The organism is Aeribacillus sp. FSL K6-1121 (genome assembly GCF_038003725.1).
Lineage (GTDB): Bacteria > Bacillota > Bacilli > Bacillales > Aeribacillaceae > Aeribacillus > Aeribacillus composti.
In genome coordinates this window covers 2,709,039-2,766,709 of sequence record NZ_JBBOPS010000001.1, presented here as the reverse complement: position 1 = coordinate 2,766,709, position 57,671 = coordinate 2,709,039, and the positions used below count along the sequence as shown (strand labels likewise).

Here is a 57,671-nt window from a genome sequence, read left to right as displayed (position 1 = left end):
GACCTTCTATTGAGTCTGTTCTCGGTCCGTTAGAGTTTCGGAAGCATTGGAATTTGGCATCGTCGGTTTGAACGATTCGATTCCTGCTGTCGCCCAAGCGCCATTTGGAGGCGTGAAAGAGAGCGGAATAGGCCGAGAAGGGGGACACCATGGAATAGACGAATATTTAGAAGTTAAGTATATTTCGATGGGTGTTTAAACGGTTCTAATGCAAAAGGAAGACAAATAGATAAGAAGCAGATTCATCCGTTTAGGGCAGCAGCCTGGACAGCTTTCCTGCACATTTTTGGCATAGCAGACCTTGATGAATCTGCTTTTTTATTCATTTTTACAAATTGGACGGAAAAGGAATTTTCCTTCTTTAAGTGCAGCCGCCGAAAGATGTCTTGTAAAAAATTTTTAATAGACGATGCGAAGAATGAAACATAAATTGATGTGGGGTCATACTTGGGCTTCCTCGAATTCGAGTCAGCGGTCTACAATACATTGAATGGAAAAATGAATGTAGAACAATTAAAACATAGCAAGTGATAGACAAATATTTACAGCTTTTGAAGCAATAACGACTCATAAATTCGAATGCGCTGCAGCTACAAGCGCTGCCTGCCCGAGACTAATGCCGCCGTCGTTAGGTGGAATTTCTTCACCGATCCAGATATGCATATCGCTTTCATAAAATAACTCTTTCAAATCAGCTAACAAAAGCGAATTTTGAAATACGCCGCCGGACAACACAACAGTGTCAATTTCATAGGCCGCTCCTAAAGAACGAACACTTCTAAATATGCCTTCTGCGACGCTTCGATGAAATGCGCGAGCAATCACCGCTGCATCTTTTCCTTTTAGACGGTCTTCTGTCATTTCCTTTAAAAAAGGACGGTAGTCTAGCTCTTTTCCATTCCACGGGAAAGAATATACCTTCTCTAATGGAGCTGTACGTGCTAAATGCTCCAGCCAAATGGCTGCTTGTCCTTCAAATGAGATAGGACCGGTAAATCCTAAAAGGGCCGCTGCTGCATCAAACAAACGGCCGACGGACGTTGTTGGAAAGGTGCGCAATTGTTTCTCTACCATCTTCACTGCCGTGAAAAATCGTTCAGGAAACGAAAGCTGCTTGCCGACATTTATTGCCCATTTCGGATCATCCACAAAGAAACCAGCTAGCGCTTGAAGCGGCATGCGTGCCGCCGCATCTCCGCCGGGAAGCATGGCGTAACGAAGATGTCCGCGCCGTTTTAGACCTTCCGCAGCGCTTCCGACAAACAGCTCGCCGCCCCAGATCGCTCCATCGTCGCCAAAACCTGTTCCATCAAACGCCACTCCGATCACCCGTTTGTCCAATGCATTTCGCTCCGCCAGCACGGACGCCACATGAGCGCGGTGGTGCTGGATGCCAATATGTTGATAAGCTTCTAGATTGTGAGCAAAGGCGGTAGATTGGTAGTCGGGATGAAGATCGTACGCCACAATCGTTTCTTGCAATCGAACATCATACATCGACAAAAGATCATGGACCGTTTGCTCAAATGACATATATGCTTCGTATTTCATCAAATCTCCTAAATGCTGGCTCATGATCGCCTGTCCGTTGACCACTAATGTAATGGTATTTTTTAGGTCAGCTCCAACCGCAAGAACAGGCCGATCACTGGGCAATTGGGCAGCAGGAAGCGGCGCATACCCCCGCGCCCGCCGAAGTACAGTAGGGCCAAATGGGCTGACGCGAACGACGGAATCATCGACGCGGCGGGCAATAGGGCGCTCCCCAATAAGCCATGCGTCCGCAATGCCTTCAAGTGCCTTGATCGCTTCTTCATCATCATAGATGATCGGTTCACTGGAACGGTTAGCACTTGTCATTACAAGCACTTCTGGTGCGTCGAAATGAAACAGCAAATGATGGAGAGGGGTGTATGGAAGCATTACTCCTAAATCGGAATTATCAGGAGCTACTCCCGGCAGCAATCGGCGAGCCCGTGCCAACACGATGGGTCGGGCGGAAGATGTAAGGAGATTTTCTTCTTCCGCACATATATCGATAAACGCCCTTGCTGTCTCGAGATCTTTTACCATTAAGGCAAACGGCTTTTCCCCGCGTCGTTTCCGCCTTCTAAGCTCCCATACCGCTTCTTCGTTTTCAGCATCACACGCCAAAAGATAGCCGCCAAGCCCCTTGATCGCAACGATGCGCCCAGAACGAAGGAGCTCGGCCGTTTTTTTGATCGCTTTTTCATCACCATGTATTTCTCCATCCTGTCCCTGCACATGATAATGAGGACCGCAATCGGGGCAAGCAGTTGGCTGCGCATGAAACCGTCGATCCGCCGGATCATAATATTCCGCTGAACAAGCCGGACACATAGACCACATATGCATTGTCGTATAAGGCCGGTCATACGGCAGCCGCTCAATGACCGTATATCGTGGACCGCAATCCGTGCAATTGATGTATGGATAAAGGAATCGGCGGTTAGCTGGATCAAACAATTCTGACAAGCATTTCGGACAAACCGCAAGATCAGCAGGAATTTGCACTGTCGGCCGATTATGGAGCGTGCTGGCCAAAATTTCGAAATCAGCTGCTTCTTGTAAAGGCGCATCTTTAATTTCCAAATTGGTTATTTTAGCTGAGGAAGGGTATCGATCTGTAATGTCTTGAACAAATTGTTGAATGGCATCTGCGTCCCCTTCCACATGAATCTCCACGCCGCTTTCTCCATTGCGCACCCATCCGCTGAGCTTCCACCGCTTTGCTTTACGAAAGACAAAAGGACGAAAACCGACCCCTTGCACAACACCATATATTAGAATACGCTGCGCTATTTTCATGATGAATCACCTGCTTTCGTTATAAAACGGGAGATTTTGGAGCTTTCAAACAGATAAATAGAGCTCAGTGGACCGTCCGAACTTTGAATAAGAAAACATTGTCCGTTGAACTTAATGCGCTGGCATTTAGCTTTATTCTCGCATTCTGAACTGAAGGCGTATACATAACAGAACCTTTCATGCCGACATATTCCACTTTCCTAGAGATGTATCCGTTTATTTTGCATGTATCTTACCTAAAGAGAAGAGAGGGGGCGCCCGTTTAAGATAACGGCTTCTCCTCCTTTGCGGACGGCAATGCAACCATGCATCCGCGGCCGGAAACTCCTATTTGAATGACCTGCCCGTCTTCTACTAAGACTGGAACAGTACCTCCTCCCGTCAAAACAACAAGCTGCTTTAATGCCGCTTTGTCTTCTTCGACATCATACTCGACAAATTCTTTTCCGTCCCATAATAAACTTTCCCGCAATTCCTTCGTGTAAGGACATCCTTTCGCACCATAAAGCTCCAGCATTATTTCTCATCCTCCAAAGAGATGATTTATTATTAAGCATTTTCATGATTGATTAACAGATGCGAGGCAACGGATCGCCAATCAGCATATCGATCAAGCGTGTACCTCCATATTGAGAACGTGCTAAAACTGCTTTTTTTGGCTCTGCTTGTATTTCACCAATGCACTTCGCATTCTCCCCGCCCGGCATGCTTTTAAGTGTTTTTAATGCGATATCGGCATATTCAGGCGAAATGACGGCAAGAAACTGCCCTTCATTGGCAATATGAAGGGGATCCAATCCTAAAATTTCGCAGGCACCGCGCACTGCCGGGCGAACTGGAATTGCCTCTTCATCGAGTATAACAGCTACTTGAGCGTCTCTTGCCAATTCGTTTAATGCCGTAGCTACACCGCCTCGGGTTGGATCGCGCAGCCATCTAAGCCCCGGCGCCGCCGCCTCAATAAGTGCCGATACGAACGGCCAAACCGCCCGAGTATCGGAAGTAAGGTCAGCTTCTAAATCCAACTCCCCTCTAGCCAAGAGAACGGTAATCCCATGATCACCAATTGCACCAGACAAAATGACATGATCACCCGGTTGAACGTTTCTGGACGAAAGAGAAACGCGCGGATCGGTAAGGCCGATACCGGCTGTCGTGATGTACAGACCGTCCGCTTTTCCGTGCTCCACTACTTTCGTATCTCCCCCGACCACAGGCACTCCGACACGTTGAGCTGCCTTGGCGATAGCCGCCACCTCCCGTTCCAACTCCGACGTTGCCAATCCCGCTTCGATAATAAGTGTTGTCACCAAAGCCAACGGCTTTGCTCCCCCCATCGCCAAGTCGTTTATAGTCCCGTTGACGGCAAGTTCGCCGATAGATCCCCCTGGGAAGACGAGTGGATTGACAACAAAGCTGTCTGCAGTAAACGCCAATCGGCTCCCATTTGCCTCAACATATGCCGCATCATTTAATTCTGCTGGTTTGTCTCCCATCATATAGGGAACCAACAGTCCTTCGATCAGTCTTCTGCTTGCTTTCCCGCCAGCGCCATGAGCCAATTCGATATAAGAATCAGTAAAATTCACTTTGGCTGTCTTCATGCTTGTTCCTTCCTTTCTTCCTGATGCAACGATTAATTAAGAAGTTCAGTGAGAGTCTCCCAAATCATATAACGTCTGAAAGTAAGCTGATGAACCCTGCCACTGCCCGAATTCGAAACGCATTGTATTTCACCTAACAGGGAAAACCAATCTATATAATTTCCTCCTTTTTATTCACCCACTGCTTCTTGCAAATGAACGTAATGATAATAGGCGGCGCATGCCCCTTCTGACGACACCATAAGAGCTCCCACAGGATGTTCCGGAGTGCATTCTTTGCCAAACAGCTGGCATTGATGCGGTTTCAATATACCTTTTAATACTTGTCCGCAAGGCGCCATTTGCGGATCACTCACACGAGCTCCCTCGACTTGGAAACGAACTTCCGCATCCCACTTGGCGAATTCAGGCCGCAATTTGAGCGCAGACTGCTGAATAGCCCCAAGTCCCCTCCATTCAAAAAGAGAGCGGACTTCAAAAACTTCTTTCATTACATCAAGTGCAGACATATTTCCTTCGTAAGGAACGACGCGGCTATATTGATTTTCTACTTCAAACCGCCCCTCGCGCATTTGTTTTACAAGCATGAGGATCGATTGCAGTAAATCGAGCGGTTCAAAACCGGAGATAATTATCGGTTTTTGGTATTTTTTTGCGATGCTTTCATAAGGACGGGCGCCGATTACAGATGAAACATGACCAGGTCCGATAAACCCATCAATGCGCATATCCGGAGAATCCAATATTGCCTGCATTGCCGGTATAATTAGGACGTGATTGGAAAATACAGAGAAATTGGGCACATCCAATTCACGTGCGCGCATGAGCGTCAATGCTGTTGATGGGGCGGTAGTTTCAAAGCCAATCGCAAACAGCACAACTTGCCGGTCAGGATTCTTCATCGCTATGTTTAAAGCATCTAAAGGGGAGTACACCATACGTATATCAGCCCCTTTAGCTTTTAGTTCGAGAGGCGTTCCATGTTTCCCGGGAACGCGCATTACATCACCGAATGCGGTAAAAATGACGTCCTGCTGCTTGGCAATCGAAAGTCCATTGTCCATACGTCCCATTGGAAGAATACAGACAGGGCATCCCGGTCCATGGACAAGCTCAATGTTTTCAGGCAGCAGATTCTGCAATCCAAATCGAAAAATCGAAAAGGTATGTCCTCCGCAAACCTCCATAAAACGATAGTGATAATCTGGATCGACGTGGCGGTGGATTTCTTCCGATATTTTGCGGATTAATTCCGGATTGCGAAACTCGTCAACATATTTCATCGTCGTCATTAAACTGCACCTCCTAAAATTAGATCAACAACGACTGCCTGCATGCATATCGTCTTTTTCGGAACGGGTTATGATTGACCAATCATATGCCTTTTGTTGCCTTAAGTCTCCAGCGCTGTGTATTAACATGTTTAAACTTTTTCGTTATCAAATTGGTAACCTTGTACTTCCTCGATCGCTTCATCCGATTCATTTAACATGCTTAGCAAATTCAATTGTTCATTTGCTTGTTCTTCACTGATTTTGCTCATCGCAAATCCCACATGAATAAGCACCCAATCTCCAAGAAGGAGATGTTCATTTTTTAATAAGTCAATGTTAATTTTGCGGCGCACACCGCAGACATTCACCACAGCATAATGGCGGTCACCATCTAACATTTCTACAATTTGGCCTGGAATAGCTAAACACATGGATGAATCGCTCCCCCCGATTTGCAATAAATATGAAAATTTAGATATTTTATTGTCCGTAAAGAAAACTAGAAGTTCATTCGAACACTAAAACACTGAAACTTTTGTTAGAGATTCTTTAGAACAATCATGTAAATTCAAGGCGCCAAATGATGACGCGGTTATTTCCTGAATCAGCAATTGCCAGACGATTTTGATGACACCAAATCCCGTACGGCCAGCAAAGTGAATCCCTTGTTACGGCTTTCCAGCGATTTTCTCCCATTCCTTCGAAATCTGCTTGGCCAATAACATACGAAGCAGGATGATACGCTCCTTTTCGCGGCGACTCAGTAAAAAGAAGGATGCGGTTGTTTGCCGTGTCAGCCACCGCTAGCAAATTGTCGTATTGTGCGATCCCGTAAGGAAACCGGAAGCGCCGGGGTCCTTGCGGTACATGGGGAAGTTCAAATGACTGAGTAAAATCTTGTTGACCGAGAACTAACTCAGCTGGGCGGTCCGTCTCTGGAGGCGGCGTATAACCAAGAATGCGGTGATTGCACGCATCGGCAACGTATAACGTATTTCCGTCGCCGGCAAGAGCGTGAGGCCAGCGATACGTATCCGTTCCTACGCCTTTTCCCCTATTCTCACTGTTTACATAACCATTCGGTTGACCAAGAATGACATCAGGAACACGCCCATCTTCCGGTAAACCTTTCCATCCCAAAACTCGGCGATTCCCCGTATCCGCTACGTAAAACCATTCATCAATGTATGCAAAATTATATGGCCAATAAAATCCAGTCGGACTAACTTTTCCTCCTCGATTCGGGGATGTCCCTGACAGATCCTCTTGTCCCAAGACATAATCGGGAGGCTGGTTATTTATTTTCGGCAATGTTTCCCAAATGAGCAGACGATGGTGCCAAGCATCTGCGACAAATAGCTTTCCTTCAATGACCGCAACGCCAGTTGGGAGATGAAACAGCTTTGGTCCTTCTGTTTCAAAATCAGGCTGACCTAACACGATGTCAGCTGGCGCATGATCATTTTCCGGCCAACTGTACCAAATGAGTACGCGATGGTTGCCGCTGTCGGCCGCCACTACAATATCATCGTCTACATACACTCCCCTTGGTGCATAAAGATGAATCCTGTTTGGATGGGCAGGGGGCAGCACAAGACCGCCTGGGGCCGGTCCCCCTAACCACCGTTCGGGATATGCGGTTAACTTAATCGTATCCATATTTTTTCATCCTCTACCCGAACTGGAAAGGGTTCTAGCTGCACGTGAGGTGCCGTCATGCATTCCCCGGTGGATAAATCAAAACGGAAGCCGTGCCATGGACAAGTAATAATAGAGTTGTCCACCAGTCCTCCGTCAAGAGACATCCCCATATGAGGGCATTGATTGCGAAATGCCATTACTTTTCCTTCTAAGCGAACCAGCAAAACATCGAGCTCCTCATGCGAAAAGCGAACAGGACTCCCTTCTTCCAGTTCCGAAGCGGATGGACCTTGCACCCATCCGTTTTGTTCTAAATTTCCAGTATCATTCATAGCGTGAAATGGCATGTAGCCGGAGGTCACTTCCTCTTCGACCATGACAACATGTTCAATTTCTGGAACGCGGGCTTTAATTGCTTCCTCAATCCCATTTTTCAACGTCATAGCGGATAGCGAGCAACCGGAACAAGCTCCTTGAAGGCGGACATAAACTGTATTTCCTTCCACTTTAACTAGCTCCACGCCACCTCCGTGGGAACGCATATAAGGACGCACTTCTTCTAACGCGGCGGCGGTACGGGTAAATAAATCTTGTTTAATGATTCCGTGCATCAAAAACATCGCATAAATAGAAGGGTCTTCTGCAGCTTTCAACAGCAATTCTTTTCCCGCCTCCGTTTCACGAAACGTGCGAACGAGTTTTCTAAGAGCATGTTCGTGAAAGGCTTCAATGGCTTTTTTCAATTCCATTGCTTTCATCCGAGCGTCTTCTGGCAGACCCTTTATCGAGTCCAGCACGCGATCCACCCGTCCAGCCAAAGCTTGAAAATCCTCTTCCTGCTGAACTTTCATGATCACTCACCTCCAAAAGCCAATGTTTGCTCCAGAGCTTCTTCGGTTTTCCGATATAATAAAGCGGCAAATGTTTGTTTGGCCATCTCCTGCAGCATTTCTTCAACCGTATTACGGTCAACAATGTTAATAAAATCATTGACGCGATGATTGGCTAAAGCCTGCAAAATGAGGCAAGAGCCCGCTGGATTATCAAGAAGGGCATCGCGAAAGAAAGCGTCCACAAATTCGTTCAGCCAAATTCCCTCACTTTGAGGATTTGCGCGAAGCCGTTCAGAGCTTTTTGAGCTCCTTCATTGCGCTGGATGATACGTTCACAAAAGCGGTCAACCGCCATACCCAACAAAAGATTAAAATATTGCTGTTCGTGGGGATTCATGCAATCCTTCCTCTCTTTCGCACATTTTACTGTTCCATTTTTTCATTGACTGCTGCTTGCTTCCGCTTAAGGGCAATTTCCGCTAATACGTCTTCGATGGCACTCGCTGCCTCATGCTCTCCATATTTACGAAACAATTGACTGGCCTCTTCCAACCGAGGTACCGCTCGGGAAAACGCACCTAGATGTGCCAACGCATTCCCTTGATTAGCTAAAACGCGGGCATATGCTATTGGATCGTCTTTAGAGCGGCGTACTTCGAGCACATCTTCATAAAGAGCTACTGCTTCCCAAAGATTATCTTCAAGATGAGAGGATTTTACATGTTGCAGCGCATTGGCTAGATTGACCGTGGCGCTTGCCCAAAGCTCAGGGTGTTTATCTTTTTTAAAAATGCGTAAAGACTCTCTTAATGACTGGATCGCTGTCGCTGTGCGCAAATAGGCGCTGCGGTCTAAAGACGGAATGGCTAAATACGCTAAAGCAAGATTCATATGAACGGTAGCATACTCTTCTGGATAAGTGTCTTTCCGATATACTTTTAGTGCTTCATGATAACATCTGACTGCTTCTAGAAGAGAACCTTTCCGTCCATCCGCGCCAGTTTGATGTACTGTGCCTAATTGAAACCACAGTTCAGCCCTTGCTTCCTGAAAGGAAGAGGTTTCTAAAAGAGAGAGGGCTTTCCGGTATCCTTCTACTGTCTCCTTCCCGCGATCACCAAGCATTTGTTTTGTCGCCGCATATTCCGCGTAAAGCCGAGCGGAAAAAACAGGTGACACGTTTTCTACTGTAGCGGCGGCTTCGGAAAGAAGCGAAAGCCCAGTCGGCCAATCCTTTTGTTGAAACGCGTCGTACGCTTGAGTCGCCAATAAAAACGCCCGTATTTCTCCTGACGCATCGCCAAGCGGTGGGGGAGTTTCAAACAGTTTCAGGCGCCACGCCGCTGCATCCAAAAGCAAGGAGAAATCGTCTGGGAGCACTTCTTTGGCTAAAGTGTATGTATATGTTTGTGGATCTAAAATAAATCGGTTATAAGCAGCTTCCGGTCCTTCCGGCAATAATGTTAGCACCTCGTCTTCGCTTTTTCCCTCAATCGCCGCAGCAAAAAAACGCCAGTTCTCCGGCCAACGATCAGGAAAATGTCCGCGGAGAAGAAGGGATATGAATTGATCTGCATTTGGAACAGGTGGTAGAAGAAAAAAACCTGCCGCTCCAGGAAAAACACCGATTGGCTGTGGCTGCAGCACTGTTATTCCCCCTTTTAAAAACTGTAATTGGAAAAACAACGAAACCTCTAAATAACTAAGATCGGCATGTTCTAACGTACTAACGATTATTGTGCAATTACTCACTCTCGTTTCATTTAGTATGGATATCATCTTATCGTCCTGTCGGCCAGGTCCAAAACTGTTTCTTCATCATGACCATTCAAGTCAAGGGATGAAGCGGCTTATATACTTTTACTTCTCCGACATCGCACAGGAACAAAAAAGTGGCATGCGAAGCGCTCCATATCGTTCATCCCATACAGCGTCACGAATTCCCGGCTGCACACCTTCAGGCAAAATTTCTTGGACAAACATGCTTCGATCTCCACGAGAATTGCGCAGTTTTAACAGCAATCCGCCCGCTCCCAAATGACTTACCGGCATCACCCACAGTTCTTCGTCACGTATTAAAACGATGGCTGTTCCTGTAGGAAACCGCACCGTTTCTTCGGCGGGAATATGAAGATAGCCAGTTGGTGTCAGTTCAAGCTTCACTTTTTTTCCCTCCTAAGCGCTGAAGCAGCTCATCCGCTAAACGATCTAAGGCATTGTCCACCGTTCGAGACAATCCAAATCCGTACGATATGTTTTCGGCTTCGATCAGGAAAACGGTCACTTTCTTCGGGAAGCGGCTTTTTAAAAGCCATCGGCCTAAGGCAATCGCATGATCCCAGCGGAAATCGTGAAGATTAACATCTTTTAGCGGAGGAGTTTCCACCTCTTCACCTGGAATTTCAAAAATCGTGCCCGGTTCATCTCCTGATTTACAGGCATCTACTAGAATCAGCTCCTCTGCATCCCCGATTTGAAAAGCTACATCCATGCCAGCAGTTCCGCCATCAGCCAAACGGACTCCCGGTGGGACCCCATGTTCCCACAATTTGCGGATCAACATGGGTCCCGCCCCATCATCACTTCGCAGCAAATTGCCACATCCAATAATCATAACGTTCATACAAAATTCCTCCTTCTGCAGGCGTACCGTTCCCATTACCATTCTTTGTCTGTTTTACTTGACTATTAGTTTTACAGTTGTATATGAAACGTCTGCTGATATGCTTGCACTGCAGAAAAACACGTCACTTAAAGTTGCATATTAGAGATATCAGCATATATTTATCACTTTATATTTGGCTAACTCTTTATGCGACTTGGCATCATAAGCATGAACGGTGCAAACAAGGCATGAATCATAGCTTTGGGCAATATGAGCCAATTCGACCGGATCTTCAGGATTCTTAATAGGTACGCCGATCATCGCTGTTTCGATAGGTCCGCGCTGACCGTGACGATCACGCGGTCCAATGTTCCATGCTGTCGGAGTGACGACTTGATAATTTTCAATTTTTCCATCTTTAATTTGAATCCAGTCAGCCAAAGCGCCGCGGGCTGCTTCTGTAGCTCCGAATCCGCGTCCTTCAGGCAATTCTTTCGGCTTGATGTAAAATTTTTCGTTTAAATCGATTTGCTTCAACCACTTCTTCATGCGCAAATAATATTTCGCGGCTTCGTGAAGGCGAGCCAACACACGCACCATCGAACTTGGCCCGATTTCTTTAATCAAGTTCAAAAAGAGAGGATCATAATCTTGCCACTCCTCAGCACCAGAGCGGCCAGCAATTACTTGGCGGGCCAACGGACCTACCTCCAGAGGAGTTTCTCCGATGCCTGGAATATCATACCGCGGTGCTTTAGCAAACGTATATTTTCCTTCTTTTTGCCCTTCGATCGGATCCACCGGATCGGTTACTCCTTCAAATGGGTGGTAAGAACCGCTGCCGCGATAGAAAGAATGGGTATGATCCTCGCGTATCCGTGCTTGATCAAAATCATGGAAATTTTCCCCATCAAATATTCCCGAACGGGAAATCAGCGCTGCGTTGCGTCCTTCAATCGTCGGATAGCGGTATTGCTGCGGGTTAAAAAAGCTTCCAGTGGCTAAATAGCGGCCCGGCCCCGCTCCGTATTTGTCCAATCCGATTTCCATGCTATAGCGAATGAATAAGCCAAGATCAGAATTGCGATGTTCCGGCTTCTCATCCAGCCATGCAAGAACATCGTCCCAAGTCTTGTTTTCCAGCCAGCGTTCAGCGGAACAACCAAGAAGAACTTTCTCCAGCCAGTTTTCCCGATAATATTCCAAAATCGAGATAGAGCGAGTAATATCGGACAATGTCGGCGAGCTGACAACGCCTCCCGGAACCATGAAGCTGGAATGCGGCCATTGTCCGCCAAAGATTGCGTAAATTTCCACCGGCTTAGCTGAAACAGTGACGCCAATCTCATAATGCTCTCCCTCAAAAGGAGCCCAACGGCGAACCACTTCATCGTACAGCTTAGAAGAAGCGTAATGTCGATGAGTTAAACCAATTGCGAACAAAGCATAAAACCAACGCGGAATGCTTTGAATCGTTTCCGCCGCTTGAGCAATATTGCGGATGAGCGTAGCATTCGGCGGTACTTCCGTCCCCCAAGCCGTATCGAGCGCATAAACTGCTTTCGTGAGATGGCTGCCGCCGCAAATGCCGCAGATCCGAGGAGTAACAATCAAACCGGCCTGCGGATCTTTTCCTTTTAAAATCATCTCGAAACCGCGGAACATCGTTGCTTCCGTCCAAGCATCTACAACAACGCCATCATCAATGGCTACTTTTACATCCAAATCTCCTTCTACACGACCGAGGGAATGTACTTTAATTTCCAGTTTGTTTGTTTTTACAATAGCCTCTTGCTTTTTCATGTTCTTTAGGCACCTCGTTTCTAAAATGGTTTCCATTAAAAGATATCTGAATCACAGTAAATGGAAATCGTCGATTTCAAACATACAAAATAACTTTCTTCATGCCTTTGTGTAGACGAGACGGTCACTTTTTCCGTTAAGCAACATCAACAAACGGCTTATTCGTGCTTCACCTATGTTCGGTTCCCACTAGATGCTGATGACAAAAGTCGTGATTTTCATTAATGATCATGATCATGGAACAAGCTTCACGTCTTTGTGTAGATAGTCACTTTTTCCGTTAAGTAAGATCACAAACGGTTTATTGGTGCTTCGCTCATATCCGGTTCCACTTCATCCTGATGACAAAAGTTGCGAATTTTGTTAATGATCACGGAACAAGCTTCACGTCTTTGTGGAGATGTCACTTTTTCCGTTAAGTAACATCACAAACGGTTTATTGGTGCTTCACTCATATCTGATTCCACTTCATCTTGATGACAAAAATCCGAATTTCGTTAATATCACGGAACAAACATATCTTCTTTCGCCCATTTCGGCGCCACAGCACGTGCCAATGCCGCATTCACAGAGTAGCTGAGCGGATCGGTGCCTTGTGGTACTTCTTTTGGAATTGAGCCGAGAACTTTTTGCGTTTTAAATACTGTTCCAGGTGCTAGGTCAAAGAACGGGAACTGAGGCTCCGTACAGCCAATACAAGGCATTCCTGCCCGAGTTTTGGAAGATTGACGGTTCCAAAGAATGCGGTTGCATGGCGAATGAGTCATTGGACCTCGACAGCCTTGCTCATAAAAGAGACATCCTTTTCGCGTACCTTGTCCGAACTCTTCCACCGGCTCTTTCCACTCGAAATACTGCACACGCGTACAGCCCGTTTGGGTGAACGTTTTAAAGAACGTTTGCGGACGTTGAAGATCGTCTAAAACAACATCTTCCAAACGGCCAGTAGCAATGGCTACAAGAATTTGCGTCACCCAGTCGGGATGAGCCGGACAACCAGGAATGTTAATGACTGGGAGTCCACCTTTCGAACGGAACTGTGTACCAAGAAATCCCCCGCGTTCTTCTTTCATATATTGAAGACCAATCGATTCAGACGGATTCGGTTTTGTCGCCGGAATTCCACCCCAGCACGCACAATCACCGATTGCGACAACGTATTGCGCTTTATGGGCGAAATCCCAAATCCAGTTTTTTTTCGGACGGTCCATAAGCATATCATAGTGCCCTGTTCCGTCAGGTCCCTGAATAATTGTCCCTTCTACCACCAAGATATCCAGCGGGATTTCGTCATTGAGAATTTGCTCATAAAGGCGGCGAACTTGCTCACCGAACTCCATCGACAAAGAATGGTGATACAAAATGTTAATGCCAAAATCGGTTACTAAATCAATGATCGTTGGCTCTTCCGCATTTAAAAATGATTGAGTGTTTCCATTGCACGCACCGCCGTGCATCCAAAGGAGATTCACCATTTTCTCCACCTCCAAAAAGTTTTGGGCAAGATTTTTCAATTTCAATACCTTTGCGCAACGAAAGTCAGAAGGTTCTGATATTTTAAAATACATCTTCGTATAGACGCTCTCCTGTTTAGATGTCTCACTGGTGTTTGGCGACTTGTCGGCTTGATTCAAATCGTTTTCTATTTCAACCAAACGACTCAAAATCATAGTCTTTCGCAGCGTTCTATTCATCTAAAATTTTGCTTATAGAGAGCCGGAGGAATGAATAAATGCTGATTTATCCGCTTCCAGCTGTGAAATCCATTCGTCAATTCCTTCTCCTGTGCGAGCAGAAACTTCGTGAATGCGAATGCCTGGGCGCACCTCATTCAATGCTTCATAAAATCGTTTTCGCTGAAAATCTACCGCTTCCGCTAAATCAATTTTTGTGATAATCGCCGTATCAGCACTGTTGACAATAGTCGGATATTTTACCGGTTTATCCTCGCCCTCTGTCACGGAAAAAAGAACTACACGCTGGTTTTCTCCCAAGTCATAACTTGCGGGACAGACGAGATTTCCAACATTTTCGATAAAAAGGAAATCAAATGTTTCCAACTCCCAATCTTGCAACGTTCGCTCAATCATTTCCGCTTCCAGATGGCAAACTGTGCCAGTAGTAATTTGGCGCACTTTTGCTCCACTTTGCCGCAAGCGGTCCGCGTCGTTTTCAGTTGCTAAATCGCCAACTAAAGCGGCTGTTCGATAGCGTTTGCCAAGGCGGGTAAGCACTTCTGTAAGCAGCGTCGTTTTTCCCGCTCCAGGACTGGAAACGAGATTGACGACATAAACGCCCACGTTTTGAAACCGCTTTCTTAATTCTCTAGCAAGGAGATCATTTTTCTTCAAAACATTCTGGCGAATTTCAACAATTCGAGGATTTAAGGTCAAATCATGCATTTTCTTCTCCACCTTCCAATGCGTACAATTCCATCTCTCGTCCCGCAAGGACTTGGCCAGTTTTTGTGCCGCACGTAGGACAGCGCATAGGAAGCGGTTCAGGCAAAATCCTCTCTTCTTGGCAGTTGGGACAGAAAATGGTCACGGGGACATCTTCAATAATAAGTTTAGCCCCTTCCAACGAAGTTCCCTGAACAACCACATCAAAAGAAAATTCTAAGGCTTCTTTTACGACACCTGATAATACTCCAAGCTTTAAAAACAGCGCTTTAACTTTCTTTATTCCCGAATTTTCCGCCGCTTCTGCCGCCAATTCAACTAAGCTTTGGGCAATAGACAACTCATGCATCGCTGATCTCCTTCGATAAGTTTCGTGCAAAATTAAGGACGAAATTAAGTGCAGGCTGTACTTCCGGATCGCTTAATGTCCGCATCAGACCAATAATTCCCACACGTTTTGTTCCCGTTTCCGCTGCTTCTTTAGAGGCTTGATACAATGAACGCGACACCTTTCCAATTACTTGCAACGAGCGCACGTCTAAAACATCGGACTTGATCAGCTCTTGAACTTGCGGAGAATCGAGGAATTCTTGCATTTTATGCAACGCGGTTAAAGCATTCTCAAAACGCGTAACATATTCTGGTCTAGATATGCTTTGTCGCAAAAGAACGACAAGTTCATTGATTGAATCAGCAAATTCCGGTCCGCGCTGAAGAAAATTTTCCAGCATATCCAAAAGGAACGTTACATTCTCCAGCTTATCAAGCAAGTGGATTAGCTGCTCCATCGTTCGCGGATCTGAAAGCTTTTCAACCAACAAGTGATCAATGGACGTCTCCATAACCGCTCCTTTCCCGGCCTCCCCCATTTCGATTCCTCCTTCTTGGTTTTTACAGAAAAAAGTGCGTCATTTTGGAAACATTGTTGTCTTTTTTTGCTAGCTGTTAAAATAATAATACAACAATTCAGAATATTTTAACACTATATTTTATAAAAACTATTTCAAGTTTTTGCTTCTTTGCTAATAGAATCATTCGTTGACTATACTGGATATGAAAATATGCAAAGAGGTGAACGAAATAAAAAACTATCAAGTAAAGTTGTTTCAAGAATAGTGGTAAGTTGTGGAATAAAATGATGAAAACTGATCAATACCTTTACCGATAAGGTTTAACTAGAATAGGTTTAGCAAAGAGCTTGAAAATTTTAGTATTTTTTGATTCATATTTGCCAAAACCTTATCCGGCTCTACACAAGAAACAGAAAGGAATTTTATGGAACATGGATGGAAGGAACGTATTTCAACTCGATTGAAACGTTCTTAATGCTTTCCAGGAGGGTTTTACACATTGCGTTTGCAAGCTTCTTGAAGTGTTTGACATAAGTCAGCCGTCGATTAGCAAGCATCTTCGCAAATTAGATTAATATAATGCAGCAAAACTTTATTTATCAGCATCTAAAGCAAATTAGCAGTTGGATCCTCTATAGACTATAAAATGGGCTTGGACAGTTCCAGTTACTTAAACTATACTGAATGTAACCAATAGAAAGTGTAGCAAAAAATATTTTTCAAAGCGCAGTTTTTGAACTGCCGTGTGAAAAAATAGCAGGTCAATTTCAAAGCGGGGTAGAATGCAGATGGCAGAAGAAATGGAGATCATTGATAAAATCATATCAGATATTCATTCTGGCAGGTATGGGGCCAATGATAAATTACCATCCGAAAATGAGCTTGCTGACTATTTTAACGTTCCGCGAATGACAATCCGCAAAGTATACGAAAGGCTTCAGGAGATGGGATATATTTATTCAAGACAAGGAAAGGGCAGCTATGTAAAAGATCGGCAAATGCAGATTCCGCTTGTTCTTTCCGGGGATGAAAGCTTCAGCAGGAAAATGATTAGACTTGGGCACCATTTCCGATCGAAAAACATTTTTTGCGAAGAAATCGGCTATAATAAAGCAATCTTTCATTCTCTCGGTGCTGAGGAAACGGATCGAGTATTTAAAATAGGCAGGCTGCGCATTGTCAATAATCGACCAATTGCCTTGCATATTTCCTACGTGGCGAAATCCGTATTTGATGATATTGATTTGTATGGCAAGGAAATCACGTCCATGTTTGATTATTATCAAAAGAAAGGCTTCACTGAATTTGAATCGAAGTCAAGCGTGTTAAAGGTTTTATTTCCGACTAAATTCCTATGGGAAATTCTTGAATGCACCAGTTTAATTCCGCTTTTAGTGTTGGAGACAGGATGTATCGATAAAAAAACCGGAACGGTGCTTGAACATACAGAAATTTTTTATCGGAGTGATTGCTTTAACTTTGTTATATAAAAAACTTTTGCTTTTGGGTATGTCCGATAAGTCCCTAAAATCCAACAAGTAGGGGCTGTCCGATAAGTCCCTAAAATGAAGCAAGTGGAGAAAAACAATTCGTTTCTCTCCACTTGCTTTTATATTTTTTCGATTTTTATCTGAAAGTAGCTGGCGGATGCCGGCTACTTTCAGTATGTGTGCGCCCGGCATGGGTGTAATCTATAGGGTGAAAGTCCCGAGCTGCGAAGGCAGAAGTAGCAGTTAGCTTAACGCAAGGGTGTCCGTGGCGACGCGGAATCTGAAGGAAGCGAGCGGCAAACTTTGGGTCTCTCGGAACACGAACTTCATATGAGGCTAGGTATCACTGGGTGAGTTTGCACAACAAAACAAAGCCCTTTCTGCCGAAGGTGATACAGAGTAAATGAAGCAGATGGATGGAAGGAAAGATTACACTCTTACCCGGGGAGGTCTGGCTGGCACGCCAAGTAACCTTGGTAACCTATCTAGTGATAGATAGCTGAACAGTCAGAAGTCAGCAGAAGTCATAGTACTCTTTCAAGCTCGAGATGGAAGAGGAAGGACTGAACAATTAAGGAGAACGAATCGCTAGGCGTTCATCTTCTGTGTGGAAGCAGACAATCCGATAGGACTTACTTGAAGGAGGAAGTGGTGAATCCCACGGGGGACTTCAAGAGGGTGGAGCAGAAGATGGCACAAATAGAAGAATTCGTTCACGTGGAGAGGATATCAATGTTGATGGAAATGATTTTGTCACGGGAAAATCTCCTGGCGGCACTGAAACGAGTCGAACAGAATAAAGGAGGTCACGGAGTAGATGGCATGTCCGTAAAAGACCTACGAAGACACCTCTACGAAAATTGGGACTCCATTCGACAGTCGTTGAGAGAAGGAACCTACAAGCCCTTACCCGTCCGTCGAGTCGAAATCCCGAAACCGAACGGTGGAGTAAGGCTTCTAGGGATCCCTACCGTGACGGATCGTTTCATCCAACAAGCGATTGCCCAAGTGTTGACGAAAATCTTTGATCCGACCTTCTCGAACCATAGCTATGGTTTCCGCCCAGGTAGAAGGGGACATGATGCGGTTAGGGAAGCAAAGGGTTATATCAAAGAAGGATATCGTTGGGTAGTCGATATAGACCTAGAGAAATTCTTTGACAAGGTGAATCACGACAAACTGATGGGGATCTTGGCGAAAACGATCAAAGATCGAATTCTACTGAAGGTAATTCGCCGGTATCTTCAATCAGGCGTGATGATCAATGGAGTGGTAATGGAAACGGACATGGGAACGCCTCAAGGCGGCCCGCTTAGTCCACTTTTATCAAACGTCATGCTTCATGAATTGGATAAGGAGCTTGAGAAACGTGGACATAAGTTTGTTCGGTATGCGGATGACTGTAACATCTATGTGAAAACAAAGAAAGCAGGAATTCGTGTCATGAACTCCATTACGAACTTTATAGAGAAGGAGTTAAAGCTCAAGGTAAATAGAGAGAAATCGGCGGTAGACCGTCCTTGGAAACGGAAGTTTCTCGGTTTCAGCTTCACACTCAATAAGACTCCAAAGGTACGGATTGCGAACGAAAGTGTGAAACGTTTGAAGAACAAGATCCGTGAAATTACATCAAGATCGAAACCGTATCCAATGGAGAAAAGGATTGAGAAACTGAACAAGTATTTAATGGGATGGTGCGGATATTTTGCCTTGGCAGAAACACCAAGTAAGTTCAAAGAATTTGATGAATGGATTAGACGAAGGCTTCGGATGTGTTTGTGGAAAGAATGGAAAACCCCGAAAACAAGAATTCGGAAACTCAGAGGATTAGGGGTTCCAAGCCATAAAGCATTCGAATGGGGCAATACACGCAAGAAATATTGGCGGATTGCCTGCAGTCCCATTCTACACAAAACCCTCGACAACTCCTATTGGAAGCGTCGAGGGTTAAGAAGTCTATTCGAAAGATATCAAGCACTACGTCATACTTAATTGAACCGCCGTATACCGAACGGTACGTACGGTGGTGTGAGAGGTCGGGGGTTAGTCACCCCCTCCTACTCGATTGTGGGCTAATGCCACAATCCCAAACTCAACATGTACTTTGTCGAGCCCCCGTAAAGAAAATCTGCGGAACGACCGATTGCCCTTGATGTGACCGAACACACTTTCTGCCTCGACTTTGCGTCGAGCGTAGATGGCGGCTTTCTCTTCACATTCAAGGGCTGTTTTGGCCTTTGCTTTCATTTCTTCGAAGATGGGATTCCAGTGAACTTGACGATTTCCCTTCGCTTTTGTGCATTTCGCTTTCAATGGGCAATCGGTACAATCTTCACATTCGTATATTTTGAAGCTTTGTTCATAGCCAGATGGATTCTTTTTGTTTTGGTATTTTTTAAACGTTACTCTCCTTCCATTCGGGCAAATAAAACAATCATCCTCTTCACAATAGGTCCAGTTTTTGGCATTTTTAATGTCTTTTTTGTATGTACGTGTTTGTTCTTTTACATAGCTCCCATAAGGAATCAGAAACTCAAACCGGGGCTCTTTCTCATCACCAACTGCATATACATAGTTTTCTTCACTACCATAGCCTGCATCCGCAATAACTGTTTGGGGCATCGGTAATGAAGTGGAGGCTAGCTTCTCCATATGTGGGATAAAGCAACGTGTATCGGTTGGTCGTTGATGAATGGTATAAAACAAGATAAACTGATTCTCTGTCCCGATTTGCACATTATACCCTGGCTTCAGTTGACCATTTTTCATATGATCTTCTTTCATTCGCATAAAAGTTGCGTCTTTATCCGTTTTTGAATAGCTGTTACGATCGCCAAAGATTTCATTCTGTTCCTTGTATTTGGCTAGTCGAGGTAAAAAATTTTCTCGAATCCGTTTTAAAGGTTTTTTCCATTTCTTGCGTTCTGCTCGTTTTTCCTTCCGAACTTTTGTATCAGATTCCTGTTCGATTTCCTCTGTTAGGATTTCGACTTTTTCTTCTAATTTTTGAGCGATGGCTTCCAAGTTCTGTTCCGTGATTTCTGGATCTTCTTTCGCCTCTTTTTGTGCTGTTCCTGCTTCTAATTGGGTTAATTCTTGAATGTACTGAAGTGTTTCTTGAATTTTTTCTCTTACCTTCGCTTCAAATTTCAAGGTTGATTTTTTCCACACGAAAGAATACTTATTGGCATTGGCTTCAATTTTAGTACCATCCAAAAAGTAGTTTTCCATCGTGATGTAATTTTCTTCAATCAGCTTCAGAATCATCGCTTCAAATAACTCATCCATTAGGACCTTCATCCGTCCGCCTCGGAATTCGTTGATTGTCCGGAAATCTGGTTGTTGCATCGCTGAAAGCCACATGGCAGGAATATTTTCTTTAACGAGTTTTTCGATTCCTCGACAAGAATAAACCTTTTGAGAATAAGCATACAGAATGATTTTCAGCATCATTTTGGGATGATAGGAGCTTCTGCCGCCGCCTTTATAATGAGAAAACAATTGTTCATCTGGTATCGCCTCCACCATTTCGTCCACGACACGTGCCACGTGATGTTCGGGTATGAGCGATTCAATATCATAAATCATTTGAACTTGACGGTTGTCATATGGTTTGAAAGTAGGGGCTAAATTTCTTTTAGCAGGAGTTTTTTCTTCTTTTCCATCTAGAGGAAGTGTCATTTGTGTGTTATAATTTTCAGGAGTAATCATTTGATTGCTCATAAAAAATCGTCCTTTCTGTAATGTTGTGTCGCAACTTCATTTTACTAGAAAGGACGATTTTTTTGTGCATTTTTTTTAAAAAGTGAAAAAATGAGGGGCTTCCAAAAAGTCAGTTACCCTGACTTTTTGGACAGCCCCTACTTCTTTTTTATATGTTTTTCAATTTTGGCCTGAAATCAGCTGAGAGATTCATTCAAGGAATCTCTCTTTTTTTGTGTGCTCATTAACATTTTCTTAAAAATGCGTTTGCAAAAAATTAATAGAATTTACTTTTTTTTAAATTTTTTCCACTTGGCAACAAGATATGCTTAAATCAACGGAAGCAAAAAATCATGATGGAGGGGCGGAAATGGAAAGAAGGCGAAGAACAGAAATTTTAATCAACGGAAATAAGAACGTTGCCGCCACATTGGCACAACAAATTTTAGCTAAGTATGAGGTAAAAACGATTGAAAAGCCGAACAACGGTTTAGTAATGGTAAAAGTTCGGGAAACGGCAAAGAACAGTTTGTTCTACTTAGGAGAAGTTTTTGTAACAGAATGTAAAGTGGAAATTAGCGGGTATATCGGCTTCGGCATATTAAAAGGACATGAGCCGGAATTAGCATACCATTTGGCTGTGGTCGATGCAGCTTACAATGCACAATTGCCAGAAACGGAACGATGGAATGAAGTTTTGTTGAAGGAGGAAGCAGCAATTCATGAGCAAAGAAAGAACTCCTTTATGAAAATTTTGAAGACAAAAGTAAATTTTGAAACGATGGATGTTTAAAAGGAGCAGAGGTTGAATGAAATTAGATTTTATTCACGATATTCAACGTGCATATCGAAAAGTTGTTGATTCCATGTCTAGGCCCGGATTGATAACAAATTTAAAAGATGAGGCGGCCAAAGTAGATCTTGAGGCTGGCTGTTTTCCCTCGACACTTGTTCTGGCTGCAATGCTTCTAGATACTGAAGTGACCTTTAAGGTAGTTTCCGAGAAGGAAGAAGAGACAACTCGCTGGATAAACCAACTAACCTATGCAAAAGCTGATGCAGCAGAACGCGCTGATTTCGTTTTTGTACTTTATGACAAAGCTGAAGATGAACTTGGGCAAATATTACAGCGAGTAAAAACCGGCAGTCTCATCGATCCCCATGATTCAGCAACCATTATTGTTGAGGCAGATGCTGTTACGGATGAATGCGATTTCAAATTAACAGGTCCGGGCATTGAAGAAGCAAATTATGTAAATGTTTCAGTAAATGGGAATTGGATGGAAGTTCGACAGCAACAAAACGCTGAATTTCCAATGGGGGTTGATTTAATTTTTGTGGACAAAAATCATCATCTCTTATGTCTGCCAAGGACGACGCAAATTTTATCAGAAGGGAGGAAGCTTTGATGGGATATGTGGCAGTGAAAGGCGGAACAATTGCCATTGAGGAGTCGATTAAACGGCTGAAATATGAGCGGTTAAAAAAAGGAGTTGTTCTTGACATTGGCAGAATTGAAGCTGGCCTGCGGGGATTGATTGATCAGGTGATGTCAGAGAGCAGTCTATATGACGAAACCCTTGCGGCGCTAGCGATCAAACATGCTGAAGGCAATCTTGAAGAAGCGGTTTTTCTGCTTCGTGCATATCGATCCACTTTACCGCGCAAGCATTATTCGCAAATAGTTAATACAAAGGACATGAGTATCGAAAGAAGGATTTCAGCTAGTTTTAAAGATATACCAGGCGGCCAAATTTTAGGAGCTACAACTGACTACACTCATCGTTTGCTCGACTTTGACCTCATGGAGGAAACAGATGAAGATGCAGTAAATTGGCTTTCGGCCTATGAGAAGGAAATGCTCGATGAAGTGGATGAAAAACATTTTGGCAAACTGCCAAAAGTAAGTGATTACTTAAGAAAAGAAGGTTTGTTCTCGGAGTGTGTAATGGACAATACAGAGCCTGATGATGTAACGAGAAAAAGCTTGACGTTTCCTTCCACCCGCAGTCAGCGTCTCCAAGTTTTAACAAGAGGCCAGACAGGGGCGGTGACTTCATTAGCTTATGCCGTCATTCGCGGATATGGAAGTCTTCATCCAACAGTAGGTGAACTGCGTGTCGGCTATTTGCCGGTTTACATCGATAGCCCTTTTCATTCATTTAATAGAGAAGACGATGCTTATTATATTGGGGAAATTAAAGCAACCGAAGTCGAAATGTTAATTCCGGAAACAGTTGAGATCGGGGACGGGAAAAAGGAAATTAAGTTTGAAATCGGATATGGTCTTTGCTTTGGTCAAAATGAAACGAAAGCAATCGCAATGGGAATTTTAGACAATAGTTTGGAGAAAGGAAATAGGGACTATCCGACAGGAGACGAGGAATTTGTCCTTTATCATATTGATTCGGTTGAATCCACCGGGTTTATTTCACATTTGAAGCTGCCTCACTATGTCACTTTCCAATCGAAGCTTGATATTGTACGCAAATCAAAAAGCAAGCAAGAAATGTAAAAAGGAGAGGAATTCATGCAAATCCATTATAATTTTGCTTTTTTCGATGAAGGTTCCAAACGGGAAATTCGAAGAGCCACATTAAAAGCAATTGCCATTCCGGGCTATCAAGTTCCATTTGCATCAAGAGAAATGCCGATTGCACGCGGCTGGGGAACAGGTGGACTGCAATTAACCCTTTCTCTCATTGGCAAAGATGATGTTTTAAAAGTAATCGACCAAGGCTCTGATGAATCCGTTAATGCGGTAAACATTAAAAAATTGGTGATGAAAACGGCGGGCATTAAAACGACGGAGGAGACGCAAGAAGCAACGATCATTCAATCAAGACATCGAATTCCAGAAATTCCTCTTACAGAAGGCCAGATACTTGTATTACAAGTACCACTGCCTGAACCGCTGCGCGATTATGAACCGAGCGAATATAATACGAAAAGGCTTCATGCGGAGAAAGAATACAGCGGCGCATGGCTGATGCTTTTTGAACAAATCATGAAATACGGGCATATGGCTTCGGATTTTGATCATCCTGTGATGGTGGAAAATCGGTATGTCATGGCGCCGAGTCCTATACCAAGGTTTGATAATCCGAAAATGCACTATTCAAAGGCATTAATTTTGCTTGGAGCCGGTCGTGAAAAGAAGATATACGCTGTACCACCATACACGAAAGTCGTTTCACTTGCGTTTGACGATTATCCGTTTGAAGTGGAGAGCTTTGAAGATAAACATTGCAGACTGTGCGGCGCTACGGGAGTATATTTGGATGAATTGTTTAATGAGGAAACAGGTGAAACCTATTACCAATGCAATGATACAAGCTATTGTTTATCAAGATTAAATGAGCAATCAGAATCAAGAGGTGTTCAACATGGATGATTTAAGCAATCCAGTATTATCGGTCAAAAAGTTAAACAAACAATTCGGACCTGGATGCAGCCAATGCGGAAAGGCGGATTCCGCCGTTTTGGTGAAAAACTTTTGCCCTGTCTGCGGTACGGTATATGTTTGCCGTGATATTTCGTTTGATCTCTATCCCGGTGAAGTATTAGGCATTGTAGGTGAAAGCGGCAGCGGTAAATCAACATTAATGAGACAGCTATATTTTGATCAAGAGGCCACAAGCGGTGAAGTGTATATCCGATTTTATCATGATGGAAAAAAAAACGTATTAAACGAGTCCTCCCAACAAAAACGGTACATTCGCAACCATCTGATGGGGAAAGTTTACCAAAATCCGCTTCTCGGCTTGCGCATGAACTTTTCCTCCATCGGCAATATTGCTGAAAAATTAATTGCGGCAGGGAACAGGAATGTTGGACAGATGGTGTTAAGAGGACAAGTGCTGCTTGAGGAGGTAAACATTCCGCTATTTAGGATGAAGGAGGAGCCCCAAAAATTTTCGGGGGGCATGCAGCAAAGAGTTCAAATCGCCAAAGCATTGTCGAATAATCCGCCGATTCTTCTTCTCGATGAAGTAACGACCGGTCTTGATTTGTCCGTTCAAGCAAATGTTTTAGATTTGATACGGAATTTACAGAGGGAACTGAAGATAAGCATGATCGTTGTTTCCCATGATTTAGGCGTTATCAGAATGCTTGCAGACAGAACGTTCGTCATGCTGGAAGGAAAAATTATCGAGCAAGGGTTGACCGATCAAATTTTGGAAGATCCACAGCATCCTTATACACAGCAGCTCGTCCATTCATTATTATGATCAATTTTTTGGACTTGTGAGAATGGAGGAAAAAACGTGTATCTCATAACAAACGGAAGAATTATAACGGAAGAAACCATTCTCGATGGTTACGATCTTCTTATTGAAGGAGATAAAATTAGCAAAATTGATGGCAAAGGGAAAATCGCTTGGAAGGAAGGAATGGAAGTAATCGATGCGGCGGGCGGATATGTCTCTCCTGGGTTTATCGATCTTCATTCTGACTATATTGAACATATGGCAGCACCAAGACCGACATCGTTAATGAATTTTCATTTAAGTCTTCGCGAAGCGGAAAAAGAATTAATCACCCATGGGATTACAACAATGTTTCATTCACTTTCTATTTATAAAAGCTCGGAATTTTCACATAAACCGATCCGTGAGCCGGAAAATGTCCGGAAATTTATTGAAATGATCCACCAAACTCATCATACAAAGCATTTAATACGACATCGGTTCCATGCACGGTTTGAAATTGACAGCATCGAAGAAGTTGAAAACTTAAAATCGTACATTGCTGAGAGCAAGGTGCACTTAATTTCGTTTATGGATCATACCCCTGGTCAAGGACAATATAGAGATTTAGAAATTTACAGAAAAACGATAAAAGGCTACCAAGAGCTCAGTGATGAAGAGATTGATAGAGTCATTACAAAACATCAGCATAAGGAAAAATTAACACTTGAGGGAATAAAGGAAATTGCAACGCTGGCACAACAAAAAGGTATTGCTATCGCTTCTCATGACGATGACACGTTGGAAAAACTTGAGCTTGTGCAAAGCTTTGGGGCTTCGATCAGTGAATTTCCAATCACCTTGGAAATTGCTAAAAATGCGAAAAAGAAAGGAATGCTGACGGTAGCCGGGGCTCCGAACGTTCTTTTGGGAGGGTCCCACAGCGGAAATTTATCTGCACAAGAAGCCATTCAACACGGGTGTATCGATATTTTATGTAGTGACTATTATCCTCCATCGCTGCTTCATGCTGTTTTTAAAATGAGCGAAAAAAGCGATATCGACCTAGTTGAAATGTTTAAGCTTGTGACGATTAACCCGGCCAAAGCTGTCAAACTGGATGATCAAATTGGATCAATTAAGGAAGGAAAAAAAGCGGATATAGTCATCATCGAAAAAATAGACTTAGATTTTCCGGTTATCACGTCTTGTTTTGTGGATGGCCGTTTAATCTTGAAAACAAATTATAGAATTTAAAGATGATGGAAAGGGAGTTTCTATGATCGAGAAAAAGCTGTCAAAAAAACCTTATATCCATGAACATTGCCAGTTGTTTCATACAGAATTAGGTGAATACACAGAAATAGGGGCTCACAATTATTTAGAAAATGTAAAAATGGGGGATTTTTCTTATACAGGGCAGTTTTGCATCCTGCAAAATGTTGAAGTTGGAAAATTTTCCAATATTGCTGCGATGGTGCGAATCGGTCCAACCGCTCACCCGATGAATCGCCCTACTTTGCACCATATTACGTATCGGAGAAAAATGTATGGAGTTGATACTCATGACGATGAAGCGTTTTTATCATGGCGTAAAGCACAAATCACCTATATCGGCCATGACACATGGATTGGCCATGGGGCCATCATCATGCCTGGTGTAAAAATCGGCAATGGTGCAGTAGTCGGCAGCGGAGCTATTGTGACAAAGGATGTAGAGCCTTATACAATCGTTGCTGGAATACCAGCCAAACCGTTAAGGCGCCGATTTGATGAGCAAACGGTTAAACGATTGGAACAAATCAAGTGGTGGGATTGGTCGTATGAAACGTTGAAAGAACGAATCGACGACTTGTCTCAACATATTGAAACATTTCTAGATAAGTATGAGGGAAGAAGGGAATTCAGTGGAAAACATTTTAACGGTTGAGAGCCTGTCCAAAACATTTCGATTGCACAGTGTAAACAAGGAAATCCGCGCAATTAACAAGATTAGCTTTGTTGTAAAAGAAGGAGAATTTGTCGGTATTACCGGTAAAAGCGGCAGCGGCAAATCAACCATTTTAAAATGCATCTACCGCACATATTTGCCTGAAAGTGGAGACATCTGGTACAACTCAAAAAAGTTTGGCCTAATCAATTTGCGAGAAGCGACGGAAAGAGAAATGATTTATTTACGAAAGCATGAGATCGGATACGTATCACAGTTTTTAAATGCTTTGCCTCGTATAACGGCCAGGGAAATAGTCAAACAAGCAATATTAGAAATGGGGCATAACGATAAGTATGCGGAGGAAGAGACAGAAAAAATATTGACGCATTTTGAACTGGATCCTCAGCTTTGGGATAGTTATGTTGCTACTTTTTCCGGGGGTGAAAAACTGCGGTTGAACATCGCTAGAGCAATGGTAAAGCGTCCGAGACTACTTTTATTGGATGAACCGACGGCAAGTTTAGATGATGAATCGAAGGAAAAAGTAAGAGTATTGATGGAACAGCTCGTTCGCGAAGGGACAACAATGCTGGGAATTTTTCATGATATGTTGTTCATGCAAAACTTATGTGATGTAGAATACCGAATGCTGGACGGGGAAATCATCAAGTATTCTGAAAAAAATCCCTTTACAAAACATTAAAAATTCTTTAGTAATTCAACGGTATGAATTAACAGTTCCTTTACATTCATCCTTTATATTCAATTATAAATGGAAAAAAATCTATTTTGACAAGAAAAGGGGTAATGAATATGAAAAAAATGATAAGGTTTATGAGCATCGCTTTCATCTTGGTCATCTTTTTATCAGGATGTTCATCATCTGCAGGAACAGAAAGCGGTTCCGCTCAAAAAAACGGCGACGATACGCTTACAATTGCATGGTACCCGAATGAATCCGGTGAAGATTTGAAAGCGGCACGTGACGAAATCGCTAAGTTGATTGAAGAAGCAACTGGAAAGAAAGTCGAGCATAAGACGACAACTGATTACATTATTGCCATTGAGGCGATTGCAAACGGAAATGCTGATTTAGCGTTTATGGGTGCACAGGGATACATAGAGGCTCATGACAAAAATGAAAAAGTGCTTCCTCTCGTTGTTCCGAGCGGTGAATCCGGCACACTTGATGATGCCATGTACTACAGCTGGCTTGCCGTAAATAAAGGGGATGAAGACGAGTACAAAAGCGGCTCCGGGTTTTCCATTGATAATATAGCTGGAAAGAAATTTTCATTTGTGTCTAACAGCTCCACATCAGGCTTTAAAGTTCCATCGACCGAAATCGTTTCGTACTTTAGCCAAAAAGAAGAGTACAAAGATTTAACTGCTGAAGATTTATTAGAAGGCGGCGAGGGCAAGTTTTTCAGCGAAGTGCAATATGGAGGCTCTCATCAAGGGTCTGCGGTTAACTTACTGTCTGGAAAAGTAGATGTAGCAGCATTTTGCGACACATGTGTGAACAACTATATTGAATTAGTTGACGGTGAGCAAAATAAACCGGGAGCGGTATATAAAGTCAAAAATGATGCTGCTGAGCCGTTTCATACTGTGCCTGGAAAGGAATTTGTCTTAATTTCAGTCACACCGGTATTGAATGCTCCGTTTGTTGTCAATACGGAAACCGTATCTGAAGAAGATCGCAAAAAGCTTGTGGAAGCTTTTGTTTCTGATGAAGTAGCCAACAATACGAAGATTTTCGTGCCGGAGGATTCTGATTTTAGCGGTTTGTTTACGAAAAAAGCTAATGAGCGTTTCGTTGAAGTAGAGGATTCTTGGTTTGATCCGATCAGAGAATTGTCTAAATAAGGATTTGGTGAGGGATAAACGATGACAGCCATTTTAACATTAAATAACGTGTCAAAACGTTATGGAACCAATACAATGGCGCTTCAAGACATGAACTTTTCTGTAAAAGAAGGGGAATTCGTTTCGATCATTGGTCCATCGGGGGCGGGGAAATCAACCCTCCTCCGGTGTATTAACCGCATGATCGAAGCGTCTAGCGGTGAAATCATATTTGATGGTGTCGACATTTTAAAGCTTGGCAAAAAAAGCTTAAGAAAAGTGAGAGCAACCATTGGAATGGTCTTTCAGCATTACAATCTTGTCACTAGATTAAGCGTAATTGAAAACGTGCTCCACGGAAGGCTCGGCTACAAGTCAACTTTGGCAGGAGCATTCGGTTTATACAGCGAGGAGGAGAAAAAGCAGGCGGTTCATATTCTCGGATTGTTGGGGCTGGAGGATCAAGTGTATAAACGGTGTGATCAGCTAAGCGGCGGACAAAAACAGCGCGTCGGAATTGCCAGAGCCTTAATTCAAAATCCGAGAATGCTATTGTGTGATGAGCCGATTGCCTCCTTAGATCCAAACTCAGCCAAAATCATTATGGATCATTTAAAAAATATTTCTTCTACACTCGGAATTACTTGTATTGTCAACCTGCACCAAGTCGATGTCGCTTTGAAGTACTCTGATCGAATTATCGGTATTAATAATGGAAAGAAAGTGTACGATGGCTCGCCGAAACAAATAACAGAAGATATTGTTCGCAATATTTATGGGTCTGAAGTAAAGAATCTGATTCTTTAATGTAGGTGAAGATCATGCAAGCAGATATCTTTGTAAAAAGAAGAAGAAGCTTCTCCTTATTTTTTTTATTGTTGATTGTGTTAACGTATCTTTCTATGTTTATAACAGATTTTCAGCTTGTGAAAGGACTCGCCTCTGTTGCAAAGGCAGTAGAGTGGGGAGTGACAAATTTTTTTCCTGATGCAAAAGCGATGGAAAAGCTTCCGGATATTTTAAGTAAATTACAAGAAACAGTTTTAATATCAGTCGCTTCCACGACAACAGCAGCTATTTTTGCAACTTTTTTCGCAATATGCGGTTCGAAGACGACGAAAGTGAATGGTTTATTAAGTGCAATAAGCAGAGGAATTGCAACTGTTTCTCGTAATATTCCGGTAGCTGCATGGGCATTGATTCTGCTCTTTTCTTTTGGACAAAGCTCCATTACCGGATTTTTTGCTTTGTTCTTCGCCTCCTTTGGTTTTTTAACGCGAGCATTTATAGAAACGATCGATGAAGTTAGCAATAGTTCCGTTGAAGCATTGCGTGCAACCGGCGCCCAATTTTTTTCGATCATCTTCCAGTCGGTCATTCCATCCAGCCTTCCCCAGATGATCAGTTGGGTATTATTTGAAATTGAAACGAATATTCGCAGCGCGACTTTAGTTGGAATTTTAACCGGTACTGGAATTGGTTTTTCTTTTGACTTGTATTATAAAAGCTCCAATTATAGTGCAGCGAGTTTGGTTGTCATGACTATCATACTGACGGTATTTGTCATTGAATATCTTTCGAATTTGATAAGAAGGGTCATTTTATAACGATGAATGAAAATTTAAGGAAGAAAGGGTGATGATATGAATAATGAATGGTTGATGAAAACTGGAAGCACTCTGAAAGACAGCGGAAAATTAACGCATTCTTCGAAAATAAAAGTGAAACCGTTGACGAAGCAGGCAATTGCCATCCGGCTGACATTGACAGCATTATTCGTTATTACTGTTTATGGCTTTACAATGTTTGATTATGGCGATACAAATTTCATGTCTGGATTAAAAGAAACATTTGCGAATTTTAAAACAATGTTTTTCGAAGCAAGCTTTTCGCGTTTAACTATAACAGAATCAATTTATCAAGTGTTGATAACCTTGGGGCTTGCTTTTTTGACGACAGTGTTCGGAGCTGTTATTGCACTTTTTCTAGGGCTGTTGGCAGCGCAAAATTTATCAAATAAAGTTGTTTCCAATACCATTAAAGCCTTTGTTGCATTTATTCGCGCCGTTCCTACTGTTTTGTGGGTGCTGATTTTTTCCGTCGCTGCTGGTCTAGGAAGTGTTGCAGCTGTTATTGGCATGACGTTTCACTCCATTGGCTATTTGATTAAAGCATATTCTGAATCGTTCGAAGAGTTGGATGAAGGTGTGATCGAAGCATTAAAGGGCTGCGGGGCCAATTGGTGGCAAATTGTGTTTCAGACGGTAATCCCCTCATCAATGACGTATTTAATTTCTTGGACGTTTATGAGATTTGAGATTAACTTTTCCGTTGCTGTTGCGATGGGGGCTGCCGCAGGAGCAGGCGGGATCGGATTTGATTTGTTTATGGCGAGCGGATTTTATTTTGATTTAAGGGAAATCGGAATGATTACTTACTTCATTCTTGTTTTAGCGATCATTTTCGAATTTGTTTCGACAAGAATGAAGGTAAATTTGCGTGAAACTCATTAATTATTTTATAAAAACAGTGAAAGCAGGTGTTGACCGTAATGATTGATTTACATTGTCATTCAAATATATCAGATGGCTCAATGAGTCTATTTGAAGTAATTTCTCTTGCGAAAGAAAAAGGAATCACCCATTTGGCAATTACGGACCATGATACGACAAAAGGATTAAAGGAAGCGAAATATATAGGAGAGCAGCTTGGAGTAACCATTATTCCAGGGATCGAGATTTCGGCTTATGACTATAAAAGACAACGGAGAGCCCATATTTTAGGCTTTTTTGTGGAACCGCATCACGAAGCGATTGAAAACCTGTGCAGCCCGCTGTTAAAGATGAGACACCTGGCATCGTATGAAATGACGAAAAGAATTATGAAAGCAGGTTTTAACATTTCATGGGAAGAAGTAGAACAATTCGCCAAAGACGGCACAGGGGTATACAAACAGCATATTATGCATGCTTTAATAAACAAAGGATACGCTGACAAAATCTATGGCGATCTATATGATAAGCTTTTTTCAAAAGGCGGGGAAGGAAAGCCGCAAGGATTAGCGCACATACCTATACAGTATGTCGATGTGGAAGATGCGATTATTGCCATCCGCGAGGCGGGCGGTCTGCCGGTACTTGCCCATCCAAAACAATTTAACAATTTTGATGCAATCCCCGAGTGGGTTGAGATTGGCTTAGAAGGCGTCGAAGCAGTTCACCCTTTGCATGGACCTAAGGACGAAGAACTTGTCAAATATTATGCGGACCAATTCGAGCTGATCGAAACAGGAGGATCTGATTTTCACGGCTTTTATGGAAATTTTGAACTAGGCAGCAAAGATGCCGGAATGGTTCGATATGAAAAACTTCTCGAACGCTATCAAAAGCTATGTGAAAGCAAGAAAACATTATCGTAAATGTAAGAAGCTCTCAACTTTTATTTTTTTGGAGCCAAGTTAGGAATATAATTCGGGCAAGAAACGCTTCTCTTTTCAATAGTTGTAGTGTGTAAAAAATATGTTCCGTCATTAACAGTGGGAAACAGATGAATATTAAATTGATTCTTTACTTCGGCGATTATTTTAACAACAATTTACAGCCTTTTGTCTTCCGATTATTATCGTTTTGAACGAATAAAGGACTTACATATAAAAAAGTCCTTTATTCAATTTCTTTTCTCCCTTTTCATTTTTCCTGCCAAATTGCAGCGTGCAAGAGATCCCTCAGCAATGAGAACAATAACTGCGGCTTTTTTGACAATTTTTACTCTTTTCCCTATCATTAGGCTTTCGGCTTTTCGGTTTGGAAGATAGAATACAGAAACTGACAACTTATTAAACATTCCGTTTTGCGTTCATCCTTCAATTATGATTTTCTGTAAGGGCTTCAACAAAATTGCTGGTAAAAGAATCTCATGTTAAAGAAAAGCTCTGTCAATCTATTCCCTCTCATCTTTCAGCACTTGAAGCTACTTCAACGGCAAAAGGCAACCTGCTCAAGTTCACTTTTTGTAACTCTCTCATGTAATCGTCAAATCATCTCTGTAAAATGGACGCTTATTAAAAAAGCGCAAGCATTTCCCCTAAAATAAAATTTATCAGAATATGGAATTTTTTCTGTTATTTATGATATATTCAATCTAGATGAAGAATGGGCTCGAAATGGTAAATTAAAAAAATCGAGTGATGGCGAAATAAGTTTTTGCCATCGCCCTAGATTTTAAATTCAGGGGGCAGTATGTTAAAGTCTAATCTTTTTTATTCTAATTTCAAATTAAATTTTAGACGCTATGTCAATAGATTTCTTTTTTTCTTTCCGTTTGGGGAAAATTTATTGAATCAAAAAATATTACTAGTTTTATTTGTTTTCATTTTTGGAGTATACAATTTTATCCTATATCATTTAGTAGAACTGATCATTCCTTATTTTTCTCAAGCAGCTGTTTTGTTAGTCAATTTGCTAGTATTATGGAATTTAATCAGCAATCTTCGTTCTTCTCATGATATTTTGCAAAGGTTTGTCTATCCGGAAGATTTTCTCTTACTATACTCCGTGAAAACAGATCCAAATGATATATTATTGGTAAGATTTTTTACGCAAATCATTTTCAAGTCACTGTTTTCGACTCTTTTCTTTTTATATCCAATCCTGTTCTACGTTTTAAATTTTGCAGAAGAATCAATAACTTCTAGGCTATTGTTATTTGTATCTTTTCCATTTTATGTTCTTTTTTTAATTGGGGTCATCAGTTTTTATTCTTCAGGATTATACATAATATATTCAAAGTTTTTGCATGTTGTTTTTCAGTCAGCTGTGAAAAGTGTACTTTCTTTTGTTTTTGTTATGCTGCTATCATTTCTGTCTACGACTGTATTTGGCTGGTTAGGCTTTAGCTACTTTTATGAGGAAAACTTTATAGAATCGATCGTTCATTCTATTTCTATATTCAATCTTGATGTGATTTTGACTGGTTATGTGCTGCCTACTAATTGGTTATTTAATACACTAATGGAAGTAGAATACTTTCTCTATTATCAACCGTTGTTGCTAATTATTGGAATCATTCTAATTTATATTTCGTATCTTATTGTAAATAAATATTTAGACGTAAAAGATATGTCGCAGCTTTCCAATGAAACAAATGTCAACATAATAAAAAACAGATCTTTTCCCAACTTTGTTTATAGGAAACTAAAAAAACTTCTATCAAGAAAAGTTTTGGCGGTTATGAAAAAAGATTTCATCGCTTTCACTCGAGCGAACTTTTTAATAAAAAAGAGGTTTTATTTATCTATCTATATGCTGGCTTCCGAAATCGGTTTATTGCTCGGATTAGGAATGATGCAAAATTGGTTTGAATTACCGGCTTTTTTCGTAATATATCCGATCATCTTTGCAGTATCAATAAATGTCTCGTTTTTAGGAGACGGATTATTAGGGATTACATCAGCTGATGCTGAAAGGGAGAACTTGTTTTTATATAAAGGATCAGGCTCTTCTTTGAACCAGTTAGTCGTAAGCAAGGCGATTTTACATGTTATTCCTATTTTGATCGTCATGAACGTTTTATTTATATGTGTTGTATCGTTTTTTCATCTGAAACTAAGTACTGTCATTATGATATTTGTCCTTGTAAATACTACCGCTATTATCATCAGCAGTGCTCAAATTATTGGAACGTTTTTGTATCCGCGTCTGGATTGGGAACATATTGAAGATGTTGGCTCTTCCGTTAAAGCTTCTGTTTTTGAACACACGATTTTTGGAATTGTTTTAATATTAAATTTAGAAATATATGGGCTGTTGGGGGGTTCTTTACTGGAAAAACTATATCAGCAGCATTCTTTTTAATGTGTTGGCAATCTTAGGTTCTTTCTTGCTATTCATAAGCTTTTTTATATTCTTTTACTTTTGGATTAAACGAGTCGGTACTTCTCATTGGGAGATGAGCAGATGATTATTAAAAATGTTTCAAAAAGGTATAAGGAGTATGATGTATTAAAATCAATTAATATTACATTAAAAAGAGGAGAAATATATGGATTATTAGGGCCAAACGGTGCTGGGAAGTCCACTTTGCTTAAATGTATAATCGGATTGGTCACTCCAGACTCTGGAAAAATATTTATTGACGGTAAGACAATTGATGATGATCGATCTGAATTTTTACAATATATAGGTTATGTGCCGGACACACCTTTTATTTATAATTATCTTACTCCAAAGGAATATTTAGATTTTATAGCTGATCTGCAGCAAGTACCCGATTCGCAAAAAACTGACCGTATTCAAATGTTGTTAAAAAATTTTTCACTAAAAGATAAGGAAAATGAAATGATTTCAACTCTTTCCTTTGGTATGAAGCATAAGCTGTCTGTTGCCGGTGCTATCATTCATGAACCGGATGTGCTTTTACTAGATGAGCCGCTAAGCTCATTTGATCCTCCGACAACAATGTTTATGAAAAAGTTTTTAAGGGAATACGCAGATAGTGGAAAAATTATTTTCATGTCTACTCATTTAGTGCATGTTGCTCAAAATCTATGCGATCGTGTAGGAGTTTTAATCAATGGGGAAATATTAAAGGAATACACGAACATGAAAAACATAATAAATTTCGAAAATATGATTATTAATGATATGGAAGAGATTGGTTAAATAAAAAACGTTCTACTGCGAAATAAGCGGGTTTTATCAGTAGCGTTTATAATATACGTGATTGGAATTATCATGGGCACTTTTTTTAGCGATGTCTTACCTGTAGAAAGACAGGAACCAAACGTTGGCCGTACTATATTTGATTATTTTATACATAACGTACTTGCGGATGTTTTCATAAGCTTTACTATATTTACGTTTGGAATTTTTACTGCTGCTTTATTACTAGTCAATGGTTTTTTAGTTGGTGTATCTATCATGCACAGTCTTCAACATGGGAACGATCTAATTTATATTGTAACAGCCCTAGTTCCACATGGTATATTTGAGATTCCTGCTATGATTATTGCGGGTTCTATTGGGTTTAAACTGATTGATGCAGTCATTGCCAAAATAAGGGGAGAATCAAATTCCGTTTTTTTAAAGGACATCTTTACATTCTTTTTTCTAATGATCATTTTGACATTTATCGCTGCAGGTGTAGAGGCTAAGATCACTCCATATTTAATGCCCAATTTTCATGAGGAGGTGTAAAGCATATGCTATGGGAAAAACTAAACTTAGAAAAATTGCTGAATGATTCGAATAATGGGTCAGATGATGAAGAAAATGAAAAAAGCACATGGTTTATACCCGTTTTTTACGTTTCCATATTATTAGCTTTATGTATAGCATTTATTGAGATAAAACTCATTTTAATCACTCTGTTTGCTCCTGCCATTATCGTCATAATGTGGAAGCCGCCGTTTAAAAATAAAAAAAGGCTCTTCCGAATTATATCATTCATATATCTTTTATTTCTAACTATAGTTACGATATGGTGGTTCCAAGGTTGAATTTCTAACGAAAGTTGTAAAGACTGTATCTTATGACGCTCACAAATTTTCATTTCATCTAATATATTGAAGTCTAATCGTGATTTTGATGGAAATATACATTTCTGACAGATTTCGCCGCAGCCATAATGTAAAAGACAATAAAAGCTGCTCGAAGCACAAACAGGGGCTGTCCAGCAAGTCAAAATCCACTGAAACCGAAACATCATAAGCGTTGATATATCAAGTTTCTAAAACATTAAAGGGGCGTCTATAAGCCGGAAAATCGACTTATTAGAAAGCCCCTTAAAAATTTGTTTCAGTTTGCTGGATAGGCAAAAAGATTGGCCCGGAAAATCTCCGATATTCAATGATTGATATTGATAAATGCAGTACAATAAAGGATTCTTAAAGAAAGCGCTATCGAATATATTTCTAACAAACTCTTAAGCTATGGCTTTCGCCGCTGAAGTGTATGTTAGAAAGAAAATACTTTAGATGATCATCCATCCGCACTTTGTGACATTATACGGAGTAAGCGGGGGAGTCATCTGTATAGTCTCCATTCCCTAGATTAAGTAGTAATCTGACCGAACCGTTTCAACGTACTATAGACTGCTGACTCGAATTCGAGGAAGCCCAAGTATGACCCCACATCTTGGAACGGAAATATTTGCGTAGCCCAATATCCGCCAATCCCGTTTTTGCGATCAATCCAGTAAAACAGGTTAGCCAATCCCGACCACATCAATTGGCCTGCTGGACGACCTGTAGGGGTAGGTTCATCGTTTACCTGGAATGTATAAGACCACGACTTTTGTACGCCGGGGTAGAACTCGCCGTCATTAGCCAGCGTTGGATCGGACGAAATCCATCCGCCGCTCTTCAATTCCCCAAGTCCGTTTTGAGACATTTGCGCGACTGTTTCTGGTTTGAGTACACCCGCACCGTCATTCAGAATCATTCGGATAAACTTCGTGTATTCGCCAATGCTCGCATACAAACCATGTCCTCCCATATCCATTTCTGGAGATTGCGGAAGAATAAGCTCAGGTTTTGGTGTGAGTTGACCATCCTGACTGCGGTTGTGGATGGTTGCGCGGCGTTCCATCATCGAAGGTGATAACGTGAAACCGATGTCGGACATGCCGAGTGGGGCAAAAATACGCTCTGCCATCACTTCGCCCAGTCGTTTACCGGATACGGCTTCAACAACTTTACCAACCCAGTCGATGTTGACGCCATAGTTCCAGCGTTCACCTGGCTCGAATAGAAGCACGCTCTTTACAGAGTCAAATGTACTAGTGAGAATGGAAGGTACTCCCTTTGCTTCACGGTATTTTCGATCTTCATGACTGAAGAACTCGTAGCCGAAGCCGGCAGTGTGAAGCATCAACATGTTGATCGTAACATCGGTTTTTGCTTCCCTTAGTTTTGGCTGCCCGTCTTTGTCAAACCCTTCGAGAACTGGAATCTCGGCAATCTCAGGTACATACTTCTTGACCGGATCGTCGAGACTGACTTTTCCTTCCTCGACCAATTTCATCAATGTCGTACCGGTGATGGCCTTCGTGGTCGAAAAAAGAGCGAACACTGTATCGGTGGTCATCGGTGTTTTCTTTCCAAGATCGCGTACACCGGCTGCCCCCTCATAGATGTTTCCGTCCCGGTCAGTTACCATTGCAACTACACCAGGGGCTCCTCCAGCCCTGCCTACAGCGGTATCCAACACCTTGTCAAGAGTTTCCTTGAGAGCATCCTTTACTGCTTGTCTTGTCATATCTTTACCCCCTTTAAGCGCTTACAATTTTAATTATTTAAAAAATTTTCTGTATTTTCAAAACAAACTATATCACGCTCAAACAGAGCCTGTCAAATTTTATTGTGTTGAGCGCTTTTTCATTGTCTTTTTTGAAGCTGTATCAGCAGCGAATTCAGCATTGAAGGCTAAGTTCAAGTACTACAACCGAAGAGGCAGAGAATTTTTAGATTCCACTGTCGGCAAGGATTTTCGCATTGAACGAAATGTCCTTTAGCGTCCTCAAAAGGGGCATATAAAATATTTTGCGATTATTTCCGGGATCAATCTCATTTGGAAAAATAAACTGAATTTTTTCATCTGTGTGGGAAACTGCTAGTAAACTCGGAAAATATCACGTCCGCAATGATTTATATAATATGATAACACATGTGATATCTAAACAAAAAAGAGTGTATTTAGCAAAGAATATGAATAAATCGTAAAAAATTTACAAACAATTTACATTCTAAGTTGGGATTGATGCATAATTGCGATTTGAAGCCGCTTTTTCATTTCTTATTTTTATTTTTTCATTTACAGAATGTTTACAAAAGTTCAAACCGCCTTTAAGTGTTCCTTAACAAATCTTTTCTAAACTTAAGATAGATGAAAAGGAAGTGGACATACATATTCCAATTGCTTGTCAGAATCAATTGTTGATTCAGGAGGAAGTGATTTTCATGGACTTAACTCACGAAATCTTTCTCTAATCGGCAATGTAAAAATGAATCTCTCCATTTCATTAAAAAATAAGAAAGGAGGAAATCAGTTCGATGAATATACGCTTTGCTTCTACACTTGCATGGGCATTTCCGGTTGAGGAAGTGATTAGGCTGGCAAAAGAGTTAAAATTTGTCGGTGTTGAGGTTTGGGCAGAGCATGTGTGGAAATATGAAAGCATGCCTAAACGAATCCGGCAGGTCAAAGAAGAAACAAACATGCAACTGACGATGCACGCAGCAAGCTGGGATTTAAACTTAAGCTCTCTAAATAATGGCATTCGCAAGCAGTCCGTTCATGAAATTATTCGATCTATTGAGCTGGCTTCACAAATTGGGGCTGATAATATTACATTTCATCCAGGAAAGCTGACTCTTGCGGATTCAGACGTTTCTATCCATGAAGAGCTTTTGTTCGAATCAATGGAAGAACTTGATCGAAAAGCTAGACAAGAAGGACTCACGTTATCGTTAGAAATGATGGAATGGAAGGCGAAAGAGTTTATTATTAAACCAGCCGCCGTAAAAAAAGTGATTGTACCTTTTTTCCCGCAAATTCAAACGACATTTGATGTCGCCCACATTCCATTACACGCAGACATTTTTTCTATCTGGAATGAAATGCCGGAGGTAAACAAAATTCATATTAGTGATGCAACAAAAGAAATTCTTCATTTACCGTTAGGTGACGGTGATATCGGAGAAGAAATATTAAACAAATTTTTAACTATCGAGAATATTCCAGTAATTATTGAAGGGTTTGATGCTTCAAAAGATTTGATGGTGTTAAAGAAAAATGTACTGTATATAAAACGGAACGGAAATCGATTGAAGGAGGTCGTCCGTTGAGAATTTTAGTTACAAACGATGACGGAATTTTTGCGCCAGGAGTCGAAGCACTTGTAGAAGTTCTTCAGCATTTTGGTGAAGTTTATGTCGTTTGTCCTGACCAAGAGCGAAGCGCAGTCGGCCATTCCATTACTCTCAGAACACCATTAAAAGTGAAACCTGTGGAAATATTCTCTGGAACGAAAGGGGCATGGGCCGTAAACGGTACTCCGGCCGATTGCGTCAAACTTGGGATGGAAGTACTGTTAAAGACTCCGCCTGATATTTTGTTTTCAGGTATTAATCTTGGTCCGAATTTAGGAAGGGATTTATATTACTCTGGTACATTGGCAGGTGCGGTTGAGGCTTCTCTTTACAACGTTCCAGCCGTATCAGTATCGTTGAACGAATTTGATGAAGCGAAGGTAAATTATTTAAAAACAAAACAGCTTTTGTATAAAGCGGTTGAAATTATTTTACAAAACCGAATTCCTAAAGGAGTTTTTTTAAACATCAATTTACCGAATATTCCGATTTATCTTTGTAAAGGTGTTGAGGTAGTTCCTTTAGATTTGACAGTTTCCCGTTATCGATACGTAGGGCTAAACGATCCGCACGGTCAAGTATATTTTTGGTTAAAGGATGAATTAAACCAATTAGTAAACCTTAACGAAAACAGTGATTATTTAAAGCTAAAGGAAGGTTATATTACCGTTTCACCTGTGGAGTTTCCCGTTCATCACAAACGGAAAATGGAACAGATTGAACGCTGGTTTCGAAAATGCTCTTTAAATTTCTTAAAAGAGGGTAAGGAGGAACATTCCAATGCGTAAATGGTTGTCCGCTTTCACTATATTCACATTACTTTTTGTATTAGCTGCCTGTGGCAGCAGCAATAATGCCTCATCAAGCCATGATGTAGAAACGCAGTCAGAACAAAAGAAGGAAGTCTCAGGGGAACTTAATTTCTATACTTCACAGCCTGATGAAGATGCTCAAAGATTAGTGACAGCTTTTAATGAAAAATATCCTGATGTAAAAGTCAATACTTTCCGGTCAGGAACGGAAGAAGTGATTGCAAAATTACAAGCTGAAAAAGAAGCTGGAAACATTCAAGCAGATGTTTTGCTTGTTGCAGACGCTGTAACGTTTGAAAGTTTAAAAAATGACGATCTTTTACTTTCTTACAAATCAAAAGAAGCAGAACAAATTCCGGGTCAGTTTATTGACAGTGACGGCATGTACACAGGCACAAAAGTGATGGCAACTGTTCTTGCAGTGAACACAAATAGTGTGCAAAACATACCTGATAGCTGGAATGTATTGACGGAAAGCGACGCAAAAGGAAAAGCGATTATGCCAAGCCCGTTTTATTCAGGAGCAGCTGCATACAATCTTGGAGTGTTTACAAGACAAAACGATTTAGGATGGGAGTTCTTCAAGCGTTTAAAAGAAAACGGAATGGCTGTTACGAAAGGGAATGGCGGTGTGTTAAAATCGGTTGCTTCAGGGGAAAAGCCATACGGAATCGTTGTTGATTATCTCGCTGCGCGTGCCAAAAAAGAAGGTTCACCTGTAGAATTCATCTATCCGAAAGAAGGCGTTCCTGTCATTACTGAACCGATCGGTATTATGAAGGATACAAAAAATGAAGAAGCAGCTAAAGCTTTCGTAGATTTCGTTTTATCAGAAGAAGGACAAAAATTAGCAGCTGAACTTGGATATACACCGATTCGCCAAGACGTTAATGCTCCAGAGGGATTAAAAACGATTGATGAGTTGAACGTACTGAATGCAGACATATCTGAGCTTTATCAATCTCGTGAAGAAGATAAAGCAAAATTTGGTGAAATATTTGGTCAACAATAATTAAAGGAGAGAGGACGATGTTTCCTGGTAAAGAGCAAACAAAAGGGATGACGAGGAGCACGTCCTCGTTTTCTCGTTTCTTCCCATTGAAAAACTTGTGGATGGGTTTCGGGTTTTTACTGATTATTTTATTTTTTATAGTTCCCGTTTTTCGCCTTATCTTATTAAGTTTAACAGAAGAGGGTGCCGTCTCATTTTCGAATTACTCAGAAGTGCTGAAAGAAGAACAAACATGGATCACTGTGAAAAATACGCTTTATATCGTCATCGGTTCTACTTTGGTTTCACTTATTTTAGGGATTGCGATGGCATGGGTTATCGCCTATTTAAACATTAGCGGGAAAAAATGGATGCAGCTGTTTATCTTTCTTCCGTTTATTATTCCTTCATACATTACAACACTTGCATGGGTTCAGTTTTTTAGCGGCAATGGACCAATTGCAGCTGTTCTTCATATGCTTCCGGGAGATTGGAAGCTGCCAAACTTGTATAGCATAGGTGGAATCATTTTTATTTTAGGTTTGTCTCATTATCCGCTTGTATATTTACTAACGGTGGAAGTGTTTAGAAAAATTCCTCTGGAGCTTGAGCAAGCGGGACAAACATGCGGTGCTAAAAGAGGAACTATTATTCGTAAGGTCATCCTTCCGCTAGCATTGCCCGGGATTTGTAGCGGCGGGATGCTCGCTTTTTTATCAAATCTTGATAACTTTGGGATCCCTGCTTTTTTAGGTATCCCGGCAAACATTCGTGTGCTAAGTACGTATATTTACGAAGAAGTCGTCGGATTTGGACCGGCTGCCTTTGCAAGAGCGGCCGTTCTATCGATTTTGTTGGGAGCAATTGCTTTAATCGGACTGTCTATTCAATGGCTTCTTTTAAGGCGAAGCCGTGTAATTGAAACGGTCAAACGGGATAAAGAACCTCGCATTCATTTGTCGTTGACGTGGAAGCGTTTGATCGAAATAGCCGTTTGGGCACTTTTGTTGTTCACGAGTTTCGTTCCGTTCGTTTCAATGGGTACGACATCATTAATAAAAGCTTACGGGCTCCCTTTTCAATTAGAAAATTTATCACTGGAAAACTATCGATACATTCTATTTTCTGATCCAAAAACAATGTCAGCGATCAGCAACAGCATGAAGCTTGCGATCTTAACGACAATTGTCTCATTGATTGTCGGAACGGCCATTGCGTATCTTCGCTATAAATCACCAAATAGATGGACCAAGTTAGTAGAGCTGTTTGTAACGATACCTTACGCACTGCCGGGGACTGTCTTTGCTCTCAGTATGATCTTTTCATGGATGCAGCCGTTGCCAGGATGGAACCCGGGTATCTACGGCTCCATTTGGATTTTAATTATTGCCTACATTACAAGATTTATCATTTTACAGGTTAGGGGAAGCTACACGGCGCTGACACAGGTAGAGCCTTCCATTGAAGAAGCTGCTCGTACGTCAGGGGCTAAACCTTTGGTCAAATGGCGGCGAATTCTCATGCCGCTTCTTTTGCCGGGTATCATTGGCGGAGCCTTGTTGGTCTTTTTAACCTCTTTGACCGAACTGACAGTTTCCAGCCTTCTATGGTCTACAGGAGCCGAAACGGTGGGAGTTGTTATTTTCAACTACGAACAGGCTGGATATACCACTTATTCCACAGCATTTTCAAGTTTAATTGTTTTAGGAATTTTGTTCGGCAGTTTTTTGTTTATCAGTCTTGAAAAAGTTTGGAGACGAAAGGTGTTGAAAACAAAATGATTCGGCTTGATGGGATTTCAAAATCATATGGGGCTGTCACAGCTTTGCATTCCATTGATTTAACAATCAAGGATGGAGAATTTATCGCCATTTTGGGACCTTCTGGTTGTGGAAAGACTACATTATTAAAATTACTGGCCGGTTTTATGAAACCGACAAGCGGAACCATTACGATAAATGATACTGTTGTTGCTTCAGCGGAAGCCGTCCTCCCGCCGGAAAAAAGGAACATAGGGATGGTTTTTCAATCGTTTGCCTTATGGCCGCATATGACAGTATATGAGCATGTTCAATTTCCTTTAATGCATCATTCGTTTGCTCCAAAGGCTGATAAGGAGCAGCGGGAGGAGAGAGTGAAAAATGTTTTACGAATGGTTGGGTTAGAGTCGCTAGCCCAACGATATCCTCATGAACTTTCCGGCGGACAAAAACAGCGGGTGTCTTTAGCACGTGCAATTGCGCCAGAACCAGGTCTTTTATTAATGGATGAGCCTCTCAGTGCTTTAGATGCTGAACTTCGAATGGAAATGAGAAAGGAGATTCAACACATTCATCGTCACACAAATGCTTCCATTGTATATGTTACCCATGATCAAAGCGAAGCATTTGCGATGGCAGATCGAATTGTCGTAATGAATCATGGGAAAATTGAACAAATTGACCGGCCGGAAATGATTTTTACAAGGCCGGAGACAGAATTTGTTGCAACTTTTGTAGGCAAATGCAATTTAATTCAAGGTAAATGGGAGGAAAAAATGTTTATTCCGAAGCCATTTCCTAATGAAAAATGGCCGGATATAGGAGTATCTATTAATTTGAAAAAAAAGGGTCTATATCCTGTCCGTCCGGATCAATGGGCGCTGTCTAAAGCAAAAGAAGGTTCTTCGCATGGGGTGGTAAAATTTGTTCAATATCAAGGAAAAGAAATGTATTACATCGTACAAGTAGGTGAAGAAGAATGGACGGTACATGAATTGATTCAACATACTTCCCGCTTTCAAGTTGGAGATCCGGTCAATCTCGTTCTTCAAAATACTGTAATAAAAAAAGAAGCAGTTCTTGTATAACATAAAAGATTCAAAGTTCTGTGTAAACTTGATTGTCTTGATGGAGATTAAGTTTGGTCTAATCTGCTTGAAAGTACCCTCTCAAATGAGATGGGTGCTTTTTTGTCATTTTTTATAGATTTAAAATTTTATATATTTAGAATAGATCAAAAAATGGAATAGGGTAAAGACATGAAGTCAAAAAAGTAAGTAGTAGTGTTATCGTTGTGCGGTTTATTTCTGCTTGTCAGTCTATCTGCTTTTTATTTTTTAAACAGTGAAGAAAATGTCAGACAAAAAGATCAAGAGTCAACTAATGAAGCCAGATCCCTACCAAGCCAAGCAGGATAGAAGTTCATACTTGCCTGATCTGTTGGGTTAGAGTGTTGTAAAAAATTTAAAAACTTGAGTGAAAGTTTTGTGAATAAAATTTACAAAGATGTATTGATAGTGGTCTGAATATATCTTAAACTTAGGTGGTAATAAAAAGTATTTTAGTAAGTAATTTACTGTTAATGGCTAAAAGAAATAAAACAAGTTGTCTTTTCTTTTAGTGCGTTAGCAGTCGGCTTTTTAACGTTTGCACTGTGCTCACTCTCTTCAGCGTTTCCAGATGCAGATCGTGAAAGTGTAGCGGCGGTTGTCTTAAACGTTGTTGAAACTGGCGGAGCTATTTACTGCACTCGTTTCTATTCCAACAGCAGTTGGTTCAGCGGACGTTCATTGAGCGCTGCAGCAGGTTAAGCAGCAATTCGTTAATATCTAAAGAAGGAAATCAAGAAAAGTGATTATCGCTTGAAAGTCAAACTATTTTTCGATGAAGAATTTTCATATTTTGAAATACAGGTGAGAGAATGTTAATAAAGCTATTATCACTTATGCTATCGGTTAGAATGCAGCAGCAATATTCTGCTGTCATCGAATTCATTATTAAAAAAGCGCCCTTTTTAAGAAAACTTAGTTCAAAACAGTATATGATGTTTTCTTTTATTCTTGATATTTTGCTTGCCTTCGTCATCGTATCCGTTTTGTACAAATGGCTATACTCCCAGCAATATCGCCAGCAATGGGAAAGTGGTTTCATTGTCTTTTTTCTTCTTTATTCAATTTTTAAGGGAGCCGGAGCTTATCGAAGAACTCATATTCCACCGTTTATGGATATTATTCAAGCTGCTCCAGTCTCGTTCAAATCAATACATATCACATTTATTGCTTTAGAGCTGGTATGGAGCATTTTTACAAATTCCAGCCTATTTTTTGTTTATATTTTATTTCAATCACGAATTGCGGAATCATTAGATGCTTTATTCTGGATGAAGCAGTTGAATATTTTGCTGCTGGGCGCTCTGTTGTTTATGACGAGCAATAAACTTGTAGGTGCCTATATTCATAACATTGTAGTAAAAAAAATAGGGTGGGTCCGTTTTGTATTTTTCGCCGCTGTCTCAACTGCTTTTTTTATGCTGGGGCGCGTTCTTGTGTCAGGTCTTCTAGTCCCTATTTTCAAAACATTTAAGGATAATTTTCCATCCTTTTTGGCTGCAGCTGAAGATACAGCTTGGGTCAATCTATCTCAGCAGCTGATCAATCTATATGGGAATAAAATAAACTCCTTTCAAAAGAGTTTATTTTCAGACGGCTCTTTATATTTGCAGATTGAACATTTTATTGGGACTCCATGGATGTTAGGGCCTCTGATTTTCCTTCTAGTTGGCGTACTTTCCTTGCCTGTTAAGATGATTCCAACTGAAGATCATGGAGAGATTAAGAGATTTCGTGACTTTTTTCACTTCTATCTACAGCTGCTGCATTGGGTACGTTCTATTTTTTTGCCGAAGAATGCACTGATTTATAAAGATCTACAAATCATACGTGAAAAAAGATGGCTGCTCTCAAAAGAATTTTTTAATTATATGGTCTTATCTTACGAAGCATTTTTTTATATAGGGTTCTTTACTGCATGTATGTCAGCGACAGGAAACACGACTCTCCAAATACAGCTATTATTTACATTGAACTTGATGGTTTTAGCTAACCAAGCAATGGAAATGAGAATGTTGACTCCTTCTTTCTTTTCTTTTAGCACCGAAAAAAGAAACATATGGATGTACCAACTATCATTTTTTTCGTTAACTGAATTCTTTTGGGCAAAATTGAAATTGTTTTATTGCCTATATTTAATTCCATCTTTCTTTTTGACGATCGGGAATATAATGATTCTTACGTATTTCCAAATAGCTGATCTCAGGATGATCATTCCTTTTATTGGAATAACTATCTCTTTTTTCGTTTTTCCATTTATTCAATTATACTTGTTTCCATTTATCACTAAGTTTCATTTTATTCATGAATACGAGATTGGAACAACAGAAGAAGAGGAAAGCATAGTAAATAACGGCCAAGCTTTTATGAGGAACTTTCTCGTCATGCCTTTTATTTATTACTTGCTCGCATCACTATTTATTGGTGTATTGAGGGAAGCGGCAGGTGTTGTCAACTACATATCTGTCCTATATTTTATGATAGTTTCAGCCATTTGCCTAATTGTTTGTAAGAACACAATGAAAAAAGGAATTGACCATGTTGAAAAAGTTAAAATCCTTTCTATTACTGAATAAGTGATTGCCTCGCTGGGATTGATTTATTTCTTGTTTTTGAAATCGCTGCTATATACTCGCAATGAGCGCATCCAAATTTATAACTAGGAAACAACTTTTCTTTTGCAGTTATTTTTATGTTAGAGAGCTATCAATGCTTGGAATTGGTTCGTTGACTTGATGGAAGATGACCGCAGTCACTTTGTTTTACAACGATTCTCATAGGGAAATCACGACTTATATGCCGCTGTCATGTAGGACTTACCTTTTTCTCACACAGTGCTTGAAATACCGGGACTATTTATTTTTTCAGTCAAAAGTACTTATCCCTTTATCTGATATTTCTGCTTTATTACGGAATAGTTTCTTACGCTAAAAGAAAGCAGAATAGGGGCTGTGGCGATTGTCTCGCTTTATTGGATTATAAACTGTTTGTTGATTATTGGAGGATTTCTATATGGTTAAGCTTCAAGTTTCACAACTGGCTTTTCAGTATGAACAAACTGCAGAAAAAGGAGCATTGCTGGAAAATGTTTCTTTTCAATTACATGCAGGAGACCGAGCATGTATCATCGGAAAAAACGGCAGCGGCAAATCAACTTTGCTAAGGCTAATAGCGGGCTTAATCCAACCGGATTCAGGCAACATTTTATTAAATGAACAGTATAAGCCTGGAACAGATCGTTTTAAAGAAGCAATGGCCTATATTCCTGATAAACCACTTGTTTATGATGCATTAACTGGATTTGAAAATAAGGAGCTTATTCTTTCACTTTGGAGGATCAAAAAAGAAAAAAGAGCTGCATATGAAGAAAAATTCCAAGAGCTTTGTGAACAGTTTGATCTGACACATGCTTTGCAAAAGCCGGTCAAACATTACTCTCTAGGCATGAAATATAAACTATTCCTTATTAGTATGTTAGCAAGATCACCTGAGTTGATTATTTTGGATGAACCTTTTACTTCATTAGACGAGAACTCACAAAAGCAGTCAATCATGATGCTGAAAGAAGCGTTCAAGGAACAATGCATTTTATTTACAAGTCACCAGCGATATATTTATGCCGAATTAGGCAGCCGATTTTTTCTGCTTGAAAACAGACAGCTAAAGGAGATGAACCTCATATGAAAACTTATTCTCTCATTATGATCGCAATCAGTTTAGTCATGATTTTGGCAGTATTTGTGCTGAAAATAACAGCATTGCTTGTCGGAAAAATTCTTCTAGCCGTTGCTGCTGCTTTTTTGGTCTCCTCACTGATTCGTTTAATAAGTCTCAAAAAATAAAACCTGTCCGACAGACAGCTTTTCGGAAATTCGTACAGAAACAGGTGAAGTTTTTTGAAGGCACTGCGGATTGCCTCCCGGATTCAACAGTGAAATCTTACAGAACTAAAGCAGATGGCAGCATCGAGGAAAAGAAATTGTTCGTTAAATAATCAAACAGAGGGGAAGAGAGAAAAACATTTTTGTTTTAAAATATTAAAACCAGGTATATAATGAAGAAAAGATGTTAAAGGGGCGTGAATACATGAAAAAAATCGTTGCCCTGACAATTTTTATTTTTATAAGTATTACCTGTTTATACATTTCCAGTGATCGTTCCAGTCATACTATAAATGCTGTACACGAAATTAGCGCCATCGATCATTTGGCAGAAAATTTTGCTCCAATTGATGGACCAGATATAGGAAAAGACTCTTGGTTTGATATTGCCAGTTACATTTTTATAGCGTTAAGCACCACTTATTTCTGCTATTGCTTTGTGCAATCTTTCAAAAGACGGTTTTTGCTGAATCCCGTCTTTTACGAATCGAATTATGTGGTCTCACCTGCTTGAATGAATCATAAACAAATCATTCAAAGGAGGATGAGTACCATGATTTGGTTACGTATGTTATTGACAGCATTTTTTTCAATTACAGCTCTCTCTTTATTGTCTTATCAAGGATTTGAAATTTTCAACGCGTTTATTGACTTTTTTAGAAAAAATTAATGGATTGAAGAGGGTTAAAAAGAACTCTCCTTTCCTATCAGCTTGCGGAGAAAGAAGTATTTTTTCTCTGCAAGCTTTTTTATTGTTGATAATAGCCCACTGTACACATAGATAAGTCGTCGTTCTTTCATTTGCCGCAACGTGGCCGATCTGAAAAAAATCAAGTAATGGGTAAATTTAAAACATATTAAGGGAGCTGTGCAAAGGAATCCGGCCAGCTTGTCCTCTGAATGAGAGAGGCAAGCTGGCCTCATTTTTTTAAATCGCTATGGATGAAATGGCACACTGAAAATTTTTGTCGCAGGGATTTAACGGCTTTTTTTAAAATATTCCAGAGTTTTCAATCAAAATTTTTTGAAGCGGTCCTGTGAAACAGCGCTCCCTTTTTCCAATACTCATAAAAAGTTGATCGATTAGTTAAAAATACACCAAATAAAATCAAGAAGGCGCCGATCAGCGTAATGGGTTTCATGATTTCATTTAATATTATGTAGCCGGCGATTAGCGCGACAAGAGGCGAAATGTAAAGCCAAGTTGACGGAAAAACCGGATTTGTTTTTGAAACAAGCCAATAATACAGCCCGTGGCCGACGATGGAGCCGATGATGATTAAATAGAGCAGTGATAACACCGTTTCATAGCTTGCCAGCAGCAGCCATTTGCCTTGTTCGCCCGTTAAAAAGGATACAGCCAATAAGAAAATGCCGCCGTAAAACATTTGTACGGCATTTGAAAGAAACGGCGAGATATCCGGATGTTTGCTTGTAAACATTTTTGCCCGAACTGTCCCAAGTCCATAAAACCACTCGCTTAATATAATCATAAAGCAAGCCAAAACCCACATGCCGGAGACAGGCAAAGAGAATCCCGGTGAAGAGATCAAAAAGACGCCTATTAAAGCAGCTGCCATCCCTGCTAATTGTTCTTTTTTGATCGGTTGTTTATTCTCTCTTGCCTGATGGAGCAGCACCATCATCGGGCCTGTTGCAGATAATACAGCAGCTAGTCCGGACGGGATGAATTGCTCAGCCCAATATAATGAAGCAAAAGTGATAAAAGTTAAGCAAAAACCGTTAAACACGAGCGAAGAGGAAAATAAAACGGTTTTCAATCGATAGTTCCGCATTTTAAAGACGGCCATCATAATCACCCCAGCGGCAAAAAATCGCATTCCCGCTGAAAAAAACGGCGGTGCCCCTGCTTCAATTCCGATTTTGATAGCTAAAAAAGTTGTTCCAAAAGTTAAGCATATAAAACAGTAATTCAAAATAACCACGACGAATAACTCCTTTTTGTTAAGTTTTTTGATATTATAACGACAACGGTATATAACAGTACAATGCACTGTATAACAGTTATGCGCTTTTATCTTTTGTCTTCTATGTAATGGGAGGGGAGACAATGCAATTATCGATTAATAAAAAATTAGGCACCCCATATTATGAACAAATCAGCAGGCAAATCGAAGAACGGATTCAATCGGGCATGCTTCTTCACGGTGAAAGGCTTCCTTCTTTAAGATCGTTAGCAAATGAACTTAATGTAAGCTTTCTGACGGTGCAAAAAGCCTACAAACTGCTGGAATTGAAAGGATATATACAGATTCAGCAAGGTAAAGGTGTTTTTGTTGCAGCGGGAAAGAAAAAATCATATGAAAAGCACTCTGAATCTTTCGACTGGCAGCATCAGATGAAGATGAATGGAACAAGATCACAATATCTCGCCTATCGTGAAAAAGAGATTTATGACTTTTCCCAAGCAGTCGTTTATCCAAGGCTGCTTCCATCTCACTTCCTTGTTCAAGAAATGAAAAAAATATTGGAGCAGCATCCCCTTGTGTTGTCGACATATGGTCCTATTGAAGGAGATGAAGAATTAAGGTATGAAATTGCCAATTATTTATTTAACTTCCATCACTTATCTGTTAAACACGACAAAATGATCATTACAAGCGGTGCACAGCAAGGAATTGACTTAGTGGCGCAAACTTTGTTAAGTCCAGGGGATGTTGTGATGGTTGAAAGCCCTTGTTATGGTGCGGCCATTGATGTGTTTGTCAATAAAGGATTTCAAGTCGTATCGATTGGAGTAGATGAAGAGGGATTGAAAGTAGATGAATTGGAGGATAAATTGCAGGTGCATCAACCAAAACTATTATATGTAAACCCAACCTTTCAAAATCCTACTGGAACATGCATGCCGGAAAAGAGCCGCAAGCAATTGGTAGAACTAGCAGAAATGTACCATTTTTTAATTTTAGAAGACGATTCATTCAGCGAAGTTTCATTTGACAATATTACGGTGCCAAAGCCAATAAAATTCTTTGATAAAAACGGTCACGTCATTTACCTTAAAGGATTTAGCAAAACAACTGCGCCAGGCATTCGCATTGCGGCTGTCATTGTGGATGGGGTTTTATTCGATTGGCTGTACGGCACGAAAGCGACAATGGATATCGGAAGCCCGCTCTTACCGCAAAAAGCGCTGCTTCCCATTTTGCGGACGGAGCGGATGAAAAATCATATGGAAAAACTAAAAATTGCGCTTGAATTAAGAAGAAATACGGTTCTTGACGCATTCAAAAATTTAGAGGAAGTAATGATTTATAAACCAAAAGGCGGATTGAATGCCTGGATTAAACTTCCATCCATGATTCAGCCAATAAAATTGCAAGAAGCAGCTCGGAAAAATAAGATTTCTTATTTGCCCGGAAGCGCCTGTTTTCTTCATGAACCGAAACAACATTATATTCGCATCAGCTATTCTTATTTGAGCGAGCATGATTTGCAAGTCGGTATCGAAAAGCTGGTGGACATTTTGCAAAATATGATGGCAAATTATAAAAAAGAGATGTGACACATTTGACGCATTTGAGCTGCCGTTCATGTAATGCTGCTCGCTCGTTTCTTTTTTAAGAGAGCAGCGCAAGCAAGAGCGGCACTGTAGCAATGCTGGCCAGCGTCGTGGTTAATGTGCTGAATGAAACTAAATCTGGTTCTGTTTGAAATTGAACAGCAAACATTGTCGTGTTGGCTGCAGTAGGCATAGATGCAAGAATGATTAAAATTTTTGCAAGCAAGTCTTCAAGCGGAAGACAAAGAATAATACCAATTGAAATAATAGGCGATATGATCATGCGAATGATAAAGATGGAAGCGACGTCGCCAGCTTTTACACTTTTTAGCTGGATGTTGGCGAGCTGCATTCCGAGAATGACCATAATGGTCGGAATCGTTGCATCGGCAATCAAACCGACAGGCTGCATGATGAAATCAGGCACCGGAACATGCAGGATTTGAAGCAAAATGCCGGCAGCTGAACCGTATAAAACGGGCATTTTCACTATTTTCATAAGGGCGCTTTTTATGCTGCTGTCTTCTTTGCTGCCAATGGCAGCGTAGTAAAGACCGATCGTATTCATTAAAAAGGACTGGATAACCATCATGATGACTGCATAATCAAAAGCAGTTTGTCCAAAAACAAACAATATAATTGGGGCCCCATAGTTGCCGCTATTCATGAAAACAGCTGATAACATCATGGCAGACTCTATCGATTGTGGCAATTTTTTTAATTTACTTACAATTTTCACGATAACCATTAATATGAAACATAAAAGCAAGCAAAATATAAGAATATAAAAATAATCAAGTGTAATTTTGTTTGTATAAAATGTCCGGAAGACAAGAAACGGATACATTAAGTATGTCGTCATGACCGAAATAGATTTAATGTCAAAGCCAATTGTTTTTTGCCCTACATATCCGACTGCAAAAATGATAAAAGCCGGCAATACAATCAGAACAAATTCCATAACCTTTTCACCACTCTGCGTAAAATGAACAAACAATAGAGCATTGAGCAGATGCCCAATGCTTTATCACGTAAAGTTAAAGCTGAAATATGAAAGCACGCCAATTCTTTTTTAGATAGTTGCAAAGTTCAAATCGGCTGCCACCTAGCCTGTTCCGTCCATATTCTTCTTACACAAAAGGATAAAATACCATTCTTCCAAAAATACCCAAAACATTTGAAAGCCCAATTGTTGAGACCACTGTATTAAATTGGTATAAGCAACATCTATTTCAAATAATAAAGCAAAAGCCCAGTTATTAGCAACAAATTTAATAAATTTAAAGATTCACAGAAGAAATCCGAATAAAATGTAAAAGTTATATTGTTAAGGAAAATGAGAAAACAACTTTATTTTTTTAACGGAACTTTATCATACTCTTATTATTTTATGTCCTTGAAAAGTGGATGGGGAAAATTTCTAGAACAAACTGCATGATATTTTCCATCTCTAAGAATTTTTTTGTCCACTGAATTATTTTCTATATAAAAGGATCTTCAGTATAATTGTGCCTTTTCCTAGAGATATTATGAATAGTCATTGCAGTCGGAAGGAGGGCAGAACAAAAACATGACCTTTAAGAAATGGTTTATGGCCGTATTGTTAGTTCTTTTGTGCATCGGAATGTTCTCGTTCTTTGCGGTTGATTTTCGATATGGATATAAACCTAAAAATGAAAAAGTCATGCCATATGTTCCAAATAAATTTAGCGGTTTTGATCTTTGGGGTAAGCAAATAGCAAGTGAAAAATCAACAAATCTTATCAAATTGCAAAACGCTGCAAATCTTAATTTCCGCTATAATCCCAAGAGCGGTGTAAAGCCTTCCAAGTTTTTTCAAGCTGTTGATCCTACACCTGATGTTCCAGGCATTAATCAGCTTGTTGCCCCGCCGCAATTTCCGAAAGTTTCATTAACAGCACCGGACGGATTAATTGTCACAAATTCAGCGAACAAAATAACGGTGTTGCGGCTTGGCAAAATACGCTCCAGCCTCCTAAGCCAAACTTGAAGATTGAACGAGCTGCCATAGAACAGGGGAAAAAAGTGTTTGCGAAAGCAAACTGTATTACCTGTCATGCAGGAAGTACATTAACAAATAATCAAGTGATCTCTGTTAAGGAAATTGGAACCGAACCTTCAAGGGCGAAAGCGTTAAAAAAATACGGAAAGGTCATGGGGGAATCTTTATTATACTCACCTGAAACTCCTGTCCCTCTTCCCAAAAAACCGACTGTATTAAAAGTGCCAACTGAACATCTTAATCGTGATCAGTTGAAATTAGCCTTTGCCTTAGGAGACTCGCCAGGTGGATACAAAGTTCCAAGTCTTATTGGGTTGTATTGGACAGCTCCTTATTTGCATGACGGCAGTGTGGCAGTAGGGAACGATATCGATCAGGAAATTGGTGTAACAGGGACTATTTTAAAAGGAATTACACCAGATCCTGCAAACAGTCTTCGGGCGCTTGTTGATAAAAGCCTCCGTGACAAAGTGATTAAAGCAAATCTTACATCCCAGCAGCTTCAAGATTTGCACATTAAAGGCATCGGACATGAATATTGGGTTGGTGAATCAACAGGGTTCACAAAATCAGAGCAAGATGCTTTGATCAAATATTTACTTTCGTTAACGGCGATTCAAAAAAAAGGTAAAACTGGAACAGGATATTATGAGCTATGCCTGTTCCTTTTTTATCGATAAAAATTGTATTAGAAAACCATTGGGGGCAATGACTTTAAATCAGTGTTCTTTCCCTTTAGGACTCTTATTTGATTAAATTCCAATAAGTTTGTACAGACATTGCATATAACTGGAAAATCAGAAATTTAAAATTATGTATTTATGGTTCCGTTGAAAAAGATAATATCACCACATAGAATAAGCTCTTAGATCGTTTCAAAATTACATACTTTTTCGATCAATAACATGATCATAGAGAAAAAGAAAACAGAAATCTTTATGAAAAATGTTCCTGAGAGATGATGAGAACTTCGCGGGATAGCTGTTGTGATCCCAACAGATAAAGCACCTCAACTTAATAAGTTAAATGATGGCCACATCCGCAATGTGTCAAAAACAGAAATGATATTAGTCAATGAAGTAGACAAATTTTTTAAGATTTCACCTATCGCTCTTTTTAGAGGCAGAACTTATGTGTTTTCATGAAGGTAGTTTATGATTAGAAGCTAACTCGCTGTTTGTTTACTGTACAACGTTTCGTGTTTATATTTACCTTCTCGTATTTATTGAATGATACCATTTGCAGTGACAGTTTTTTAAAAAATCGACCCCCCGAAAGTTTTAAAATAATTTAATCTTTTATAGATTGAGAGATTATAGATTACTGATCATATGTTTCAGAGCCTTTGATTTTACTCGTATAGTAAGCAACTACTGAAAACCTATGATCGGAAAATCGGTATCGACTAGAATGGAATTGTCCTTTGAATATTCTATTTGATCCTGCACAATTTGACGTACTCATTTCTCCTAATGGTTGGTTGCCTGAATTAAGCAAGAAATTTAATAATAGTAACTTCATTTAGAATTTATAGAAAATAATAAAAATTATATTGACATAAAAAAAGGTCTTTTTTATTATTAAAATTGAAACAACGTTCCAAATTTGATTTGTGAGCGGTATCATAGGAGGAGAAATATTCATGGTCAATCCTAAGCCCTCAGATAGACAGATCAATTCAACAGTTATAAAAGCACTCACTGTTCTTGAGAAGGTTGCTTTTGCAAATGGCGGTATTTCATTAGCTGATTTAGTGAAAGAGTTGGATATGCCGAAAACTACCATTTATCGGCTGATCGAAACGTTAAAGCATTGTGATTATATTCATTTAGATGCAAATACTGAAAGATACTATGTTGGCTGGAAAACGGTACAAATCGGTGTTTCGGGATTGAATAATATTGAAGTTGTCGATATCGCTGCCCCCTATTTGACAAAATTGGCGGAGAAAACGGGAGAAACTGCATTTTTGGCTGGCTACTACAACGGAGAAATTGTTTATCTTTACAAAAAAGAGGGGACGCAGTCCATTCGAACGACAGCTCAGCTTGGGATGAGAAGACCTGTTCATTGCACAGCGGTCGGAAAAGCGATTCTTTCCACTTTCACATGGGAGGAAGTCGAAAAAATTTTAGAGGAAAAAGGGATGAAAAAATATACAGAGAACACCATTACAGATGCTCATAAACTTCGGAAAGAATTACTTGAGATTAAAAGAAACGGTTATGCGATTGACAGGGAAGAAATTGAAATAGGATTAACTTGCTATGCCGTACCTATCTTTAATTTTACTGGAAATATGGCTGGCTCAATCGGATTAGGCGGTCCAACAACGAGAATGAGAGAAAATCAAAATGATTTTACATCGCAATTAAAAGAAGCAGCATTTCAAGTTTCCAGAATGTTGGGATACGTTCCGAAAATAGGGGGAGAGACAGTTGAACGATAACAAAAGTATTGTAGACCAAATTTTGGAGAATGGAAATAAAATGAATAAAGCGGCGATAGCGACAGTCGTTCGTGTAAAAGGATCGGCCTATAAACGAGAAGGGGCCAAAATGCTAATTGATGAAAGCGGTAACACAACCGGCTTAATTTCTGGCGGCTGCCTTGAACCCGATGTTGCCGAAGCTGCTAAGCAGGTTATAGAGAATGGAAAACCTGTGCTAAGGCGTTATGATATGGATGAAGATCTCGTCTGGGGGCTGGGGCTAGGATGTCCTGGTACTGTTGATATCTATATTGAAAAAATCAATTTTGATGAATTAACATTAGATCGCTCGATTGAAGATTTTTCAAAGAATCCATTGACAGCTTGGCTTTCTTGTGTAAAAGAAGAAAAAATGGGTGTTTTAGCAACAACTTTAGACTTACCCCGTTCACATTCCGGACAGAAGCAAATTTTTGTTTCTGAAAACTATCAAACGGTAGGTAAGCTGGACAATAATGAATTACATCAATTCGTCTGCGATTTTTCGAAAAATCTATTACAAAGTACAAATCCAAAATCGGAAACAAAAACATTCACCTTATCAAACGGAGAAAAAGTCGATGTATTTTTTGATGTAAATATTCCTCCGATTGAATTAATCATTTTTGGTGCGGGTCATGATGCCATTCCTTTAGCAGAGTTTAGTGTTAGATTAGGATTTAATACAACCGTAGTCGATCCAAGATCAGCCTATCTAACAGAAGCTCGTTTTCCAGGTGCGAAAAGAATTTTAGCAGATGCAAGCTCAATTCCCGAAAAGGTAAAAGTCAGTTCCAAATCGTATGTGGTCATTATGAACCATCATTTGGAACGAGATATAAATGTTCTGAAACATATACTTCATACGGATGCAAGGTATATTGGGATTTTAGGTCCGCGTTCTAGATGCCAAAAAATATTTAAAGCTCTTCAAATAGACGACATTGACCAATATGATCACATATTTAATCCTGTTGGATTAGATATTGGTTCGGAGTCTCCTCAGGAAATAGCGTTAAGTATTCTTGCTGAGATCATTGCTTTTCGAAACAAGCGTGCGGGCGGATTTTTGCGTAAGAAAAAAGACCGTCAGTTAGTATCATGAGCAGCTCATAAATAAAATGATCATTTTAATATTCCTAATATTCCCAATATTCAAAATATAGTTATCCCTCTTTAAGGAGGTGATTACAAGGATTACAAGGACAAATGATCCTAATCAAAAAATAA

The 57,671-nt window shown here is 40.5% G+C and carries 54 protein-coding genes and 3 pseudogenes (1 of these 57 only partly in view); 36 read left to right on the top strand and 21 right to left on the bottom strand.

Translation table 11 applies throughout. The features are described 5' to 3' along the window. A pseudogene (locus tag NSQ61_RS13410) lies at positions 1-23 on the top strand (IS5/IS1182 family transposase); its annotated part reaches 136 nt to the left of the window's first position; the annotation flags it as partial. Positions 24-34: 11 nt separating this feature from the next. Continuing rightward, positions 35-199, top strand: a pseudogene (locus NSQ61_RS13405) (aldehyde dehydrogenase family protein); the annotation flags it as partial. Positions 200-567: 368 nt separating this feature from the next. Here the strand turns inward: NSQ61_RS13405 and hypF are convergent. The 17 genes from hypF to NSQ61_RS13320 form a co-directional block, all read right to left on the bottom strand. Then, positions 568-2,829, bottom strand: coding sequence for a carbamoyltransferase HypF (gene hypF / locus NSQ61_RS13400; protein WP_066248143.1), 2,262 nt, complete (start codon positions 2,827-2,829; stop codon positions 568-570). A gap of 262 nt (positions 2,830-3,091) precedes the next feature. Continuing rightward, a complete protein-coding gene (locus NSQ61_RS13395; RefSeq protein ID WP_063387619.1) occupies positions 3,092-3,346 on the bottom strand; it encodes a Uxx-star family glutaredoxin-like (seleno)protein in 255 nt (84 codons plus the stop codon). A 52-nt stretch (positions 3,347-3,398) separates the two neighbouring features. Further along, the gene (hypE, locus tag NSQ61_RS13390; RefSeq protein ID WP_066248144.1) at positions 3,399-4,433 is read right to left on the bottom strand and encodes a hydrogenase expression/formation protein HypE; all 1,035 of its coding nucleotides are present in this window, start codon (positions 4,431-4,433) and stop codon (positions 3,399-3,401) included. 170 nt (positions 4,434-4,603) lie between these two features. Next, positions 4,604-5,725, bottom strand: coding sequence for a hydrogenase formation protein HypD (gene hypD / locus NSQ61_RS13385; protein ID WP_242009337.1), 1,122 nt, complete (start codon positions 5,723-5,725; stop codon positions 4,604-4,606). A 131-nt stretch (positions 5,726-5,856) separates the two neighbouring features. Continuing rightward, a complete protein-coding gene (locus NSQ61_RS13380) occupies positions 5,857-6,138 on the bottom strand; it encodes a HypC/HybG/HupF family hydrogenase formation chaperone (protein WP_063387617.1) in 282 nt (93 codons plus the stop codon). A 127-nt stretch (positions 6,139-6,265) separates the two neighbouring features. After that, on the bottom strand, positions 6,266-7,366 hold the full coding sequence (locus NSQ61_RS13375) for an NHL repeat-containing protein (protein WP_340807301.1): 1,101 nt from the start codon (positions 7,364-7,366) through the stop codon (positions 6,266-6,268). Continuing rightward, positions 7,348-8,199 (bottom strand): NifU family protein, encoded by an 852-nt coding sequence (locus NSQ61_RS13370; protein ID WP_066248146.1) that lies wholly within the window; start codon positions 8,197-8,199, stop codon positions 7,348-7,350. The genes NSQ61_RS13375 and NSQ61_RS13370 overlap by 19 nt, the downstream gene beginning before the upstream one ends. A 2-nt stretch (positions 8,200-8,201) precedes the next feature. Further along, positions 8,202-8,423, bottom strand: coding sequence for a hypothetical protein (locus NSQ61_RS13365; RefSeq protein WP_340807298.1), 222 nt, complete (start codon positions 8,421-8,423; stop codon positions 8,202-8,204). Between the two features lie 8 nt (positions 8,424-8,431). Further along, positions 8,432-8,578: a hypothetical protein gene (locus tag NSQ61_RS13360; protein ID WP_340807296.1), complete on the bottom strand. Its 147-nt coding sequence runs from the start codon at positions 8,576-8,578 to the stop codon at positions 8,432-8,434. 26 nt (positions 8,579-8,604) lie between these two features. Then, positions 8,605-9,828 (bottom strand): tetratricopeptide repeat protein, encoded by a 1,224-nt coding sequence (locus NSQ61_RS13355; protein WP_240326800.1) that lies wholly within the window; start codon positions 9,826-9,828, stop codon positions 8,605-8,607. 213 nt (positions 9,829-10,041) lie between these two features. Next, entirely contained in the window at positions 10,042-10,344 is a 303-nt protein-coding gene (locus NSQ61_RS13350; RefSeq protein WP_063387613.1) for a hypothetical protein, read from the bottom strand. Further along, complete coding sequence (locus tag NSQ61_RS13345; protein WP_063387612.1) at positions 10,334-10,804, bottom strand: hydrogenase maturation protease; 471 nt, start codon at positions 10,802-10,804, stop codon at positions 10,334-10,336. The genes NSQ61_RS13350 and NSQ61_RS13345 overlap by 11 nt, the downstream gene beginning before the upstream one ends. 150 nt (positions 10,805-10,954) lie before the next feature. After that, complete coding sequence (locus tag NSQ61_RS13340) at positions 10,955-12,589, bottom strand: nickel-dependent hydrogenase large subunit (protein WP_130156518.1); 1,635 nt, start codon at positions 12,587-12,589, stop codon at positions 10,955-10,957. 503 nt (positions 12,590-13,092) lie between these two features. Then, on the bottom strand, positions 13,093-14,157 hold the full coding sequence (locus tag NSQ61_RS13335; RefSeq protein WP_340807293.1) for a hydrogenase small subunit: 1,065 nt from the start codon (positions 14,155-14,157) through the stop codon (positions 13,093-13,095). Between the two features lie 138 nt (positions 14,158-14,295). Next, a complete protein-coding gene (hypB, locus tag NSQ61_RS13330; RefSeq protein WP_063387610.1) occupies positions 14,296-14,991 on the bottom strand; it encodes a hydrogenase nickel incorporation protein HypB in 696 nt (231 codons plus the stop codon). After that, positions 14,984-15,340, bottom strand: a complete 357-nt coding sequence (hypA, locus tag NSQ61_RS13325; RefSeq protein ID WP_063387609.1) for a hydrogenase maturation nickel metallochaperone HypA — start codon at positions 15,338-15,340, stop codon at positions 14,984-14,986. The genes hypB and hypA overlap by 8 nt, the downstream gene beginning before the upstream one ends. Further along, the gene (locus tag NSQ61_RS13320) at positions 15,333-15,860 is read right to left on the bottom strand and encodes a DUF1641 domain-containing protein (protein ID WP_340807291.1); all 528 of its coding nucleotides are present in this window, start codon (positions 15,858-15,860) and stop codon (positions 15,333-15,335) included. Before NSQ61_RS13320 ends, hypA begins: the two co-directional genes overlap by 8 nt. Positions 15,861-16,321: 461 nt before the next feature. Between NSQ61_RS13320 and NSQ61_RS20325 the strand changes: the two are divergent. The 3 genes and pseudogenes from NSQ61_RS20325 to ltrA all read left to right on the top strand — a co-directional run. Next, positions 16,322-16,417 (top strand): annotated as a pseudogene (locus NSQ61_RS20325) (ArsR family transcriptional regulator); the annotation flags it as partial. A 213-nt stretch (positions 16,418-16,630) separates the two neighbouring features. After that, positions 16,631-17,332, top strand: coding sequence for a GntR family transcriptional regulator (locus NSQ61_RS13310; protein WP_117017256.1), 702 nt, complete (start codon positions 16,631-16,633; stop codon positions 17,330-17,332). 732 nt (positions 17,333-18,064) lie between these two features. Then, entirely contained in the window at positions 18,065-19,324 is a 1,260-nt protein-coding gene (gene ltrA / locus NSQ61_RS13305; RefSeq protein WP_340808025.1) for a group II intron reverse transcriptase/maturase, read from the top strand. A 51-nt stretch (positions 19,325-19,375) separates the two neighbouring features. On the opposite strand, the gene NSQ61_RS13300 is transcribed toward ltrA, so the two are convergent. Continuing rightward, on the bottom strand, positions 19,376-21,055 hold the full coding sequence (locus tag NSQ61_RS13300) for an IS1182 family transposase (protein ID WP_340807288.1): 1,680 nt from the start codon (positions 21,053-21,055) through the stop codon (positions 19,376-19,378). 349 nt (positions 21,056-21,404) lie between these two features. On the opposite strand from NSQ61_RS13300, the gene phnG reads away from it, so the two are divergent. From phnG to NSQ61_RS13215, 17 genes are all read left to right on the top strand, one after another. Next, a complete protein-coding gene (gene phnG, locus NSQ61_RS13295) occupies positions 21,405-21,827 on the top strand; it encodes a phosphonate C-P lyase system protein PhnG (RefSeq protein WP_144598232.1) in 423 nt (140 codons plus the stop codon). Positions 21,828-21,843: 16 nt separating this feature from the next. Then, positions 21,844-22,443 (top strand): phosphonate C-P lyase system protein PhnH, encoded by a 600-nt coding sequence (gene phnH, locus NSQ61_RS13290; RefSeq protein ID WP_327847871.1) that lies wholly within the window; start codon positions 21,844-21,846, stop codon positions 22,441-22,443. Then, positions 22,443-23,549: a carbon-phosphorus lyase complex subunit PhnI gene (locus tag NSQ61_RS13285; RefSeq protein WP_063387916.1), complete on the top strand. Its 1,107-nt coding sequence runs from the start codon at positions 22,443-22,445 to the stop codon at positions 23,547-23,549. Before phnH ends, NSQ61_RS13285 begins: the two co-directional genes overlap by 1 nt. A 15-nt stretch (positions 23,550-23,564) precedes the next feature. Next, a complete protein-coding gene (locus tag NSQ61_RS13280; RefSeq protein WP_063387915.1) occupies positions 23,565-24,428 on the top strand; it encodes an alpha-D-ribose 1-methylphosphonate 5-phosphate C-P-lyase PhnJ in 864 nt (287 codons plus the stop codon). Further along, complete coding sequence (locus tag NSQ61_RS13275) at positions 24,421-25,266, top strand: ATP-binding cassette domain-containing protein (protein WP_327847870.1); 846 nt, start codon at positions 24,421-24,423, stop codon at positions 25,264-25,266. Before NSQ61_RS13280 ends, NSQ61_RS13275 begins: the two co-directional genes overlap by 8 nt. A gap of 36 nt (positions 25,267-25,302) precedes the next feature. Continuing rightward, entirely contained in the window at positions 25,303-26,481 is a 1,179-nt protein-coding gene (gene phnM, locus NSQ61_RS13270) for a phosphonate metabolism protein PhnM (protein ID WP_066248156.1), read from the top strand. Positions 26,482-26,503: 22 nt separating this feature from the next. Further along, a complete protein-coding gene (locus NSQ61_RS13265) occupies positions 26,504-27,154 on the top strand; it encodes a DapH/DapD/GlmU-related protein (RefSeq protein ID WP_066248158.1) in 651 nt (216 codons plus the stop codon). After that, the gene (locus NSQ61_RS13260; RefSeq protein ID WP_063387911.1) at positions 27,132-27,860 is read left to right on the top strand and encodes a phosphonate C-P lyase system protein PhnL; all 729 of its coding nucleotides are present in this window, start codon (positions 27,132-27,134) and stop codon (positions 27,858-27,860) included. The genes NSQ61_RS13265 and NSQ61_RS13260 overlap by 23 nt, the downstream gene beginning before the upstream one ends. A 110-nt stretch (positions 27,861-27,970) precedes the next feature. After that, the gene (gene phnD / locus NSQ61_RS13255; RefSeq protein WP_144598236.1) at positions 27,971-29,026 is read left to right on the top strand and encodes a phosphate/phosphite/phosphonate ABC transporter substrate-binding protein; all 1,056 of its coding nucleotides are present in this window, start codon (positions 27,971-27,973) and stop codon (positions 29,024-29,026) included. 21 nt (positions 29,027-29,047) lie between these two features. Next, entirely contained in the window at positions 29,048-29,812 is a 765-nt protein-coding gene (gene phnC / locus NSQ61_RS13250) for a phosphonate ABC transporter ATP-binding protein (protein ID WP_144598237.1), read from the top strand. 14 nt (positions 29,813-29,826) lie between these two features. Next, on the top strand, positions 29,827-30,612 hold the full coding sequence (locus NSQ61_RS13245) for a PhnE/PtxC family ABC transporter permease (RefSeq protein ID WP_327847868.1): 786 nt from the start codon (positions 29,827-29,829) through the stop codon (positions 30,610-30,612). A gap of 54 nt (positions 30,613-30,666) precedes the next feature. Then, positions 30,667-31,518 (top strand): PhnE/PtxC family ABC transporter permease, encoded by an 852-nt coding sequence (locus NSQ61_RS13240; RefSeq protein ID WP_144597269.1) that lies wholly within the window; start codon positions 30,667-30,669, stop codon positions 31,516-31,518. Positions 31,519-31,556: 38 nt separating this feature from the next. Further along, positions 31,557-32,423: a PHP domain-containing protein gene (locus tag NSQ61_RS13235; RefSeq protein WP_144597141.1), complete on the top strand. Its 867-nt coding sequence runs from the start codon at positions 31,557-31,559 to the stop codon at positions 32,421-32,423. A 916-nt stretch (positions 32,424-33,339) separates the two neighbouring features. Further along, entirely contained in the window at positions 33,340-34,857 is a 1,518-nt protein-coding gene (locus NSQ61_RS13230; protein WP_340807282.1) for a hypothetical protein, read from the top strand. A 102-nt stretch (positions 34,858-34,959) separates the two neighbouring features. Further along, positions 34,960-35,664: an ABC transporter ATP-binding protein gene (locus tag NSQ61_RS13225; protein ID WP_094245049.1), complete on the top strand. Its 705-nt coding sequence runs from the start codon at positions 34,960-34,962 to the stop codon at positions 35,662-35,664. Next, on the top strand, positions 35,665-36,198 hold the full coding sequence (locus tag NSQ61_RS13220; protein WP_340808126.1) for a stage II sporulation protein M: 534 nt from the start codon (positions 35,665-35,667) through the stop codon (positions 36,196-36,198). Between the two features lie 5 nt (positions 36,199-36,203). Continuing rightward, entirely contained in the window at positions 36,204-36,500 is a 297-nt protein-coding gene (locus tag NSQ61_RS13215; protein WP_063387903.1) for a hypothetical protein, read from the top strand. A 553-nt stretch (positions 36,501-37,053) separates the two neighbouring features. On the opposite strand, the gene NSQ61_RS13210 is transcribed toward NSQ61_RS13215, so the two are convergent. After that, complete coding sequence (locus tag NSQ61_RS13210; RefSeq protein ID WP_340807280.1) at positions 37,054-38,259, bottom strand: serine hydrolase domain-containing protein; 1,206 nt, start codon at positions 38,257-38,259, stop codon at positions 37,054-37,056. A gap of 794 nt (positions 38,260-39,053) precedes the next feature. Between NSQ61_RS13210 and NSQ61_RS13205 the strand changes: the two genes are divergently transcribed. From NSQ61_RS13205 to NSQ61_RS13165, 9 genes are all read left to right on the top strand, one after another. Next, positions 39,054-39,848 carry a sugar phosphate isomerase/epimerase family protein gene (locus tag NSQ61_RS13205; RefSeq protein WP_066248178.1) on the top strand — a complete coding sequence of 265 codons (795 nt, stop codon included), beginning with the start codon at positions 39,054-39,056 and terminating at the stop codon, positions 39,846-39,848. Continuing rightward, a complete protein-coding gene (surE, locus tag NSQ61_RS13200; RefSeq protein ID WP_066248180.1) occupies positions 39,845-40,660 on the top strand; it encodes a 5'/3'-nucleotidase SurE in 816 nt (271 codons plus the stop codon). The genes NSQ61_RS13205 and surE overlap by 4 nt, the downstream gene beginning before the upstream one ends. After that, positions 40,653-41,696, top strand: a complete 1,044-nt coding sequence (locus NSQ61_RS13195; protein ID WP_340807278.1) for an ABC transporter substrate-binding protein — start codon at positions 40,653-40,655, stop codon at positions 41,694-41,696. Before surE ends, NSQ61_RS13195 begins: the two co-directional genes overlap by 8 nt. A 17-nt stretch (positions 41,697-41,713) precedes the next feature. Next, positions 41,714-43,456: an ABC transporter permease gene (locus tag NSQ61_RS13190; RefSeq protein ID WP_340807277.1), complete on the top strand. Its 1,743-nt coding sequence runs from the start codon at positions 41,714-41,716 to the stop codon at positions 43,454-43,456. Beyond that, the gene (locus NSQ61_RS13185; RefSeq protein WP_340807276.1) at positions 43,453-44,523 is read left to right on the top strand and encodes an ABC transporter ATP-binding protein; all 1,071 of its coding nucleotides are present in this window, start codon (positions 43,453-43,455) and stop codon (positions 44,521-44,523) included. The genes NSQ61_RS13190 and NSQ61_RS13185 overlap by 4 nt, the downstream gene beginning before the upstream one ends. An 833-nt stretch (positions 44,524-45,356) precedes the next feature. Further along, a complete protein-coding gene (locus NSQ61_RS13180; RefSeq protein ID WP_340807274.1) occupies positions 45,357-47,120 on the top strand; it encodes a hypothetical protein in 1,764 nt (587 codons plus the stop codon). Between the two features lie 436 nt (positions 47,121-47,556). After that, on the top strand, positions 47,557-48,228 hold the full coding sequence (locus NSQ61_RS13175) for an ABC transporter ATP-binding protein (RefSeq protein WP_340807271.1): 672 nt from the start codon (positions 47,557-47,559) through the stop codon (positions 48,226-48,228). After that, on the top strand, positions 48,225-48,386 hold the full coding sequence (locus NSQ61_RS13170) for a hypothetical protein (RefSeq protein ID WP_162877049.1): 162 nt from the start codon (positions 48,225-48,227) through the stop codon (positions 48,384-48,386). Before NSQ61_RS13175 ends, NSQ61_RS13170 begins: the two co-directional genes overlap by 4 nt. A 244-nt stretch (positions 48,387-48,630) precedes the next feature. Beyond that, positions 48,631-48,939: a hypothetical protein gene (locus NSQ61_RS13165; RefSeq protein ID WP_340807269.1), complete on the top strand. Its 309-nt coding sequence runs from the start codon at positions 48,631-48,633 to the stop codon at positions 48,937-48,939. A 496-nt stretch (positions 48,940-49,435) separates the two neighbouring features. Here the strand turns inward: NSQ61_RS13165 and NSQ61_RS13160 are convergent, their stop codons facing one another. Continuing rightward, positions 49,436-50,371 carry a DMT family transporter gene (locus tag NSQ61_RS13160; protein ID WP_340807267.1) on the bottom strand — a complete coding sequence of 312 codons (936 nt, stop codon included), beginning with the start codon at positions 50,369-50,371 and terminating at the stop codon, positions 49,436-49,438. Positions 50,372-50,496: 125 nt separating this feature from the next. Here NSQ61_RS13160 and pdxR point away from each other — a divergent pair, with 125 nt between their 5' ends. Then, entirely contained in the window at positions 50,497-51,951 is a 1,455-nt protein-coding gene (gene pdxR / locus NSQ61_RS13155) for a MocR-like pyridoxine biosynthesis transcription factor PdxR (RefSeq protein WP_340807265.1), read from the top strand. Positions 51,952-52,006: 55 nt separating this feature from the next. On the opposite strand, the gene NSQ61_RS13150 is transcribed toward pdxR, so the two are convergent. Further along, positions 52,007-52,909 (bottom strand): AEC family transporter, encoded by a 903-nt coding sequence (locus tag NSQ61_RS13150; RefSeq protein WP_063387889.1) that lies wholly within the window; start codon positions 52,907-52,909, stop codon positions 52,007-52,009. Between the two features lie 609 nt (positions 52,910-53,518). Between NSQ61_RS13150 and NSQ61_RS13145 the strand changes: the two genes are divergently transcribed. From NSQ61_RS13145 to NSQ61_RS13130, 4 genes are all read left to right on the top strand, one after another. After that, positions 53,519-53,959, top strand: coding sequence for a hypothetical protein (locus tag NSQ61_RS13145; RefSeq protein WP_340807263.1), 441 nt, complete (start codon positions 53,519-53,521; stop codon positions 53,957-53,959). A 35-nt stretch (positions 53,960-53,994) separates the two neighbouring features. After that, positions 53,995-54,651: a hypothetical protein gene (locus NSQ61_RS13140; RefSeq protein ID WP_340807261.1), complete on the top strand. Its 657-nt coding sequence runs from the start codon at positions 53,995-53,997 to the stop codon at positions 54,649-54,651. A 962-nt stretch (positions 54,652-55,613) separates the two neighbouring features. Continuing rightward, positions 55,614-56,420, top strand: a complete 807-nt coding sequence (locus NSQ61_RS13135; RefSeq protein ID WP_063386360.1) for an IclR family transcriptional regulator — start codon at positions 55,614-55,616, stop codon at positions 56,418-56,420. 40 nt (positions 56,421-56,460) lie between these two features. Then, positions 56,461-57,546, top strand: coding sequence for an XdhC family protein (locus NSQ61_RS13130; RefSeq protein WP_327856943.1), 1,086 nt, complete (start codon positions 56,461-56,463; stop codon positions 57,544-57,546). Positions 57,547-57,671 lie beyond the last annotated feature (125 nt).

Excerpts from the sequence above, each read along its gene's own strand:
- hypF (WP_066248143.1), bottom strand. The coding sequence starts at position 2,829 with ATGAAAATAGCGCAGCGTATTCTAATATATGGTGTTGTGCAAGGGGTC.
- NSQ61_RS13395 (WP_063387619.1), bottom strand. The coding sequence starts at position 3,346 with ATGCTGGAGCTTTATGGTGCGAAAGGATGTCCTTACACGAAGGAATTG.
- hypE (WP_066248144.1), bottom strand. The coding sequence starts at position 4,433 with ATGAAGACAGCCAAAGTGAATTTTACTGATTCTTATATCGAATTGGCT.
- hypD (WP_242009337.1), bottom strand. The coding sequence starts at position 5,725 with ATGACGACGATGAAATATGTTGACGAGTTTCGCAATCCGGAATTAATC.
- NSQ61_RS13380 (WP_063387617.1), bottom strand. The coding sequence starts at position 6,138 with ATGTGTTTAGCTATTCCAGGCCAAATTGTAGAAATGTTAGATGGTGAC.
- NSQ61_RS13375 (WP_340807301.1), bottom strand. The coding sequence starts at position 7,366 with ATGGATACGATTAAGTTAACCGCATATCCCGAACGGTGGTTAGGGGGA.
- NSQ61_RS13370 (WP_066248146.1), bottom strand. The coding sequence starts at position 8,199 with ATGAAAGTTCAGCAGGAAGAGGATTTTCAAGCTTTGGCTGGACGGGTG.
- NSQ61_RS13360 (WP_340807296.1), bottom strand. The coding sequence starts at position 8,578 with ATGAATCCCCACGAACAGCAATATTTTAATCTTTTGTTGGGTATGGCG.
- NSQ61_RS13345 (WP_063387612.1), bottom strand. The coding sequence starts at position 10,804 with ATGAACGTTATGATTATTGGATGTGGCAATTTGCTGCGAAGTGATGAT.
- NSQ61_RS13340 (WP_130156518.1), bottom strand. The coding sequence starts at position 12,589 with ATGAAAAAGCAAGAGGCTATTGTAAAAACAAACAAACTGGAAATTAAA.
- NSQ61_RS13335 (WP_340807293.1), bottom strand. The coding sequence starts at position 14,157 with ATGTATTTTAAAATATCAGAACCTTCTGACTTTCGTTGCGCAAAGGTA.
- hypB (WP_063387610.1), bottom strand. The coding sequence starts at position 14,991 with ATGCATGATTTGACCTTAAATCCTCGAATTGTTGAAATTCGCCAGAAT.
- hypA (WP_063387609.1), bottom strand. The coding sequence starts at position 15,340 with ATGCATGAGTTGTCTATTGCCCAAAGCTTAGTTGAATTGGCGGCAGAA.
- NSQ61_RS13320 (WP_340807291.1), bottom strand. The coding sequence starts at position 15,860 with ATGGGGGAGGCCGGGAAAGGAGCGGTTATGGAGACGTCCATTGATCAC.
- NSQ61_RS13310 (WP_117017256.1), top strand. The coding sequence starts at position 16,631 with ATGGCAGAAGAAATGGAGATCATTGATAAAATCATATCAGATATTCAT.
- ltrA (WP_340808025.1), top strand. The coding sequence starts at position 18,065 with ATGTTGATGGAAATGATTTTGTCACGGGAAAATCTCCTGGCGGCACTG.
- NSQ61_RS13300 (WP_340807288.1), bottom strand. The coding sequence starts at position 21,055 with ATGAGCAATCAAATGATTACTCCTGAAAATTATAACACACAAATGACA.
- phnG (WP_144598232.1), top strand. The coding sequence starts at position 21,405 with ATGGAAAGAAGGCGAAGAACAGAAATTTTAATCAACGGAAATAAGAAC.
- phnH (WP_327847871.1), top strand. The coding sequence starts at position 21,844 with ATGAAATTAGATTTTATTCACGATATTCAACGTGCATATCGAAAAGTT.
- NSQ61_RS13285 (WP_063387916.1), top strand. The coding sequence starts at position 22,443 with ATGGGATATGTGGCAGTGAAAGGCGGAACAATTGCCATTGAGGAGTCG.
- NSQ61_RS13280 (WP_063387915.1), top strand. The coding sequence starts at position 23,565 with ATGCAAATCCATTATAATTTTGCTTTTTTCGATGAAGGTTCCAAACGG.
- NSQ61_RS13275 (WP_327847870.1), top strand. The coding sequence starts at position 24,421 with ATGGATGATTTAAGCAATCCAGTATTATCGGTCAAAAAGTTAAACAAA.
- NSQ61_RS13265 (WP_066248158.1), top strand. The coding sequence starts at position 26,504 with ATGATCGAGAAAAAGCTGTCAAAAAAACCTTATATCCATGAACATTGC.
- phnD (WP_144598236.1), top strand. The coding sequence starts at position 27,971 with ATGAAAAAAATGATAAGGTTTATGAGCATCGCTTTCATCTTGGTCATC.
- phnC (WP_144598237.1), top strand. The coding sequence starts at position 29,048 with ATGACAGCCATTTTAACATTAAATAACGTGTCAAAACGTTATGGAACC.
- NSQ61_RS13245 (WP_327847868.1), top strand. The coding sequence starts at position 29,827 with ATGCAAGCAGATATCTTTGTAAAAAGAAGAAGAAGCTTCTCCTTATTT.
- NSQ61_RS13240 (WP_144597269.1), top strand. The coding sequence starts at position 30,667 with ATGAAAACTGGAAGCACTCTGAAAGACAGCGGAAAATTAACGCATTCT.
- NSQ61_RS13235 (WP_144597141.1), top strand. The coding sequence starts at position 31,557 with ATGATTGATTTACATTGTCATTCAAATATATCAGATGGCTCAATGAGT.
- NSQ61_RS13225 (WP_094245049.1), top strand. The coding sequence starts at position 34,960 with ATGATTATTAAAAATGTTTCAAAAAGGTATAAGGAGTATGATGTATTA.
- NSQ61_RS13215 (WP_063387903.1), top strand. The coding sequence starts at position 36,204 with ATGCTATGGGAAAAACTAAACTTAGAAAAATTGCTGAATGATTCGAAT.
- NSQ61_RS13210 (WP_340807280.1), bottom strand. The coding sequence starts at position 38,259 with ATGACAAGACAAGCAGTAAAGGATGCTCTCAAGGAAACTCTTGACAAG.
- NSQ61_RS13205 (WP_066248178.1), top strand. The coding sequence starts at position 39,054 with ATGAATATACGCTTTGCTTCTACACTTGCATGGGCATTTCCGGTTGAG.
- NSQ61_RS13195 (WP_340807278.1), top strand. The coding sequence starts at position 40,653 with ATGCGTAAATGGTTGTCCGCTTTCACTATATTCACATTACTTTTTGTA.
- NSQ61_RS13190 (WP_340807277.1), top strand. The coding sequence starts at position 41,714 with ATGTTTCCTGGTAAAGAGCAAACAAAAGGGATGACGAGGAGCACGTCC.
- NSQ61_RS13185 (WP_340807276.1), top strand. The coding sequence starts at position 43,453 with ATGATTCGGCTTGATGGGATTTCAAAATCATATGGGGCTGTCACAGCT.
- NSQ61_RS13180 (WP_340807274.1), top strand. The coding sequence starts at position 45,357 with ATGTTAATAAAGCTATTATCACTTATGCTATCGGTTAGAATGCAGCAG.
- NSQ61_RS13175 (WP_340807271.1), top strand. The coding sequence starts at position 47,557 with ATGGTTAAGCTTCAAGTTTCACAACTGGCTTTTCAGTATGAACAAACT.
- NSQ61_RS13170 (WP_162877049.1), top strand. The coding sequence starts at position 48,225 with ATGAAAACTTATTCTCTCATTATGATCGCAATCAGTTTAGTCATGATT.
- NSQ61_RS13165 (WP_340807269.1), top strand. The coding sequence starts at position 48,631 with ATGAAAAAAATCGTTGCCCTGACAATTTTTATTTTTATAAGTATTACC.
- pdxR (WP_340807265.1), top strand. The coding sequence starts at position 50,497 with ATGCAATTATCGATTAATAAAAAATTAGGCACCCCATATTATGAACAA.
- NSQ61_RS13150 (WP_063387889.1), bottom strand. The coding sequence starts at position 52,909 with ATGGAATTTGTTCTGATTGTATTGCCGGCTTTTATCATTTTTGCAGTC.
- NSQ61_RS13145 (WP_340807263.1), top strand. The coding sequence starts at position 53,519 with ATGACCTTTAAGAAATGGTTTATGGCCGTATTGTTAGTTCTTTTGTGC.
- NSQ61_RS13135 (WP_063386360.1), top strand. The coding sequence starts at position 55,614 with ATGGTCAATCCTAAGCCCTCAGATAGACAGATCAATTCAACAGTTATA.
- NSQ61_RS13130 (WP_327856943.1), top strand. The coding sequence starts at position 56,461 with ATGAATAAAGCGGCGATAGCGACAGTCGTTCGTGTAAAAGGATCGGCC.